The sequence below is a fragment of the Nonomuraea sp. NEAU-A123 genome (assembly GCF_018603905.1).
In the GTDB taxonomy this organism is placed as follows: Bacteria; Actinomycetota; Actinomycetes; order Streptosporangiales; family Streptosporangiaceae; genus Nonomuraea.
The window spans coordinates 393,467-447,700 of record NZ_JAHFZZ010000003.1 but is presented as its reverse complement, the minus strand read 5'-3'; the positions used below and the strand labels follow the sequence as shown (position 1 = coordinate 447,700).

65 protein-coding genes, 1 tRNA gene and 1 other RNA gene (2 of these 67 only partly in view) are annotated in these 54,234 nt (G+C 69.0%); 47 read left to right on the top strand and 20 right to left on the bottom strand.

Features of this window, described 5'->3' with window-relative positions:
- The 21 genes from KLK06_RS10390 to KLK06_RS10290 all read left to right on the top strand — a co-directional run.
- On the top strand, positions 1–263 hold the 3' portion of the coding sequence (locus KLK06_RS10390) for a hypothetical protein (RefSeq protein WP_214635141.1). It extends 121 nt beyond the left edge of the window; the window shows 263 of its 384 coding nt (coding positions 122–384); its start codon lies off the left edge, out of view; its stop codon occupies positions 261–263.
- Between the two features lie 97 nt (positions 264–360).
- Positions 361–1,188: a hypothetical protein gene (locus tag KLK06_RS10385; RefSeq protein WP_214635140.1), complete on the top strand. Its 828-nt coding sequence runs from the start codon at positions 361–363 to the stop codon at positions 1,186–1,188.
- Between the two features lie 67 nt (positions 1,189–1,255).
- The gene (locus tag KLK06_RS10380; RefSeq protein WP_214635139.1) at positions 1,256–1,768 is read left to right on the top strand and encodes a hypothetical protein; all 513 of its coding nucleotides are present in this window, start codon (positions 1,256–1,258) and stop codon (positions 1,766–1,768) included.
- Between the two features lie 57 nt (positions 1,769–1,825).
- Positions 1,826–2,122 carry a hypothetical protein gene (locus tag KLK06_RS10375; RefSeq protein ID WP_214635138.1) on the top strand — a complete coding sequence of 99 codons (297 nt, stop codon included), beginning with the start codon at positions 1,826–1,828 and terminating at the stop codon, positions 2,120–2,122.
- Positions 2,119–3,012, top strand: coding sequence for a hypothetical protein (locus KLK06_RS10370; RefSeq protein ID WP_214635137.1), 894 nt, complete (start codon positions 2,119–2,121; stop codon positions 3,010–3,012). The genes KLK06_RS10375 and KLK06_RS10370 overlap by 4 nt, the downstream gene beginning before the upstream one ends.
- Positions 3,009–3,338, top strand: a complete 330-nt coding sequence (locus tag KLK06_RS10365; RefSeq protein WP_214635136.1) for a hypothetical protein — start codon at positions 3,009–3,011, stop codon at positions 3,336–3,338. Before KLK06_RS10370 ends, KLK06_RS10365 begins: the two co-directional genes overlap by 4 nt.
- Positions 3,335–4,045: a hypothetical protein gene (locus KLK06_RS10360; protein ID WP_214635135.1), complete on the top strand. Its 711-nt coding sequence runs from the start codon at positions 3,335–3,337 to the stop codon at positions 4,043–4,045. Before KLK06_RS10365 ends, KLK06_RS10360 begins: the two co-directional genes overlap by 4 nt.
- Positions 4,046–4,217: 172 nt before the next feature.
- Positions 4,218–4,433 (top strand): hypothetical protein, encoded by a 216-nt coding sequence (locus KLK06_RS10355; RefSeq protein ID WP_214635134.1) that lies wholly within the window; start codon positions 4,218–4,220, stop codon positions 4,431–4,433.
- 40 nt (positions 4,434–4,473) lie between these two features.
- Positions 4,474–4,923 carry a hypothetical protein gene (locus tag KLK06_RS10350; RefSeq protein WP_214635133.1) on the top strand — a complete coding sequence of 150 codons (450 nt, stop codon included), beginning with the start codon at positions 4,474–4,476 and terminating at the stop codon, positions 4,921–4,923.
- Between the two features lie 21 nt (positions 4,924–4,944).
- Positions 4,945–5,466 carry a hypothetical protein gene (locus KLK06_RS10345; RefSeq protein WP_214635132.1) on the top strand — a complete coding sequence of 174 codons (522 nt, stop codon included), beginning with the start codon at positions 4,945–4,947 and terminating at the stop codon, positions 5,464–5,466.
- The gene (locus KLK06_RS10340) at positions 5,467–6,048 is read left to right on the top strand and encodes a hypothetical protein (protein WP_214635131.1); all 582 of its coding nucleotides are present in this window, start codon (positions 5,467–5,469) and stop codon (positions 6,046–6,048) included.
- A gap of 57 nt (positions 6,049–6,105) precedes the next feature.
- Positions 6,106–9,912, top strand: coding sequence for a hypothetical protein (locus KLK06_RS10335; RefSeq protein ID WP_214635130.1), 3,807 nt, complete (start codon positions 6,106–6,108; stop codon positions 9,910–9,912).
- A gap of 37 nt (positions 9,913–9,949) precedes the next feature.
- On the top strand, positions 9,950–11,248 hold the full coding sequence (locus KLK06_RS10330) for a hypothetical protein (protein ID WP_214635129.1): 1,299 nt from the start codon (positions 9,950–9,952) through the stop codon (positions 11,246–11,248).
- Between the two features lie 10 nt (positions 11,249–11,258).
- Entirely contained in the window at positions 11,259–12,305 is a 1,047-nt protein-coding gene (locus KLK06_RS10325) for a hypothetical protein (RefSeq protein ID WP_214635128.1), read from the top strand.
- Positions 12,306–12,318: 13 nt separating this feature from the next.
- On the top strand, positions 12,319–12,519 hold the full coding sequence (locus KLK06_RS10320; protein ID WP_214635127.1) for a hypothetical protein: 201 nt from the start codon (positions 12,319–12,321) through the stop codon (positions 12,517–12,519).
- Positions 12,520–12,654: 135 nt separating this feature from the next.
- Positions 12,655–13,614 carry a hypothetical protein gene (locus KLK06_RS10315; protein ID WP_214635126.1) on the top strand — a complete coding sequence of 320 codons (960 nt, stop codon included), beginning with the start codon at positions 12,655–12,657 and terminating at the stop codon, positions 13,612–13,614.
- A complete protein-coding gene (locus KLK06_RS10310; RefSeq protein ID WP_214635125.1) occupies positions 13,614–13,775 on the top strand; it encodes a hypothetical protein in 162 nt (53 codons plus the stop codon). The genes KLK06_RS10315 and KLK06_RS10310 overlap by 1 nt, the downstream gene beginning before the upstream one ends.
- Position 13,776: 1 nt before the next feature.
- The gene (locus tag KLK06_RS10305; protein WP_214635124.1) at positions 13,777–14,370 is read left to right on the top strand and encodes a hypothetical protein; all 594 of its coding nucleotides are present in this window, start codon (positions 13,777–13,779) and stop codon (positions 14,368–14,370) included.
- Positions 14,370–14,660: a hypothetical protein gene (locus tag KLK06_RS10300; protein WP_214635123.1), complete on the top strand. Its 291-nt coding sequence runs from the start codon at positions 14,370–14,372 to the stop codon at positions 14,658–14,660. Before KLK06_RS10305 ends, KLK06_RS10300 begins: the two co-directional genes overlap by 1 nt.
- Positions 14,660–14,932 (top strand): hypothetical protein, encoded by a 273-nt coding sequence (locus KLK06_RS10295; RefSeq protein WP_214635122.1) that lies wholly within the window; start codon positions 14,660–14,662, stop codon positions 14,930–14,932. The genes KLK06_RS10300 and KLK06_RS10295 overlap by 1 nt, the downstream gene beginning before the upstream one ends.
- The gene (locus KLK06_RS10290) at positions 14,929–15,699 is read left to right on the top strand and encodes an N-acetylmuramoyl-L-alanine amidase (protein WP_214635121.1); all 771 of its coding nucleotides are present in this window, start codon (positions 14,929–14,931) and stop codon (positions 15,697–15,699) included. Before KLK06_RS10295 ends, KLK06_RS10290 begins: the two co-directional genes overlap by 4 nt.
- Here the strand turns inward: KLK06_RS10290 and KLK06_RS10285 are convergent.
- Positions 15,692–15,976 (bottom strand): hypothetical protein, encoded by a 285-nt coding sequence (locus KLK06_RS10285; protein WP_214635120.1) that lies wholly within the window; start codon positions 15,974–15,976, stop codon positions 15,692–15,694. The two genes, KLK06_RS10290 and KLK06_RS10285, sit on opposite strands and share 8 nt — an antisense overlap.
- A 228-nt stretch (positions 15,977–16,204) precedes the next feature.
- Between KLK06_RS10285 and KLK06_RS10280 the strand changes: the two genes are divergently transcribed.
- The 8 genes from KLK06_RS10280 (at position 16,205) to KLK06_RS10245 (ending at position 21,557) form a co-directional block, all read left to right on the top strand.
- Entirely contained in the window at positions 16,205–16,651 is a 447-nt protein-coding gene (locus KLK06_RS10280) for a hypothetical protein (protein ID WP_214635119.1), read from the top strand.
- 97 nt (positions 16,652–16,748) lie between these two features.
- Positions 16,749–17,723 carry a hypothetical protein gene (locus tag KLK06_RS10275; protein WP_214635118.1) on the top strand — a complete coding sequence of 325 codons (975 nt, stop codon included), beginning with the start codon at positions 16,749–16,751 and terminating at the stop codon, positions 17,721–17,723.
- Positions 17,720–18,748, top strand: a complete 1,029-nt coding sequence (locus KLK06_RS10270) for a hypothetical protein (protein ID WP_214635117.1) — start codon at positions 17,720–17,722, stop codon at positions 18,746–18,748. The genes KLK06_RS10275 and KLK06_RS10270 overlap by 4 nt, the downstream gene beginning before the upstream one ends.
- Positions 18,745–19,014, top strand: coding sequence for a hypothetical protein (locus KLK06_RS10265; protein ID WP_214635116.1), 270 nt, complete (start codon positions 18,745–18,747; stop codon positions 19,012–19,014). The genes KLK06_RS10270 and KLK06_RS10265 overlap by 4 nt, the downstream gene beginning before the upstream one ends.
- A 58-nt stretch (positions 19,015–19,072) precedes the next feature.
- Positions 19,073–19,327: a hypothetical protein gene (locus KLK06_RS10260; RefSeq protein ID WP_214635115.1), complete on the top strand. Its 255-nt coding sequence runs from the start codon at positions 19,073–19,075 to the stop codon at positions 19,325–19,327.
- A gap of 543 nt (positions 19,328–19,870) precedes the next feature.
- Positions 19,871–20,884 carry a hypothetical protein gene (locus tag KLK06_RS10255; RefSeq protein WP_214635114.1) on the top strand — a complete coding sequence of 338 codons (1,014 nt, stop codon included), beginning with the start codon at positions 19,871–19,873 and terminating at the stop codon, positions 20,882–20,884.
- Positions 20,881–21,216 (top strand): hypothetical protein, encoded by a 336-nt coding sequence (locus KLK06_RS10250; RefSeq protein WP_214635113.1) that lies wholly within the window; start codon positions 20,881–20,883, stop codon positions 21,214–21,216. The genes KLK06_RS10255 and KLK06_RS10250 overlap by 4 nt, the downstream gene beginning before the upstream one ends.
- Entirely contained in the window at positions 21,213–21,557 is a 345-nt protein-coding gene (locus tag KLK06_RS10245) for a hypothetical protein (protein WP_214635112.1), read from the top strand. The genes KLK06_RS10250 and KLK06_RS10245 overlap by 4 nt, the downstream gene beginning before the upstream one ends.
- Before the next feature lie 426 nt (positions 21,558–21,983).
- Here KLK06_RS10245 and KLK06_RS10240 read toward each other — a convergent pair whose 3' ends face one another.
- Positions 21,984–22,895, bottom strand: coding sequence for a neutral zinc metallopeptidase (locus tag KLK06_RS10240; protein WP_214635111.1), 912 nt, complete (start codon positions 22,893–22,895; stop codon positions 21,984–21,986).
- Positions 22,896–23,049: 154 nt separating this feature from the next.
- Between KLK06_RS10240 and KLK06_RS10235 the strand changes: the two genes are divergently transcribed.
- Positions 23,050–23,679 (top strand): LysE family translocator, encoded by a 630-nt coding sequence (locus KLK06_RS10235; protein ID WP_250905168.1) that lies wholly within the window; start codon positions 23,050–23,052, stop codon positions 23,677–23,679.
- A gap of 54 nt (positions 23,680–23,733) precedes the next feature.
- Here KLK06_RS10235 and KLK06_RS10230 read toward each other — a convergent pair whose 3' ends face one another.
- The 7 genes from KLK06_RS10230 to KLK06_RS10200 form a co-directional block, all read right to left on the bottom strand.
- Positions 23,734–24,492, bottom strand: a complete 759-nt coding sequence (locus KLK06_RS10230; protein ID WP_214635109.1) for a MauE/DoxX family redox-associated membrane protein — start codon at positions 24,490–24,492, stop codon at positions 23,734–23,736.
- A gap of 9 nt (positions 24,493–24,501) precedes the next feature.
- Positions 24,502–25,101, bottom strand: coding sequence for a cell wall protein (locus KLK06_RS10225; protein ID WP_214635108.1), 600 nt, complete (start codon positions 25,099–25,101; stop codon positions 24,502–24,504).
- Between the two features lie 10 nt (positions 25,102–25,111).
- Positions 25,112–25,561: a septal ring lytic transglycosylase RlpA family protein gene (locus KLK06_RS10220; RefSeq protein ID WP_214635107.1), complete on the bottom strand. Its 450-nt coding sequence runs from the start codon at positions 25,559–25,561 to the stop codon at positions 25,112–25,114.
- 91 nt (positions 25,562–25,652) lie between these two features.
- Positions 25,653–26,468 (bottom strand): hypothetical protein, encoded by an 816-nt coding sequence (locus KLK06_RS10215; protein ID WP_214635106.1) that lies wholly within the window; start codon positions 26,466–26,468, stop codon positions 25,653–25,655.
- 52 nt (positions 26,469–26,520) lie between these two features.
- Positions 26,521–27,183, bottom strand: a complete 663-nt coding sequence (locus KLK06_RS10210; protein WP_214635105.1) for a hypothetical protein — start codon at positions 27,181–27,183, stop codon at positions 26,521–26,523.
- 7 nt (positions 27,184–27,190) lie between these two features.
- Positions 27,191–28,057, bottom strand: a complete 867-nt coding sequence (locus tag KLK06_RS10205; RefSeq protein ID WP_214635104.1) for a hypothetical protein — start codon at positions 28,055–28,057, stop codon at positions 27,191–27,193.
- Positions 28,058–28,059: 2 nt separating this feature from the next.
- Positions 28,060–28,371, bottom strand: coding sequence for a WXG100 family type VII secretion target (locus tag KLK06_RS10200; RefSeq protein ID WP_214635103.1), 312 nt, complete (start codon positions 28,369–28,371; stop codon positions 28,060–28,062).
- Positions 28,372–28,506: 135 nt separating this feature from the next.
- Here KLK06_RS10200 and KLK06_RS10195 point away from each other — a divergent pair, with 135 nt between their 5' ends.
- A complete protein-coding gene (locus tag KLK06_RS10195) occupies positions 28,507–28,905 on the top strand; it encodes a YbaB/EbfC family nucleoid-associated protein (protein ID WP_214635102.1) in 399 nt (132 codons plus the stop codon).
- A gap of 114 nt (positions 28,906–29,019) precedes the next feature.
- Here KLK06_RS10195 and KLK06_RS10190 read toward each other — a convergent pair whose 3' ends face one another.
- Both KLK06_RS10190 and KLK06_RS10185 read right to left on the bottom strand, forming a co-directional pair.
- Complete coding sequence (locus KLK06_RS10190; protein WP_214635101.1) at positions 29,020–29,265, bottom strand: DUF6289 family protein; 246 nt, start codon at positions 29,263–29,265, stop codon at positions 29,020–29,022.
- Positions 29,266–29,340: 75 nt separating this feature from the next.
- A complete protein-coding gene (locus KLK06_RS10185; protein WP_214635100.1) occupies positions 29,341–29,574 on the bottom strand; it encodes a DUF6289 family protein in 234 nt (77 codons plus the stop codon).
- A 382-nt stretch (positions 29,575–29,956) separates the two neighbouring features.
- On the opposite strand from KLK06_RS10185, the gene KLK06_RS10180 reads away from it, so the two are divergent.
- A complete protein-coding gene (locus KLK06_RS10180; protein ID WP_214635099.1) occupies positions 29,957–30,097 on the top strand; it encodes a hypothetical protein in 141 nt (46 codons plus the stop codon).
- Positions 30,098–30,149: 52 nt separating this feature from the next.
- Here KLK06_RS10180 and KLK06_RS10175 read toward each other — a convergent pair.
- A tRNA-Ser gene (locus KLK06_RS10175) sits at positions 30,150–30,237 on the bottom strand.
- A gap of 105 nt (positions 30,238–30,342) precedes the next feature.
- On the opposite strand from KLK06_RS10175, the gene ffs reads away from it, so the two are divergent.
- Positions 30,343–30,438: signal recognition particle sRNA small type (gene ffs, locus KLK06_RS10170), an RNA gene on the top strand.
- A gap of 31 nt (positions 30,439–30,469) precedes the next feature.
- Complete coding sequence (locus KLK06_RS10165) at positions 30,470–33,274, top strand: DNA polymerase III subunit gamma and tau (protein ID WP_214635098.1); 2,805 nt, start codon at positions 30,470–30,472, stop codon at positions 33,272–33,274.
- Positions 33,275–33,516: 242 nt separating this feature from the next.
- On the opposite strand, the gene KLK06_RS10160 is transcribed toward KLK06_RS10165, so the two are convergent.
- On the bottom strand, positions 33,517–34,701 hold the full coding sequence (locus KLK06_RS10160; RefSeq protein ID WP_214635097.1) for a helix-turn-helix domain-containing protein: 1,185 nt from the start codon (positions 34,699–34,701) through the stop codon (positions 33,517–33,519).
- A 528-nt stretch (positions 34,702–35,229) separates the two neighbouring features.
- Here KLK06_RS10160 and KLK06_RS10155 point away from each other — a divergent pair.
- The 5 genes from KLK06_RS10155 (at position 35,230) to KLK06_RS10135 (ending at position 39,120) form a co-directional block, all read left to right on the top strand.
- Complete coding sequence (locus KLK06_RS10155; protein WP_214635096.1) at positions 35,230–35,580, top strand: YbaB/EbfC family nucleoid-associated protein; 351 nt, start codon at positions 35,230–35,232, stop codon at positions 35,578–35,580.
- Positions 35,581–35,583: 3 nt separating this feature from the next.
- Positions 35,584–36,183 carry a recombination mediator RecR gene (gene recR / locus KLK06_RS10150; protein ID WP_214635095.1) on the top strand — a complete coding sequence of 200 codons (600 nt, stop codon included), beginning with the start codon at positions 35,584–35,586 and terminating at the stop codon, positions 36,181–36,183.
- A complete protein-coding gene (locus KLK06_RS10145; RefSeq protein WP_214635094.1) occupies positions 36,176–36,706 on the top strand; it encodes a DUF5063 domain-containing protein in 531 nt (176 codons plus the stop codon). The genes recR and KLK06_RS10145 overlap by 8 nt, the downstream gene beginning before the upstream one ends.
- Positions 36,707–36,790: 84 nt before the next feature.
- On the top strand, positions 36,791–38,065 hold the full coding sequence (locus tag KLK06_RS10140; RefSeq protein WP_214635093.1) for an aspartate kinase: 1,275 nt from the start codon (positions 36,791–36,793) through the stop codon (positions 38,063–38,065).
- Entirely contained in the window at positions 38,062–39,120 is a 1,059-nt protein-coding gene (locus tag KLK06_RS10135) for an aspartate-semialdehyde dehydrogenase (protein WP_214635092.1), read from the top strand. Before KLK06_RS10140 ends, KLK06_RS10135 begins: the two co-directional genes overlap by 4 nt.
- Positions 39,121–39,366: 246 nt before the next feature.
- On the opposite strand, the gene KLK06_RS10130 is transcribed toward KLK06_RS10135, so the two are convergent.
- Positions 39,367–40,242 carry a hypothetical protein gene (locus KLK06_RS10130; protein WP_214635091.1) on the bottom strand — a complete coding sequence of 292 codons (876 nt, stop codon included), beginning with the start codon at positions 40,240–40,242 and terminating at the stop codon, positions 39,367–39,369.
- 485 nt (positions 40,243–40,727) lie between these two features.
- Between KLK06_RS10130 and KLK06_RS10125 the strand changes: the two genes are divergently transcribed.
- The 4 genes from KLK06_RS10125 to KLK06_RS10110 all read left to right on the top strand — a co-directional run bounded on the left by KLK06_RS10125 (position 40,728) and on the right by KLK06_RS10110 (position 44,311).
- A complete protein-coding gene (locus tag KLK06_RS10125; protein ID WP_214635090.1) occupies positions 40,728–41,396 on the top strand; it encodes a TetR/AcrR family transcriptional regulator in 669 nt (222 codons plus the stop codon).
- 104 nt (positions 41,397–41,500) lie between these two features.
- Complete coding sequence (locus KLK06_RS10120) at positions 41,501–42,457, top strand: LLM class F420-dependent oxidoreductase (protein WP_214635089.1); 957 nt, start codon at positions 41,501–41,503, stop codon at positions 42,455–42,457.
- Positions 42,458–42,471: 14 nt separating this feature from the next.
- Positions 42,472–43,890 carry an amidase gene (locus KLK06_RS10115; protein ID WP_214635088.1) on the top strand — a complete coding sequence of 473 codons (1,419 nt, stop codon included), beginning with the start codon at positions 42,472–42,474 and terminating at the stop codon, positions 43,888–43,890.
- 64 nt (positions 43,891–43,954) lie between these two features.
- Positions 43,955–44,311, top strand: a complete 357-nt coding sequence (locus tag KLK06_RS10110; RefSeq protein ID WP_250905167.1) for a YkvA family protein — start codon at positions 43,955–43,957, stop codon at positions 44,309–44,311.
- Here KLK06_RS10110 and KLK06_RS10105 read toward each other — a convergent pair.
- The 3 genes from KLK06_RS10105 to KLK06_RS10095 form a co-directional block, all read right to left on the bottom strand.
- Positions 44,308–45,504 carry an amidohydrolase family protein gene (locus KLK06_RS10105; RefSeq protein ID WP_214635087.1) on the bottom strand — a complete coding sequence of 399 codons (1,197 nt, stop codon included), beginning with the start codon at positions 45,502–45,504 and terminating at the stop codon, positions 44,308–44,310. The two genes, KLK06_RS10110 and KLK06_RS10105, sit on opposite strands and share 4 nt — an antisense overlap.
- Positions 45,505–45,666: 162 nt before the next feature.
- Positions 45,667–46,416 carry a tyrosine-protein phosphatase gene (locus KLK06_RS10100; RefSeq protein ID WP_214635086.1) on the bottom strand — a complete coding sequence of 250 codons (750 nt, stop codon included), beginning with the start codon at positions 46,414–46,416 and terminating at the stop codon, positions 45,667–45,669.
- 10 nt (positions 46,417–46,426) lie between these two features.
- A complete protein-coding gene (locus tag KLK06_RS10095) occupies positions 46,427–47,212 on the bottom strand; it encodes an SURF1 family protein (protein WP_214635085.1) in 786 nt (261 codons plus the stop codon).
- A 165-nt stretch (positions 47,213–47,377) separates the two neighbouring features.
- Here KLK06_RS10095 and KLK06_RS10090 point away from each other — a divergent pair, with 165 nt between their 5' ends.
- Positions 47,378–48,025, top strand: a complete 648-nt coding sequence (locus tag KLK06_RS10090; RefSeq protein ID WP_214635084.1) for a VC0807 family protein — start codon at positions 47,378–47,380, stop codon at positions 48,023–48,025.
- Between the two features lie 9 nt (positions 48,026–48,034).
- Here the strand turns inward: KLK06_RS10090 and KLK06_RS10085 are convergent, their stop codons facing one another.
- On the bottom strand, positions 48,035–48,499 hold the full coding sequence (locus tag KLK06_RS10085) for a helix-turn-helix domain-containing protein (RefSeq protein ID WP_214635083.1): 465 nt from the start codon (positions 48,497–48,499) through the stop codon (positions 48,035–48,037).
- Between the two features lie 60 nt (positions 48,500–48,559).
- On the opposite strand from KLK06_RS10085, the gene KLK06_RS10080 reads away from it, so the two are divergent.
- Positions 48,560–49,072, top strand: a complete 513-nt coding sequence (locus tag KLK06_RS10080; RefSeq protein ID WP_214635082.1) for a GNAT family N-acetyltransferase — start codon at positions 48,560–48,562, stop codon at positions 49,070–49,072.
- Positions 49,069–49,659: a TetR/AcrR family transcriptional regulator gene (locus tag KLK06_RS10075; protein ID WP_214635081.1), complete on the top strand. Its 591-nt coding sequence runs from the start codon at positions 49,069–49,071 to the stop codon at positions 49,657–49,659. Before KLK06_RS10080 ends, KLK06_RS10075 begins: the two co-directional genes overlap by 4 nt.
- Here KLK06_RS10075 and KLK06_RS10070 read toward each other — a convergent pair.
- Positions 49,613–49,957, bottom strand: a complete 345-nt coding sequence (locus KLK06_RS10070; RefSeq protein ID WP_214635080.1) for a hypothetical protein — start codon at positions 49,955–49,957, stop codon at positions 49,613–49,615. The genes KLK06_RS10075 and KLK06_RS10070 overlap by 47 nt on opposite strands.
- A gap of 144 nt (positions 49,958–50,101) precedes the next feature.
- Between KLK06_RS10070 and KLK06_RS10065 the strand changes: the two genes are divergently transcribed.
- A complete protein-coding gene (locus KLK06_RS10065) occupies positions 50,102–51,511 on the top strand; it encodes a class I SAM-dependent methyltransferase (RefSeq protein WP_214635079.1) in 1,410 nt (469 codons plus the stop codon).
- Positions 51,512–51,794: 283 nt separating this feature from the next.
- Here the strand turns inward: KLK06_RS10065 and KLK06_RS10060 are convergent, their stop codons facing one another.
- Positions 51,795–54,234, bottom strand: partial view of an AfsR/SARP family transcriptional regulator gene (locus KLK06_RS10060; protein ID WP_214635078.1) — the 3' portion only. Its footprint extends 569 nt past the window's final position; only the last 2,440 of its 3,009 coding nucleotides appear in the window; the start codon falls outside the window, past its right edge; it ends in the stop codon at positions 51,795–51,797.

Here is a 54,234-nt window from a genome sequence, read left to right as displayed (position 1 = left end):
CCGAGGAGCTCGCCAGGGCACAGCGCAACCTGGCCGTGATCTCTGACGGGATCACCGCGTTCGAGCGCGAGCAGACGTTGAGCGAGCACCTCGGATGGCAGGCGTACATCGGCGTACAGGGCGCCGAGCTCGACCTCGGCACCGACGCCGCGTTCGGCGATGGCGACAGCGCGCCGTACTGGCGGGCCCGCCGACTGCACCGTCTGGTCGGCCTCTACCTGCGAGAGCAGGGCCATCCCTACCTGAGTGAGTACAAGGGATGACGGGCGGCGCCCGGGCCTCGGAGAGCCAGGCAGTCACCATCTCCCGCAACCCTCGATCCCGAGAAGAGGACACGTGACGATCGATCACACTTCAGCGATGGCGCTGATCGAGGCCGGCCTCAAGAACGGCAACATCCGCGGTTCGGTCGCGATGGCGTTCGAGGAACTGCTCGACCAGGCTCGCCGCGGTGCCCCGCTCAAGAACGGGGCCTTGCCTTACCGGTGCTGGCTCCTGGTCGACGAGCAGGGCGACGAGCTGCCCAACTCGGCTCACTTCGGCCTCGAGCTGCACGGCCACAAGATCCGGGCGACGTACCGCCCCGCCGAACTGCGCGACTCGATCCGTGTCGTGCAGCGCGAACATGCGTGCTCGGTGCTCGTGTGCGCGTGCTGCTCGCTGCCGTACGACGCGACCGAGCAGACCAACGAGTACGCGAGCGAGGACGGACCCGACCCGGGCGGGTGTCTGCACTTCCCGACCGCCGAGGCCGCGGCCGAGGCCGGCCGCGCTGCCGGATGGGTCGCGCTCGACGGGCTGACCAGCTTGGGCCCGCGGTGTGCGCGCTGCGCGGACTCCGGTTGCGAGTGCGCCGGTCGCCGCGACTACGTCGACATGATGATCGGTGCAAAGAAGCTGATCAAGCATCACCTTGCGCCGGAACTGCTCAAGCTGCGCGACCTCGAGCGGCAAATACGGAAGCTGGTCGACCAGGTCGGCGAGGCAACTGCCGAGAGCGACATCCCGCTCGGCGTCGACCATCGAGACGCCGAGGAGGACCTCGACCGCATCGCCGCGGCGTACCGGTCGCTCACGCGCATCACGATCGCGTACGACGACGAGCTTGCCCGCGAACTGTCCCGGCACACAGACATGCCGTACGGGCGGGTGCGCGACTCCGAGTTCTCCGACGAACCCCCGTTCTGATCACCTACCGTCCGCGTGTGACTGCATTCGGTCACTCGCGGACGGTCAGATAGGCCACTATCCCGCCATGAGACGAATCACGATCCCCCCGATCATCGCCGCCGCCTTGCTGCTCGGCGGATGCTCGTCGCCCGTCGGCACCGCGGCGTCGACGCCGGCGGCCGACGCGCCGTTCTCGACCGTGCCCGGGCCTGACGGCAAGCCCGTCACGGTCCCGTCCACGCTGCCCGAGGACTGCCGGCACGCGTTCGTGCAGATCGGGGGGCCGCTCATGTCGGCCCGCGAGGGTTTCAAGGCGATGTTGGTCGGCGCCTCGCCGGCCGACGTCACCGCCGGCGCCGAGCGTGTCGTCAACGCCTGGTCGATGCTCGAGAGTCCGACCGTCGAGTCGGCGCTGTTGGACTGCTCAAGCCAGAGCCGCAACGCGGGCCCGGCGTTCCGGAACGCCGTCGAGGCGGTCGGCTCGCAGCACATCGCCGCCGGCCTCGTCGCCGGTAGCGGTGAGCTGCCGTTCCCGGGGCGCGGCAACACCTCGGAGGCTCTCGAGCTCGTCGAGACCGCGCTTGCTGCGACCACCTAACCCGTTCGGGCTTCCCCGAGCGGTTCCATAAATCCCACCGGAAATGAGGAAGATCACATGGAGAACCAGTACCCGGCTACGCCGACCGAGCACTACCGGGCCGGCGTCGAGGCGCTCGACGAGGCGTACGCGGCGGTCAACACGCGGGGCACTCCCGAGGAAGGCCCCGACCCCGAGGAGACCGAGCTCGTTGCGCTGGTGCGCTCGAGCATTGCCCGGGCCCACTTCGCCGCTGCGACGGCGATCTCAACCGGCCTCGCCTCGGGCGACGCCGACAACCGCAGGGCGTGGGCTGACCTCGCCCGAGAGACCCGTACGCCCGAGATCGAGCGGGCCGTCGAGGCGGCCCTATGAGCGAGTCCAGGTTCGACAAGTCGGCCGCGGCCGACCTCGCCGAGGCCTCGCTCGAGGATCAGCGCGCCGCGCTCATGCGACAGGCCGAGGCCCTCGGGCTGGTCGTGCTCGCCCCTGACCGGCCCGTACGCGGGCCCGTGCGCGTTCAGCTCGACGGGCACGGCCTCGACGTCGCCGAGGCCGTCGACGTGCTCGCCGAGCGCGGGATCCACCTCGACGACCTCTCGGCGCCGCGCGAGACTTCGTGGGGCGCCCGCTGTACAGCCGTGATCGACCTGCACCGCCGCGGTCCATCCGCCCCACCCGTAGTCGACGACCAGCCAAGCGAGGGCGGCGAAGTGCGGCTACGGCTACGCGGCACACCGACCGACATCGAGATCGTGCTGACGATCCTGCGCGAGACGATGCCGGTTGAGCGCGTGAGCGTAATCGACATGGACCGCAACCGCGTCACCGGTCGGCAGTACCTCACGGTCGACACAGTCGCGGCGGCTCGCGCGCACACGGCGCGCGTCGTGCACAGTGCCGACAATGACACCACCACCGGCGACGTGGTAGCCGCGGTCATCCCCGACGACGTACCGATCGACCGCGACCTCGCGCGGCAGCTCGCGCGGCACGCCAAGGCCGTACTGCTGCACTTCCACATGGTCGAGGACCTCGCCGAACGGGCCGGTCTCGACGTCAACGGCAGGACCCCGGGCAGCGTGGGGGCGTTCCTGCACGACGTCGACCACATGGTCGAGGCGCTCGACGGGTGGGCGATCAACACCGCGGGCCGGTCGGGGGGGCTCACCCGCCAGAACGGTGTGTACGCGAACGTCGAGAACTGGTGCCACAAGCCCGGCGGCATGCTGCCGGTCGACGAAACTGGGAGGGAGGGCAAGTGAACGACCTCGACCCCCCGGTGCGTCCCATCGACCCCAAGACCGCACAACGCATCGGTCAGAACGCAAAAGCGATGTTGCTCCACCTGACCAGGGCCGACGAGCTCGCTCGGGAGGCTGGCCTCAACACCGAAGACGAGAAGCCGGGCAGCTTCGGCGCGTTCATGGACCAGCTACACACCATGGTCTTGGCATTCGATGACTGGGCCACGAACACGGCGTTGAGCTCGGATCTGAACCGAGACACCTACGCCGGTACGGTGTACCGGTTCGTCGACCGTCGGTGCGGTGTACTCCCCGACCACGTGCGAGAGGAGGACAGAGATTGACTCCCGACGAGCGTCGCGAACGCATGGGCGAGCTCGAGCGATTGGCGGCCGAGCTCGGGTACACCGTCCAAGCGATCAAGCCGCGGATCCGTGGATCGGTCGAGGTGCGGCTCGAGGGCGCCGAGGCCGACCTCGACGACGCGATCGAGCTATTCGCCCGCCGCGGGATCGTGGTGGGCAGGGTGTCGGAGAAGGATCAGGGGGCGTACCGGGGGCGCGTCAAACAGTGCGTGTCCATCGCGATGGGCACCCCCGCGAACGACCCGCTCGGGGAGTTGGACGCTGGCCGCGTGTTGTGGCGCCCGGGTGACCCGTCGGTCGAGTGGTGCGGCGATCTGCTCAGGTTCGACAGCACTGGCGAGGAGATGGGTTGCATGCTCCCGCCGTACCAGTACCAGGCCCGAGACGGCTCACTGCCCGTGCGGCTGCTCGACGACAAGGGCCTCGTGATCGGCGAGGTGCGCGAGGCCGAGGTGCGCGACGACGTGCTCGTCGTGGCCGGCGTGATCGCCGAAACGCAGCTCTTCGAGTTCATGTCGACGATGAGCCTCGAGTCGTGGATCAAGACCAGCGTTGAGAAGGCCGACACCTGGCCTAGTCAGAAGGTCACGCGTATGAGCTCGCCGTGGTCGCTGCCCGCGGTGAGGCTCACGCGCAATGGCCGCGGTACGACGATTCGCATCGCTGGCTTGCAGAGCACGACATGATCGCGCTGACTGGTCCGGTCGACAGCGAGTAGGCTCGCCGACACGTGTGCGGAAAGGCCAAGGCCCCGGGGTACCTGCCCTGGGGCCTTTGTCATGCGATCCTTGCCATGTGGGAGAGATCACTGTTCGGGCAGAGACGGCAGCACTCGGGATGCGACCGGGCGAGGAGGTCGTGACCGAGGACACTCCGTTCATCCGCGCCGTGATCGCGGGGGGCCGTCTGACTCTTGTCGAGTCGGACGCCGCAGCGTCACCGGACGGTCCCCCCTCCGACGACGATGAGGAGGCGCCGCGCACGGGCCCGTACGTGGACCGAGAGCGGCACGAGGACGCTCCAGAGCCCAAGTTGCGGCTCAAGGCGACGCCGGAGTTCGACGACGCTGCCTGAGGGCGCCTGAGGGCGCCTGAGGGCGCGCAGAGGGGGAGCCGTGGCGAGCGTGCGGGTACGGATCAACGAGACAGAACTCCGACGGTTGACGACATCGCGGTCGCGCGAGGTCGTACGGCACGCCGACAAGATCGGCCGGCGGACCGTGAACGCCGCCAAGAGGCGGGCTCCGGTCGACGACGGCGTCGGCCGCACGAGCATCGACCACGTGATCGAGATCGGATCCGGGCGGATCATCCTGCGGGCCGGCTCGCCTCTCCAGTACATGTACTGGCAGGACATCGGGACCGGGATCTACGGCCCGAAGCGCAAGCCGATCGTGCCCGTGCACCGGAAATTCCTACGGTTCGAGGTCAAGTCGGGCACCGCGGCGAAAGGCTCGCGGCCGGTCGTCTTCGCCCGCAGCGTCAAGGGCGTGAAGCCGACGCGATGGCTACGCGACGCTTTCCAAGAGGCGTGCCCGTACCCTGTGCGCGAGCGCAAGATCTGATTCGCACATACGGGGGAGCACATGGGGAACGCGCCCGCACGGGTACGCAGCACCAAACCGACCAAGCGCAATCCGCCGGCCGAGGCCGACGAGGTGCCGGCCGAGGCCGAGCTCGTCGACGACGAGCCGATCGAGGGGACCGTCGTCGTCGACCCCGATCTCGTGTTCACGACGCCCGACCGTGACGACGAGGACGACACACCCGAGGCCGAGCGGACCATCGCATTCGAGATCGACGGCGAGATCTACAAGATCATCAGGCCGAAGAAGTTCCCCGAGGTGATGCGCCGGCTGATCGCTTCGACGTCGCGGCGCGCGTCGACCGCCGATGCGCTGTGGGCGGGCGAGGAGTTCCTCGACCGGGTATTGCAGCCTGACTCGATTCGCAGACTGAACGAGCGGCTCAACGACGACAACGACAAGTTCCGCGAGGAAGATCTTTACGACATCCTCGTCAAGGTCATGGAGAAGATGGGCGCCAACGCCCGGGCGAGCAGCGTGCCGGCGAACAAGGCGCGGGCCCGGGCGCGCGGCCGGCGCTAGGTGGCCGAGCAGTGGCGGCCGTCGCTGGACGGGCCGCCCCGCTCGTTCGAGCTCGACGGCGAGGTGTACGAGCTCGTCGGCTCGTGGTCGGTGCTGCTCGACGTGCTCACGCTGGTCGACTGGCAGCTCGAGTTGTTGTACGCGCTGGTCGACCCCGAGGACCTCGACGTGCTCGACGACCGGCTCGACGACGACGACGATCCTCTCGAGCTCGACGACGTCGACCGGGTGGCCGAGCAGCTCGTCGAGGCGGCTACCGGCCGCCGCTGGTGGGTCGCGCAGAAGTTGTACGGCCACGTGGCCGCGGCTTGGTCAGAGCTCGAGGGGCGATGGGCGCTACGCGGGCTCGACCTGGTCGCGATGCTCGACCGGCCGGCGTACCTGTGCAACGTCGTGCACGCCTACCTCGCCGAGGGCGCCGGCGATGGGGAGCGGCGCATATTCGAGGCGAAGCTCGACAGGCCGCCCGGCGGCGTCGACGTCGTCGAGACGCCACCCGTCTCCGATGAGGAAGCCGCCGCGGCGTTCATGGCAGCGGTGGCCGCAACGAAGGGCGGCCGAGTCAGTACAGCCGTAGCCTGAGATCGACGCCGTCTGAGCTATGGGCCGGGCAGACCCCGCACGCTGGGAGTGCTGCCCGTGAGCGAACTCGCAACCGCAGAGGTCCGCCTCGAGGTAGATTTCGACAACCTCGACGAGGACGTCAAGAAAGGTCTCGAGGCCCGCGTACGCAAGGCGGCGAAGGTCGCTCAGGCCGAGCTCACCGCGACCGAGAAGGCCGCCGCGGCTCTCGGCGACACGATCGAAAAGCGCGTCGGCGGGGGAGCGGATAAGGCGGGCGCCAAGCTCAAGCGCGTCACGGTAGCGGCCAAGGTCGAGCTCGGCAAGGCGGCCCGGGCCGCAGGCGATACGGCCGACGCGGTTGAGCGGCTCGCCAGTGCGGCCGGCGACACCTTGTTCGACATCGACGAGTCGGGCGTCGTCAAGCTGAACCACGCCGTCGAGAATGTTCAACAGTCGCTTTTCGATCTTGACACGGTCGAGATCGAGCGCATCACCACCGAGAGCGACAAGGCCGCAGCGTCGCTGCGCGGCCGGCTCGTCGGCGCCGCAGGCCGGGCCCGGGCCGCCCTCGCCCGGATCTTCCTCAACAACCCCGACGCCGCCGGTACGGCGGCTGGCGTCGAGGACCTCGGCGAGAAGGTCACCGACCTAGGCCGGCGGGCCGACAAGTCACGTGGGCAACTCGATCGCTACTCGGGAAGGCTCGCGATCCTGGCCTCGGCGATCGCCGCCGGCGCCGCCGCGGCGCCGCCGCTGATCGCCGCGGGTGCAGGCATCGGCGCCGCGGTCGCCCTGTCGGTCCCGAGCATCGTCGCCGTGGTGAAGGGCACGAAAGAGCTGTCTGATCGCTGGGACGGACTGACCAAGAACCAACGGAGTGCGGTCGCGTCCACGCGAACGCTGATCGACCGGTACAAGGCCCTGAGCAAGGCCGTAGAGCCGGAATCTCTCAGGCTGTACAACGCGACCGCAGCCGAGACCATCCGCCTCCTCCCGCGGCTACAGCCGCTCGCCGAGACGACAGCCAAGGCGTTGCAGCGCTCGACGCAGACGATCGGCCAAGGATTCGACAGTCCGAGAGCCCGGGAGTTCTTCACCTTCCTCCAGAGCAGCGCGGGGCCGGCCGTCGACTCACTGACAGACCTCGTCGTTGAGTTCGGCGCTGCGTCCGCCTCGAGCGTGCAGGCCCTCGCCCCGCTGGCCGGTTCGGTGCTCGGTCTCGTGGGCGGGTTGCTGCGGTTGCTCACGCTGCTCAACGACGTCAGTCCGGAGCTCGCGCAGCTCGTCGTCCTCGGTGTCGCGCTTCGCTCGCCGCTGTCGGCGGTGGGCACCTTGCTGAGCAAGGGTGCCAGCAGTGCGAGCAAGTTCGCCGGCAGCGCGGGCAAGGCCGCCGGTGCGGGCCGCCTGCTCAATCTGGTTGCCGGCGCCGGCCCGAACCTCTATCTCGCCGCCGGTGTGGCGATCGCCTTTTTCGCGATTCGAGCGCTGAATGCCAAGAGCGCGCTCGATTCGACGATCAACAGCATCAACGGCGTCAACCAGGCGTTCGGCAACAACATCAAGGGTTACAAGGCGGCGAATACCGCCCTGGCAGCGAAGTTGATCCCCACACAGCAACGTCTCGCCGCCTCGACCAAAACTGTCGGCCGCGAGACCACGTTCGCGAACCTCCAACTCGCACAGGGGGCGCTCGCTGCCGACAATTTCGTACGCGCTCCGATCACCGCGGCCATGGACGCCAACCGCGCGGCGATCAAGCGCGTTACCTCCGCAGCACAGCAACTCGTGAACGCTGGTTTCGCTCCCTCGGTCGCGTCGGCGACTCGGCTCGCCACCGCGGCCGGCGTCGACCTGTCCAAGGCCTTGGACGAGAACGGCACGATCAGCGCGAGCGCGGCCGCCCGGATCGCGACCTACTCCGCTTCGGTCGCCACGGCAGGCGACTCAACGATCGTTCTCGCCGACGCGTGGCACCGAGCGAAGGATGAGGCGATCGGCCTCGAGGCTCAGACGGCCGCCTTGCAGGAGGTTTTCAACCGATTCTTGAATCCGTCGCTCGCCGTGCTGGACGCGACCAACCATCTCACGGAAGTACAGAAGGAGATCACTAAGGCATTCAAGGATGGGAACGTCACTGCCCTTGCCCGTCAGCAATTGCTATCAAAAGAGGTCACAGCCCTACGTGACAAGCTCGTCGCCGAGCAGCGCGCGACCGGCTCGACCGCGCAGACCACCGCCGAGACGCTCAAGCTATTGCCCGCCCTGTCTCGTCTGGCCGGCAATAGCAAGGCCGGCCGCGACGCCGTGTTCAACCTCGCTCGCTCGCTCGACGGCGCCCGCGAGGACGCTTCCGGCGCGATCACGGTCGTCGACAAATTCGGCCGCGCGGTGCGGGTACTACCGAATGGCAAGATCGTCCGCCTGAAGGCCGTAGCCGACACGTCGCCGGCGCGCGGCGCGATCGACCGGCTGATCAAGGACAGCACCGGCCGCGTGATCGACGTGTTTGTACAGGTCAAGGGGAGCCGTGTACAGGCTCACGCCGGCGCCACAGGCGGCATGCTCGACCCCGCCCGAGGGTTCATCCGGCGAGCCGCCGGCGGCCCCTCGGGAAGAGTGCGCGGCCCGGGCACCGGCACGTCGGACTCGATTCCCGCACTGCTGTCCAACGGCGAGTACGTCATCAACGCCAAGCAGACCCGCAAGTACCTCGGACTGCTGCACGCGCTCAACGCTGGCCGCTTCGCCGCCGGCGGACTCGTCGGCGCGATACGCGGGTACGCGAGCGGCGGCCGAGTGTCGGGCCAGGGCGCCATCAACCTGCGGTTGGGCCTGGAGCTGCCCAAGAGCGTCGAGAAGGCCCTCGCCAAGCGGATTCAGGCGATCGGCCTCACCCTCGGCGCGCAGCTCTCGCGCTCCCTGGTCGGCTCTCCGTCGGAGATCTCGACCGCGATCCGCTCGCTCGAAAAGAAGATCAAGACGGCGTTTGTGGGGATCCGGACCACGATCGACGACCGGTTGATCAAGCGGCTCGAGGTGGTGAACGATCGGCTCACCGCGGCGGCCAAGAAGCGTGACCAGCTCGCCGACACGATCGCCGAGGCGAGGCAGTTCCGCACGTCGACAATCGAGCGGACGCGTGGGTTCGCCGAGCTCACCGGGTTCGACGACGAGGAGAAGAGCAGCGCGGCGAAACTCGTGGCCACGCTGCGCGACCGCCTCGCCAAGATCAAGACTTTCGCCCGCGACGTGCAAGTGCTGACTCGGCGGGGCCTCGACAAGGGCATCATCCGGCAACTCGTCGAGGGCGGCCCCGAGCAGGCGGGCGAGCTCGCGCGTACCCTTGCGACCGGCTCGCGGACCGCGCTCGCTGAGATCACGTCGTTGCAACAGCGGATCGACCGCCAGAGCAGCGCGTTCGGTACCAGCGTGACCGACACCTTGTTCGACGCCGGCGCCGCGGCTGGCAAGGGGTTCCTGACCGGTCTCAAGTCGCAGCGGGCCGAGATCGTCGCTCTGATGACCGAGATCGCCAAGAGCGTGTCGACGACAGTCCGCAAGACACTCAAGATCAAATCGCCGTCTCGGGTGCTTCGGGCCGATGCGGTCGACACGCTGCGCGGCTACATCGACGGACTACGCGCGACCGCGGCCCGGGTACGCGCGACCATGATCGACGCCGTACGGCCGACCGACGCCGTACGGCGCGCGGCGAGGCTCACACCGGCCGCGGGCTCGGTCGGCGCGGGCGCGGCTGCCACGGAGCGACTCACGCGGCAAACCACGATCCACGCACCGATCACGCTGATCTCGCCCGACCCGAGCAGGGCCGGCGATTCGGTGCTCGCCCGCCTCGACCGCCTCGCCGACGCGACCCGATAGGAGACAGACCCTCATGGCCTCTACCGACTGGCTTTGCATGGGCGGTGTTGAGCTGAGCAACGCGGCCCGGACCATCGCCTACATGCGGGAGGGACTCAAGCCGTCGACGACCACCGTCGAGGACTGTTCGTGTCCCGACCTCGCACTGATGCTCGACGACGAGCCGTACCGTACGCCGCTGCTCGACGGCGCCGCATGGGTCGATCACGCCGAGCCGGACAGCTACGATTTCGCCGGCTTGCTGATCACCGACATCTCCGGTTTGGACAACGCACCGGTTCAGCGCTCGGTAACCGACCGCATCGGCGACGGCGCTGTGATCGGCCGAGCTCGCCGCGGCCCGCGCGTCATCACCGTGACGGGGCTGCTCATCGGCGCAACGCCGTGCGCGGTCGACTACGGCCTACGCTGGCTCACCTCGGCTCTCGCCGGCGCGCTGCCGTGCGCACCCGGGGCGAGCTGCGCGGGCGACGACCTCGACTACATGACGTGCTGCCCCGAGATCTGCGAGGACAGCCCAGATTTCACGAGCTACCCCGAGTGCGCGGCCCGCGTGTTCCGGACGCTGCGCGAGGTCGCCATGACGACCGAACCGCAGATCACCAACCGCATCGGGGACAGCGCCGGCGGGTGCGGCGGATCGAGCATGTACGAGGTCACGTTCACTTTGACCGCGGGCCGGCCGCACGCACTTCGCGGCCCTGTCATGGTGGCCGATGATGTGCACTGGGACCTCGACGACGCCGACGTCACATGCATTGAGTGGTCGACGGATCCGGAATGCGTCTCGGAGATCGCCGCGTGCGAGGCCCTCGAGGCGGCCGACTGCCTGATCGACCCGCACTGTCCCCCGCCGGTGATCCCCGCGATCCCGGTTCCGGCGAACCCCTGCTACTGCGAGCCGCTCGAGCGGCGCCGGCTGTGCATCGACATTCCTGCCGACGCGGCGCCTCTATGGGCCGACCAGGTGACCGACCTTGAGTTGTACACCGGCGAGTCGCCGCTGAGGGGCGTGCGGATCCGGCTGTACCCGAACCCCGCCGGTCTGCCGGTCGACGAGCTCGACCCGTGCGGTTTCTGCTCGGAGATCAACATCTCGTATCTGCCGGCCTCGTCGCTGCTACGGCTCGACGGCACGCGCCGTCGGGCGACCGTGCAGTGCCCGGGCCGGGCCGAGACGCCCGCCGGCGGCGTGGTGTTCGGGCCGGCGGGGCGCCCGTTCTCGTGGCCAGTGCTCGAGTGCGCGGTGCCCTACGTGATGTGCGTCGAGGCTGACGCCGCGACGATCGCGGCGGACGCCGCGGTGACGTTGCGCACTGTCGTGCGCGAGAGCTGAGGAGGGATCCATGGCGGGGCCGCTGGGGTGCGCCGACGAGTACGTCGTCGCCGTCCATGACCGCACGGGCGGGGTCGAGCGAGGGCAGGTCGAGCCCTCGTCGTTGACGTGGGGCCGCGTGCTCGACGACGTGAGCGAAGCCGAGGTGACGATTCCGCGCGAGGGCGAGAGTACCGAGTGCTGCCGACTGCTCAACGAGACGCGCTCGTGGTGCAATGACCTGACGTTCTTCCGTGACGGCATCAAGGTGTGGCAGGGCCCGATCATCAAGATCGTGTACGGCCGCGACGAGACGACCATCTACGCCAAAGACGTCGTCGCGTGGCTGTTCCGGCGCAAGATCAAGGCGCTGTTGTCCTACATGGGTGCCGGCTCGCTCGACCTCGCGTTCATCGCCGAGGCCCTCATACGACACGGATACGGCCAAGACGACCCGGGCGTACTCGACTTCCTGCTCGTGTTCGCTTCGGGCATCGTGGGCGAGCGCCAGTACAAGCCCAACAGCGGGTACGTGGGCGACGCGCTGCAAGAGCTCGCCCGAACCGGGATCGACTACACGGCCATTGGCCACCGGCTGATCATCTCGGGCGAGACGCAGCTCGCTCGCCTGGTCGGTCTGACCGACGACGATTTCATCGGCGAGCTAAAGGTGATCGAGGACGGGGCCGCAGCCGTCACCGCCTCGAGCGTCATCGGCAAGGGCGTGCTCGCCACGGCCGGCGGCATTGGCTCGTGCGGGCTGCTCGAGCGACTCGTGACCGAGGACGAGATCACCGACCTCGCCTCGGCGCAGGCCGAGGCCGATGCGCTCGTCGCCGCCGGCGACCCGGCGCCGCTGTACCTGGAGATCCCCGACGAGGCGCAGCTCGCCCCCGAGGCGCAGGTCGGCATCAACGACCTCGTGCCCGGCGTGATTATCCCGGTCGCGTCCGAGCAGACGTGCCGCACGGTCGCGGCCGAACTGCGATTGCAGCGCGTCAAGGTCACGTTCACCCCGGACGCCAGCGAGAAAGTACAAGTCACCCTCGTGCCGACCGGCATCGACACCATCGCCTGAGAGAGGCCTCGACGTGACGCAACGACAGCTACGGCCCCGCACGGCCGAGGAGCTCGTGAAGGACTTCGACGACCGCATCAGACGATTGGAGACGCGCAGCGAGTACGTGATCGGTATCCCGCCGAACGCCTACCTACTCGCCGTCAACGGCCTCGGCCAGCTCACCGCGACAAACACGACGACCAGCACGACGACCGTGATCGCGCTGCCGTAAGGCTCGGCCGTCCGGGGATCGGCAGGGGCCGCGGGGTACGCTGACCAGTGAGCCGCTGCGCTATGGGCCGGGCCCCTTTCAGACGAGGAAGGCCGACCCGTGAGCCGCTGTGGCTGCACATCTCAATGTTCATGCGTGCTCGCCGCCGGCGACGGAATCGCGATCAGCGGATCCGGATCGCCGACTAACCCCTACGTCATCACGGCCGGCGGGGGCCTGTCGTGCGAGGGCATCCAAGACTGCATCGGTTCGGGCCTCGGCCAGGGCTTGACCTACGATGACGCGCTCAACAGGATCCGCGCGTTCACCTCACTTGACGGCCCCAACCTCGCCACGTTCGGCGGCGACGGCGGCATCTACGTTCCGACGACGATCACATCTGATCTCACGCTGAGTTCCTCACGGCTGGACATCAACCGGGCGTTGGCCGCGGATCCCGCGCTGCGCGTGAAGCTGACGGCCGATGCTCAGCAGCGATTGATCATCAGTGCCGACGGCAAGCACTTGTGGGGCTCAGGCGCGGCGGTCGGTGACACGACCCTGTACCGGTCGAACGTCGCCGAGCTCACCACCGACGGCAAGTTTGTCGTCGGTGGGGATCTCCAGGTCAACGGGATCGGACAGCTACGCACGATCGTCAAGGGCGCGAACGAGTCGATCGCTAGCTCGACCGTGTTGCAGGACGACGACGCCCTACTCGTGAGCGTGGTCGCCAACGCCAAGTACGACGTACTCGCCATGATCATGGGCGATGGGCCGGCCGCGGGGGACTTCAAGACGGCATGGACCGTCCCTGCCGGCGCGACTGGTCTGCGCGCCTGCTGGGGCCCGACCCCGGACGCCAAAGCCACGCTCACGCCCGGGTTCGACAACCGAACCAACACCGCCATGCGGTCGGGCTGCCACGGCTGGACCACGGCGACGCCCTACAGCAACCAGGCCATAAGCAGCGGGATCGCGATTCAAGAGCGCGGCGTTCTGTCGACGGCCGCGACCGCCGGCACGCTGCGACTCCAGTGGGCGCAGAACACCTCCGACGTGGGGCTGACCACGGTCTACGGAGAGTCGTACATCATGATCCGCCGGATCGCCTGATGGAGATCACGCCCGAGAAGTTGCTCGACGAGGCGCAGTGCATGGCGCTCGAGATCCGGCTGTTGCGTCAGCGACTCGCCCGGGCCGAGGCGGCGGAGGCCGCCGCGTTGCAAGAGGTCGTCGAGCTGAACGCGCGCCTCGCCCAACCAAAGGGGGACTGACGTGGCTATCTGTGTGGGCAGCGAGTTCCAGGTCGACGAGGACGGCCGGCTACATATCCGGGTGTGCGGCGAACCCGACGCGGCACCGTGGCCCTACTCGTGCGACGCCGTCGACGCCAACCCGTTGCGCATCGATGAGGCGTGCGGCATCTGGGCCCCGCCGTACGCGAAGGCTGCGATGGTCTCGGCGTCGGGGAGCACGGCCGACGTCTACGCGACGTGTCCCGTCTCGTTCACCGAGATCGACACGGCAGACATTCTGATCAACAACCCGTCGCCGTGCTACTCCGCGACTGTGTTCCGTTGGGTGAACGTCGATATTGACTTCAACATCCCGACGGGCGACGCGCGAGTCGGCGCGCAGATCGACAGTAACTCGTTCCTGCTGGTCGAGAACGGGGCGCCGGCAACGGGTACCAGCATGGACGCCGTCCACTGGGAGTACTGCCAACCCCTCATCGGCGGGGGCACGATCCCGCCCGGTGGCTCGCTGCTCTACAGCGCGTCGATCTCGGTCGGCAATGGCCAGAGCGGCGGCCAATACGGGCAGGTCAGATGGACGGTACGGGCGCTCGTACTAGCGGGGTTGAGCTGATGAAGATCTATTTCCAGCATGCCGACGGCCGTATCAAGACGCGCGAGCTCGTCGACCTCGAGGGACCGCCCGGATTCGGGGCCGAGGTGCCCCCGCCGGCTGGCTTCACGCGGATCACGGCCGAGGAGGGCGAGCGGCTCATAGCCGAGCACGCCGCAGCGCGACGCCGACAGCTCGATCGGGCCCGGGCCGACCGCGACGTCGTGAGACTACGCGCGTACGAGCAACTGGTCTCCCTCGGCCTCGACGACGACCTCGCGGCGTTCCTGGCAGGCGGGGGGCCGAGGTGATGGCCGAGGGTGACCCGTTCCGCGGTGTGGTCACCGCGACCACGGTGTACGGCGCCGTCGTCGAGGTCGGGGGACAGGTCGCCAAGATCGACGGCAAGGTCGACCGGATCGACGACAAGGTGTCGGGCCTCGTGACGCGCGTCGATGACCACGAGGGACGGATCCGCACGCTCGAGACCGCACGGTGGCCGCACGGCAAGCTCACGCTCATGCTCGCCGCCGCGGGCCTGGTGGTGGCGATCCTCTCGCTGGTCGCCAAGGGGGCAGGATGATCGACCTCGTCGACAGGGCAGGATGGCGAGCCCGCGAGACCCGCGGCGAGGTCGTGCTCAGGGCACGCCCGCTCGGCGTCAAGATCCATTACGTTGGCGAGCACGTCGCCCCCGACATCGTGACCAATCACAGCGGGTGCGTCACCCTGGTCAAGGCGATCCAGCGACAGCACATGGACGTGAACCTCTGGGCAGACATCGGGTACACGGGGCTCGTCTGTCCACACCGCAAGGTGTTCGAGGGCCGCGGGCTGCACATCCTTCCCGCAGCCAACGGCAAGGGGCTCAATGCCGATCACTACGCGTTCTGTGCACTGGTCGGCGACTCGGGCCTCGTCATGCCGCCGCCCCTCATGCTGCACGGGCTCGTCGACGCGATCGACTGGGCCCGCTCCGAGGGCGGCGCCGGCCGGGACGTCAAAGGACACCGCGACGGCTACTCGACGACCTGCCCGGGCAAGTGGCTGTACGACTGGATCGGCCGCGGGTACCAACGGCCCGACGACGATGCCAGCGGCGACGAGCCCGTCGAGGCCCCGCCATGGCCGGGCCGAATTCTCGAGTACCCGCCGGTCATGACGGGCGAGGACGTCGAGCGGTGGCAGGGACGTATGAAGCGACGCGGCTGGTCGATCGTCGTTGACGGCCGGTACGGATCGGCCTCGCGTGATGTGTGCCGGGCATTCCAGCGCGAGAAGGGCCTACGGCTGTCCGGGAAGGTCACCCGCGAGACCTGGGAGGCCGCTTGGACGGCGCCTATCACTTAGCGCGACGGGTGGGGCCGAAAGGGACACCGAGAATCTCGAGCCGCTTAATGACTTTGGAGGCGGGGATGCCGAACTCGGCGCCGATCTGGCGTGCCGACTGGCCGCGCCTGTGCCGATCGTAGATGTCGGCGAGTTCATCGCGCCGCGCGGCGAGTGCTTGGTCGAGCTCGCCGGTTGAACGCATGTGCTCGATGATCTGCTCGGGGCTGAGAGGCTCGCCGGCTTGCTCGCGGATCTGCGCGAGCAGCGCCTCGAAATCGCTCGACTCACTTGTCATCGGCGCACCTTTGCAGGTCGGGGGTAGGGCGCCCCGCTCTCGCGAAGCGGGGCGCCGCGTGCACGTCCTACACGGCCAGTGGAGGAACCGCCGGCGCGAGGCCGGCGCGTGCCCTGTGAGTGTATGTGGCGAGTAGTCGAGGGCCCATCTCGATCATGCGTGTACGGATCGTCTTGCAATGGCGATGTACATAGGTGTACGGTCGGTCTTGCAATGTCTCGAGAGGAGGTGATCACGATAGAAAGCATGCAACTACCTGCACTTATAGGGCTCGAGGGGATCGCCTCGCTGTATCAGCGCAAACCGAACACGATCTACGCATGGAAGAGGCGCGGCAAGTTCGGCAAACCTGATCTCGAGGTGAGCGGCAAGAGCGTTTGGTACGCCGACCGGTTCCGCAACCCCGAAGATCCAACCGATATCGATCTCGGCGAACGACCCGCCTTGCCCCCGATCCTGGGGATCGCGGACGTCGCCACGGCGTTCGACGTCACCGTTCACGCGGTGGAGGCCTGGCACAAACGCACTCGCGATGCGGATGAAGCCAGCACGCCGGCGCCACCCCCGCCGAGACTCACGATTTCGTACGCGCCCATGTGGCTACCCGAGGACTGGCGGCCGTTCGCCGAGGCGACCGGCCGCCCCTACAACCCACCTGGCGCACAGATCAAGTAATACCCATCGTTCGCCCGCAACCCGGGCGGACGTCTGCCGGTCACCTAGGCCGCAGCGTTCGATAGTCACAAGACATAGGCCAGTGGAGGAAAACAGCATGACGACCGAGATCGCCCTCGTTGCTCGAACGGACGTGCCCGCGTCGTTCGATGACCGTATGAAGCTCGCCGAGGTCCTCAGCGATGCGGGCATCCTGCCCGACCACCTGCGCGGCAAGACGGGCAACATCGTCGCGATGATGATGACGGCCGCGACGCTCGACATCCCGTTCATGACGGCCGCTCAGGAGATGTATTGCGAGCGCGGCAAGATCGGCATGTCGGCCAACCTGATGCGCGGGCTCGTGCTCCGCGCCGGCCACGATTTCGAGATCCTCGAGGACAGCACTAAGGCGTGCACGGTGCGGTTCACCCGCAAGGGCAAGGCACCCTCGAGGCCCGTCACCTACACCATGGAAGACGCGCAGCTCGCGGGCCTGACTACGCGCGAGAACTCGAATTACAGGAAGAACCCGCGGGCGATGATGGTCGCCCGGGCGACCTCGAGGTGCCTGCGCGCCTACGCCTCCGACATCCTGCTCGGGTTCGGCTACACGCCCGACGAGCTGCGCGACCGCATCGACGAGACGGTCGAGGCCGAGCTCGTCGACGTCGACCAGCCCGTCGGCCCCGCGCAGCCCAACGGCGAGCCGTCGGCCGTGCAGCCGTCGGCACACGAGCCGGTCGACGCCGACATCGTCGAGTACCCCGCCACCATGGCCGAGCTCGTCGACGAGGTCGCGACGGTCGTGCCCGGGGCGACCGCCAAGACGCGCAAGGCGGCCGAGGACCGGCTCCGCGACCTGTGGACGCACGCCCGCGATCAGAAGTGGGTCAACACCCCCGCGAGCGACGACGACGCACGGCCGATCGGGAACGTGATCCTCGCCCGTCAGGAGTGGCTCAAGACCGCGCCCGCGGGCTCGACCGGCCCCGCGGACTTCCCCGGACAGCAGACGCTCGACCAGGTCGATCAGCCCAAGACCAACAGCCGCGCCCGTCGCACCACCGCGGCGAACGGCGCCACCCGATGACGATCGCGCCCGAGGCCATGACCTCGGACGACCTACGCGCGATCCTCGACGTCGCCGTCGAGGACATGTGGGTTCGCGCCGACCTCATGCACGAGCGCGGTTGGCAACCCGAACTCGGCATCTCGGCGTTGGGCGGGTGCGAGCGCGAGGCCGCGTACATCATCGCCGGCACGCCCCCGAGCGACGCCCCGCCCCCGACCAGGGCCGCGATTCTCGGCACGTGGCTGCACGAGAAGATCCTCCCTCTCCTGGCCGACTCGCTCGGCGGGTGCGAGGTCGAGGGCACGCTCTTCGTTGACGGCCTCAAGGGGCACAGCGACCTGTATGTGACGCTCCGGCGCCCGGACGGGACCGGCATCGTGGTCGACCTCAAGACGTGCACCGAGAGCGCGATCAGCAAGGCTCGCCGGCTCGGCCCGAAGCGTAACCACAACTGGCAGGTGCACGGCTACGGCAAGGGTCGGCGCGATGCCGGGCAGCGCGTCGATTGGGTCGCGCTCCTCTACATCGACCGCGCCCGCGGCGAGCACTACGTGTGGATCAGCCCGTACGACGAGGCCGAGGCCGACGCCGCGATGCGCTGGCTGTTCGACGTGCGCGCCGTGGCCAAGCGGAACCCCGACCTCGCGCCCCGCGGTTGCCGCGGCCCGGGCCTCGACTGGAAGGCCGACGCTTGCAAGTGGGTCACGCGGTGCTGGCCCGACCGTCAGAAGACGATCCGGACCGAGCTCGATGACCAGGGCCCGGCGATCGAGGCCGCGCTCAAGATGCGGCTCGAGGGCAGCGAGCGCGAGGCCGACGGCAAGAGCGACAAGTCGTTCGCCGAGGCCATCCTCGACGGGCTGCCCGAGGGCGAGTACGGCCCGTACCGGCTCGGCTGGCGGTCGAACGGCGAGCGGATGAATCAGAAGGTCGCGGCGGAGAGGCTCAAGCGGCACGGCCTTGAGGTGCCGCGCAACGCCGCGACCTACTCGGCCCGCGTGACCTACATCGGCGACCAGCCACCCGAGGAGACGACCTCATGAGCGACGTACAGGCCGGCGATCGCGTCATCGTCACCGACCGCGGCACAGACCTCGGCCGCTGGGCAGGCTGCCCCGCGACCGTCGTCGAGGTCCTCGACGACGGTTGGCTCGTGGTCCCCGACCGAGGGACGCCCGGGCGCCGCGAGATCCTCGTCGATGGCCGTTGGCGCCCTCAAGCTCACTGGGTGAGCGATGTCATCGCCGACCCGGCAGCAGCGCACACGACGGTACCCCGGGAGTGGCGGGCCCGGGCCGAGTGGCTCTAAGAGGTATCACCCGTAAGTCACCTGCACGGGAGCGTTGGTCAAGGCATGATAAAAGCCTATGGTCACGTTGGCGACGTACCGTCGAGGGCGCGAGGTCATCGGCCGGTGCGATGCGAGCTGCTACGACGGCAGCGACGAGCGGTGTGTCTGCCTGATCTGCCGAGGTCAGAACCACGGCGTAGGGCTCGACGCGGCGATCGCGCAGACCAAGGCGATCATCGCCGAATGGTACGTGGCCCGAGCCGCGGACGGCGGGCCGCAGCGCGATCGCATCGTGCTCGGCCTGCCTGTTGTGCAGCTCGTGTTGTTCTAACGCGCGCCGAGCTCGGCCGAGTCGCTCACCTATGTACATTGCCCGTAGTACGGTGCCCCCATCGGTCGCCGGTCTATGGCCCCTTGGAACCACTTCTCGCGCCAGAAGGGGACTCCCGGGCCTGGGCCGGTGATCGACCCCTAGAAATGCGAAAGCCCCGCCTGATGGGACGCCAATCCCGGCGGGGCCACGACCTGTGTGGAGGTCGCGCGCTATGCGCAGCACTTTACCGTCATGGGCCCCTGTCAGGCGGGGGAACGGGATGACCGTAGCGGGACATGGGGAGCTGGTAGCCCAGCTCTATCGCGAGCGGTACGGCTCCCTCGAGACGCTCGAGCTCGAGCGGTACAAGCGGCTGCCGAGGCTCTCGGATCCGATCACGCCTGAGCAGGCATGGCGCAACCTCAAGCGGCTCCACGCCATTGCGCGCACGCTGCCGCCGTGCGCGGCGTGCTGGCCAAGACGACACTTCGTCGGCCCCTCTGCGGGCCGTCTCACATATCCCCCGGGGGCAAGCATGACCACAACAGCAAGGACGGACGAGTGACGCGCGGATCGACCCGGCATGCGGTCGGTCGCGGGGGCGACGTCGATTGGTTCGGGCAGGTCTATCACGAGGTGATCGCCGACGAGCGGCTCGACAAGAACGGCAAGGCTGCGTACGTCTGCCTCGCGCTGTGCGTCGACATCTACTCGAGGCGTGCCGAGGAACTCACCCGAGCCGAGATCGCGGCCGTGATGGGCCTGTCGGTCGACTCGTTCGACCGCGGGCTCAAGCAGCTCATCGCATGCGGGTACGTCGAGGTGATCCCGATGTTCAAGGCCGGCACCCGCTCGAGGGCCGCGAGCCGGTACGTGCTGTACGACACGAAGCTCTCGCGGATTCAGCGCGAACAGCGCATTCCGGACGCGGCTACGGAGCGCGAGCCTGTGGATAACTTTCCTCAAGTGGGTCGCCCCGAACCGTCTTCGGGCGGTAAAACGCCTGGTCAGGGTGGCCGCACACAGCGGCCACCTATTAACGGACAAAGTGGGGCCGTGGCCGCTGACAGCGGCAACCCTTACCGCACACAGCGGCCACCCTTGCCGCAGGGTGCGGCAGCTATTCCTTATAGAGAAGTTAGAGAAGAGAGAGAAACCCCCTCCCCCTCCCTCCCCGAGATATCCACAGGCGCCGCAGTGGCCGGCGTCTCGGGGGAGGGGGAGGATTCCGAGATCATTCGAGCCGTGGCCGAGGTCCTCGTGATTCGGCGCGACTGGAAAGCCTCAGAGGTGCGGGCCGCGCTGCTCGAGTGCAGTGACCGGCCGTGGCCTATCGTCCGGCGCGCGATGCTCGAGTGTGCGGCCGACGGCGCCACGATCGGCCCGGGCCGCCTCAAGACCCCGGGCCCGTGGTGGCCGCGAGCCCGGGCCGCTGTCGAGCAGGCCAACGCACCCGCCCCGCTCACCTGGTGCGGGCAGTGCAACCCGACCACCAGGCGCCGCGAGCACCCCGAGACTCGCGACGACCTCGGACGCTGCCCGGACTGTCACCCGTCAAGGAGGATTCCCGCATGAACGCGCGAACTGTGGTGCTCGTTGTCGGCGAGGTCGTGGCGGTGTTCCGCGACTGGCCTGGCCGGTGCGTAGTGCACAAGCCGCGGCGCCGACACGGCGCCGTCGACGATCGGTGCCGGCAGCGCATCTCGGCCGGCCTACCAGGGGCGCCTGAGCTCGTCGACGTCGACGGTGGCCGGATCCTCGCGATCCGCCTCGAGGGCGAGATCGGCGAGCGGCTGCTCGCGCAACGCTGCTTCCGGCATCCGGAGACCTGGCACCCGAGCGCGGCCGTGGTCGACTGGACCCCGTTCGACCCCGAGCGCGACGTCGACCTCGTGGAGGGGCCGTGAAGCCGAACGCCCGCGAGGTGACGCGCTGCGAGGACTGCAAGGCGCTGGTGTTCTTCGCCGTGACGAAGGGCGGCGAGCGGCAGTGCCTCGACGTCGAGCCGGATCCGCTCGGCACAGTGGCGGCGTACCGCGTGGACGTCCGCGTGTGGTGGTGCCGGACCATCACGGCCGCGGCCGAGGCCGACCAGGTCGCGCACCCGCTCGAAACGCGCTTTCGCGTGCATGCTGCGACGTGTCGGCGCCGGCCGCGGGCGAAGCAAGGCGAGATTCCGTTCGACGCCGCGGCGGCGAGCTTGACCGGGGCTGGGGGCGTCGTCGTGCCGTTCCGACGGCGTCGATAAAATGTTCGATGTCGAGGCTCGCCCGTGGGGAAGCGGTGCGGGCCTCGACGCATGTACTGCTGTACCTTGCCGGTGATTCTCGCGGGATCAGGCGGAATCGGGTTGCTGGGTGAAGTCCGATAGCGAGCCCTTGCGCACTCTGCGTAAGGGCTCGCTACGTTTCGCACATGCGACCTGACGACATCCCGACCGAGGTCATCCCCCGTATTCGAGTCCCCTGGACCGACGACCGGCCGACCGCTGTCCTACCGACGTTCGCAAGCGGGCTCACGCCGCCGGCGGGATTCTCTACCGACGAGCTCGCGGCCGGCCGACTCTGGTCGCCGCCGCGGCGTTGGTGGCGCCGGCCGATGTGCTGGGCTGTGCTTGGCCATCTCTGGTTCCCGGGCTCCGACGGGTGCCTTGAGTGCGGCAAGGTGGGTCGACCTAGATCGAGCCACTGAAGGTGTCGCACTGCTCCGGATCGCCGCTCTTGTAGCCGGTGCTGAACCACTTCACGCGCTGGGCCGAGGTGCCGTGCGTGAACGAATCGGGATCAATGCGCCCTTGGGTGTGCTTCTGGATGTTGTCGTCGCCGACGATCGCGGCGGCGTCGAGGGCCGCGGCGATGTCCTTGTTGGTGAACTGCTGCTCAAAGAAGCCGGTCTTGTAGGCGTTATGCGTCCATACCCCCGCATAGCAGTCAGCCTGCAACTCCAGACGGACGGATCCGCTCTCGGCGCCGGCGCCCTGGCCGACCTTGGCCATAGTCCCTAGCTCGTCTTGTACGTGATGTCCGTACTCGTGTGCGATCACGTACGCCTGCGCGAGGGGACTAGTCACTGACGGTGAGCTATGTACATCCGTGCCAGAGGGGCCGCCTTTGGCGCCGAACTGGCTCTGCAACTGGTTGAAGAAGCTCAGATCGAGGTAGACGCGCTGGTCACCGGGGCAATAGAAGGGGCCGACCGCTGAGCTGGCCGCGCCGCAGGGGGTACGCAGGCTGCCGGAGTACAGGACCGTCTTCGCCGGGCGATAGTCGGAAATCTGCGTCTTCCAGTAGTCCTGGATGCTGTTGACCACACCTACGACCCGGCACTTCTCCGACTGGTCGGCGTCCTTGCCGGTCCGGCACTGCTGCGACAGATTCGAGGACGGCTGCTGCTGAGCGGGCTGGCTGTCGCCGCCGCTCAGGTTGTTCAGGACGAAGACCACGACGAGCACGATCAGGCTGACGATCCCGCCACCGCCGATGACCACGCCGCCCGGGAACCCGCCCCCGCCACCGCCACCGCCGCCACTGCCGCCAACGTCCTCCACCTGTGAGGCGTCGAGGTTGGCGTCGTCCCTGAAGTCCATCGCTGAGGTCCCTTCTCGGGTGCTGCTCGGATGACAGCTTCCCGAAAGGGGCCCTTAGATGCCACCGGTGAACCTGCCGCGTCGCCTGTTGCACGAAGAGTAATCATGTATGTACGGAGAGAATGTCCGCTAATGTGCCCATATGACGGGTGGAATGCTGGGAATCGCACTGGTGTCACTGGGGATGGTCCTCACCCCTGGGCCGAACATGATCTATCTGGTGTCACGCTCCATCACCCAGGGCCGCCGGGCCGGCCTGATCTCCCTCATCGGGGTGGCGCTCGGCTTCACCGTCTATCTGACGGCCACCTGCCTGGGCCTGACGGCGATCTTCGCATACGTGCCGGCCGCCTACACCGTGCTCAAGCTCGCCGGCGCCGCCTACCTGCTCTGGCTGGCCTGGAACGCCGTCAGGCCCGGCGGCACCTCCGCCTTCGAGCCGCGCGAGCTGGAGATCGAGCCGCCGCGCAAACTCTTCGCCATGGGCCTGTTCACCTGCCTGCTGAACCCGAAGATCGCGATCCTGTACCTCTCGCTGCTGCCGCAGTTCATCGACCCCGCCATGGGGCACGTGCTGCTGCAGAGCCTCGCGCTCGGCTCGGTCCAGATCTTCATCGGAACCCTGGTCAACGCCCTGATCGCCGTGTCGGCGGGCGCTCTGGCGGCCTTCCTGGCCCAACGCCCGCTCTGGCTGCGGATCCAGCGCTACTTCATGGGCACCGTGCTCGCCGGCATCGCCGTCCACCTGGTCGCCGATCGCTCCAAGGCCCTCGTACCGGCTTGAGCGCGGCGTCGCCCAAGGCGCGCTCGATCGGCTCGGTCCGGCCAGGCGCTCTGATCAGGTGAGTGCGACGCGGACGGCCGAGGGGTCGACTCCGGACAGGGGGATGGCGAAGACGGCCGTCCGCTCGCGCGCCCCGTACACCACGAACCGGAGGTCGTCCTCGTCCCACACGTCCTGGACGTCCGAGGTGAGCTGCGCGGACGCCGAGCAGTAGGCGGGGCTGCGGTAGAGCAGGTGCAGCGAGACCTCCAGCGGGATCTCCTCCGGCGAGCGTACGGCGAGCGGCCGGCGGATCCGGACGAGCAGTTGGCGCAGCGGGCGCAGCCAGTAGCGGTCCAGCTCCGCCGACAGGCCGAGCAGGGCGACGACCTCCACCAGACCCAGCGCCACGAGCGGGGGATCCAGCGGGTACGGCCGGGCCCAGATCGCCGCGATACCCGCGACGCACAGCAGCCCCGCGCGGGCGAAGGCGCGCCAGTTCACGGGATGGGAGTGCGCGCCCAGGCAGCCGCATGACGAGGTGGGCGCGGTCGCGTACGAATAGGTGAGATAGGCGAGGAAGCCCGTGCAGAGCACGGCGGCGGCCGCGCCCTCCTCAGGGGAGACCGGAGGCAGCAGCAGTGCGGCCGCCACCGCGAGCTCCACCACCCCGACGAGCCGGAGCGTGGGGATCGCGCGCGCCGAGCCGACCAGCCGGGCCAGTGCGGTCCGTCCGGCTTCCGCCCGCATTCGACGACTGAACAGTTTCATCAGGGCCGCCCAGACGAGGAAGAGGGCGATCACGTACGGCTGAAGCGCGGCGATCCCTTGCATCTGTCGCTCCTAGTGGGGGGAGAAGACGGTGGCGATGTCGACCTCGTTCGTGTCCGGCCGCCACGCGCCCAGGATCTGCACGTGCTGGCTCACCCGCAGCATCGAGAGGTCCGAGGACGGCGGTGACTCGGAATGGATGGCGACCGACTTGCCGGGCACGACGTGGCAGAGGACCTCTTGACCGTTGTGGTCGAGGTGGAGCTTGTCGCTGGTGATGTTCTTGATGTGGCCTTTGATGTTGACGATGTTGAGCCATACCGCCTCGGCGGCGAGCACTCCGTCGGGCATCCGCACGCCTCGGGCGTACAGGCCGTCACCTGGCTTGGCCTGGTCGAAGGGGATCGGTCCGAGCTTCCAGAGGCTCGTGCCGTCCACGACCCTGATGTTGTGGAAGACCATGTTCGAGCCCAGGACGAGGAGCGTGTTGTCCTTGATCGAGCGGATCCGGCCCTCGGCGAAGTTGGGGTCGGGAGCGCCGGGCTCGACCTCCTGCGCCTTGGCCGAGGCGAACGCCGCCTCGGGGCCGAGCGAACCCAGCGCGGTCGCGGCGACCACGCCGGCGCCACCGCCGAGCAGGGCGGACTTGAGCATTTGCCGTCTGCTGGTCATCGTCAGCTCCCTAGGGCGTCGAGATCTCGCACGGTCGCAGGCCGGTGGAGAGGCTGGCGATCTTGCTGTAGGCGGCCGGGGTGAGGTCGATGATGCGGTCGCCGGCGCAGGTCGCGCCGCAACAGCTCTTCTCACCGCAGAACAGGTCCGTCTGCGGACCGCAGTCGGCGATGGCGGTGACGACGCTGGAACCGCTGCACAGTCCCGTGATCTTGTGCTGGAACCCGCAGGTCCGCCGGGAGAGGTTGAAGCCGCAGGTGTCGGGGTGGGTGATCGCCCAACAGGCGTCGGAGGTGTTGGGCCAGGCGTGCTGGAGGCTTCCCGAGTTGCAGGTGCCACAGGCTCCCTTGCCGGTGGTGCTGCAGGGTCCCCAGGCTGTGCCGCAGCAGAACCAGGAGACCTCTCCTTGGACGGCGGCGAGTAAGTCGATGGGTGGGTCAGTGGGCTGGCTGCGCGCCATGCGCGTCCTCCTTGGGGTTGGCTCTGGACGTCCCCCGATGAGGTGGTGAAACTTTCCAACTTGATCCATCAAAACATGTAAGAAATTTTCGTCAATGCCCAAATGTGTCGGGTATCGAAGGAAGGGCCATGAGACGGGGCTGCGCGTGGACGCGGCGCTCGGCGGGAAAGAGCTGGTAGATCGCCTCACGGACGACTTCCTGGCGAACGCGGGTGATGAAGTCTTCGGGGTTGGTCCCGCACAGGCGACGGAGCTCTTCCGATTCGTCGAGCAGGCTCTGGATGAGCATCGTCTGGTCGGTCAGGCCGCGGGCCCGGCCGGTGGCGTCCACCAGGCAGCCGTGCCGGCCGACGTAGACGAAGCACGACGGCAGCCGTACGCCGGATTCCAGGGTCACCGGGTGGCGCTCGGTCGGCAGGACGCGACGCCAGTAGTTGGGCTCGGTGCGGTCCAGCGTCGCCAGCTGCTGGTCGTCGAGCCAGAGGACGAACAGCCGCGAGGTCTCGCCGGGGGCCTCCACCGGTACGGCGGGCATGTAGCCCCGCTTGTTCACGTGCGCGGAGACGCCGGCGATGATGCCGTCCACGTCGGCGAGCGTCATCGGGACGATCGGCCGGGTCGAGTGGCCGAGGAACTTGCGGCGTAGCTGGCTGGGGGCGGCGTTGGATCCCACGGCCACGATGGGACGGCGGGCCGGCATCGGCGAGCAGCCGAGGCGGGCCAGGAGCTGGTCCAGCGTCTCGTCGCCCACCTGCCACTCATCCGCCGGCCTTCCCGCGACGGGGTGTAAGGGCAGGTAGGCGTTGTCGACCACCACCCCGGAGGTACGGGGCAGGCGGCCCGGATAGGTGAGCGGCCGGGCCATCGGATCGTCGTGGAAGAGGTCGGGGGTCTCCGCGCCGGTCATGGCGGTCCTGGTCGTTGGGGGTGACTAAGAAACGCTACCCCTGGTCACCGCCTCAGCGTGACGACCTCAGTCGCTCCAGGGCGAACGAGCGGATCTCCTCGGTCTCCGTGTCGGCGGCGCGCTCCAGGAGCGCCGGGTCCTTTCCGGAGAGACGAGCCGCCGCCGCGGCGGCGAACAGGCGCGTGGTCAGGTCGTCGGCGTCGAGCCGCTCGATGATTTCGCGGGGGTTCGCCTGCTCGGTTTCCTGGTGGATCAGCCACTCCGTCAGAGTTCTGATGTGGCCGGCCGGAAGGTGTGGCACTCCTGCCGCCAATTGATCGGTCGTGGCGGCGGCCAGGAAGCGGAGCACTTTCCAGCGCACGGCGGGTTCAGGGTCCTGGCTCAAGTTCAGGGTTCGCGCGATCACCGGTCCGTCGGCGGCGTTCGTCAGCACGACTTCGACGGCGAAGAATCTCACGTACAGCAGTGGGTGGCCGAGGAGCGCCGGGATTTCCGTCATCAGGGGAGCGGCGCGCTCTCCCAGCTCCGAGAGCAGCCAGGCTCCCGTCTTCACGGACGCGGCGTCGTTGCTGTGAATGAGCCTGCCGAGATTCTCGACGGGATAGCCCGCGTACAGCTCGTCCAGCAGGTCATTGGCCGCGGGGCCGACGACGGCGTCGTCGCCGGGGTGCGTACGAATGCGGTCGATCAGGTCGTCCCCTGGCCGCGTATCCATGGATCCCTTACCAATCATTCAGATCGTTTTTGAGCTTTTCCAGGGCTTCGCGTTCTCGGCGCATTCTTTCCTGGTGGCCGGCGTCAGAGAATCCGAGCCATGCTTCTTCTTCCTCTCTTGCCTTGACGCTGTCCTCCAGGTCTTTTTTTACCCTCCGCTTCTCTTTTTCCGTCATCCCGGCTGTGTCGTCGGGCACGTTGCCATGAAATTTTCCGGTGTTGTCCTTCTTGCCCCAATTTATGTTCGTGCGCAGGCCGCGATCCCCGTGCAAGGCGGTCCCGCCCTCGTACGGGCTCAACCGGCCGCCCGGCCCGGCCAGCGCGGGATTGCCGAGGCCGCCTCGCGGGCCGGCCACCTTTTCGCCGAGTTCCTCGAATCGCCGGGTGATGCGTTCGACCGCGGGGGTGAGACGGGTGGCGACGCCTCGCTCGAAGGTGTGCTTGATCCGCTGGATCGCCGCGCGGGAGAAGGCCATCCTGCTCGCCGCCAGGCCCGCTCCCGCCGCGCCCGCTCCCAGGGTCAGTTTCAGGACGCTCGCGAGATCCACGAGCTGCGTGATCTCCGCGAGCCGGGCGGCCGAGGCCACCGAGGCGAACCCGTTCGCCACCGGTGGCAGGACGTTCATCGCGGCGGCGGTCTGGTGCAGGCCGCCGCCGTTGCGCTGCCAGTTCTCCGCCAGCGCCGTCGCCGATTGTCCTTGGTAGCCGTCGGTCGCCCGCTCCAGGGTGGAGTCGGCGCTCTCGGCCAGTGTGGTCAGGTTCGGGACGGTGTCGCGCACGACTCTCGCGTCCGTCACCACCTTGTCGGGATCGACGTCGAGGACGTTGACGCCGATCATCTGGGCCAGTTCGTCGATGAGGGGCGGCGTGTCCATACCTATGCCGTGGTCCCTGGCGTCGGGATGACGCTCGCGGCGTCGGCGTTCCTTATTGTGGCGGCCGTGTCCCCCAAGCCGGTCCCCGTGGTGTCGAGCACGGCGCCATGGACGGACAGCGTGCGTACCCCGGTCTGGACGCATTCCGCGAACGCCATGACGAACGGCGCGATCAGCCCGTCGCTGCCCCACGAGCCGCCGAGCCCCAGCTGTTCCAGATGCCGGGGCACCGACTGGTACTCCTCGGCATGCCGCCCCATCTGCCCGGATCCGGCTTCCAGCGAGTCAGGATCTGCCTCGAATCTCCCGTACATTCCCGGCACGCTAGGCAGTGACCGACAGCTTGGCGGACATTTCGAGGAACTTGTAAATGCTCGCTCTCGCCGAGCCACGGCTGGAAGGCTTCCCGCACCAGACGTGATTGTGGGGGCCGCGTGCGACCGTCGTCCATGCAGGAAGACCGTGAATACCTGGACCACCTGCTGCCGCGGGCGGAGGACGCGATCCGTGGCCTGCGTGACGCCCATGCCCGGCTCGGGCGGATCACCGGTGCGGGCGAGGGGGCCGAAGGGCTGGTCCGTGCGGTGGCCGATGGGCGAGGGAGAGTACGGGAACTCGTTCTCGCGCCGCGTAGCAAGCGACTGGACGCCGAGGCTCTCGCCCGGGAAGTCGGCGAGGCGATCCTGACCGCTCAGCAAGATGCCGAACGCCAGGCCCGGGCGATCATGGACGAGGTCGACGCGAAGCTCGCGGCGCTGCCCAAGGCGCTCGACGCGGAGTTCGTGCAGGAACGGATCGAGCAGGTGTCCCGCGAGATCGACGTCGCGATGTCAGGTGAGCTCGGGTGAGCGGATGACGTTCGCATACCAGCGGGTGGCCGTCTCTGGCGTCTGTGGTGTGGCGGGGCGGGACCCGCGATCCGGCGGGGGGCGCCGGTGCGCCACCCCGCCGGATGCCTTCGCTCAGCCGCAGGAGCTCGTGGACCAGTTGCTGTAGCCGGTGGTGATGCCCCAGGTCGAGACCTCACCGCTGCAGAATTCTGTCTTGGCGCCGACCAAGTTGGTGCGCGCGGAATCGGAGTAGTACGTGGTGTTGCACATGTAGCCGGCCTGGCAGCGGAAACCCTGTGTGCCGGCCTGCGCGGTGGCCGGTACGACGGCGAGCGCGACGGCGGCCAGGGCCGCGACGCTCAGTGCGCGACGGATCATGAACGGTCCTTCCTAAGCACGAAGACGGCGTGGAGCTTCAGCAGATCGATCGGAATGAACTGCCCGGCGTCCGGCTCAGCAGGGGCTTCGGTAGATGTCCACATAGGAGCTGCGCGTGCCCCAGACGTACACCAAGCCGCCGCAGTCCTCCTCTCTCGACCCGACCACGGTGGTGTGGGCGGCGTCGGAGAAGTACGTGGTGACGCAGAAGTAGTCGATCGAGCAGGCTTTGGCCTGCGCTGGGGCGGTGGGGAGGGCGACGAGGGCAACGGCGGCCACGGCTGCGGCGACCAGTGCGCGACGGATCATTAATCGTCCTTCCTGAGCACGAACGGCGTGGGATTCACCCTCCTGGCAGGCGGCGACCCAGCCCATGATCGAAATGATCTGTCCCGTTCGAAGGAAACGCAATACTTACTAACATGTATGACGATCTGTAGAACGACTGGTGCATTCGCGTTCCGCGTTATGGCTTGTGGTTATTATCGGACCATTGGTGATGCGTATCGATGTGATCGCCTGGCGTTATGTCCGCTGTTCGTGGCAGCCGTACCTGCGCTGTCCCGATAATTCGGACGCACCTCAAGCCGGGTTTTGATCTACGGATTTGGTAAGGTCGCTGGCCGATCGTCGCGCTCGGAAACACTTTCCGGAGATATGCGGCAGTGATACAGGGGTTGCATAGGTCTTCATGCCGAAATTCACGACGCTATGCGTGTCGGAAATCTCGCTCGTGGAGCTGTTCGTGGCCGGCCGGACGCTCGGTAGCTGCGTCATGCTCTGGCTCCCTGCCGGGATCGCGCAGATCAAGCGGGGGTCTGGCGTCGGCTGAGACCCGAACGCCAGAAGGGGTGTGCCGTGATCACGGCACACCCCTTCTGGACTGGCGGAGGATAGGAGATTTGAACTCCTGAAGGGTTGCCCCTTACACGCTTTCCAAGCGTGCGCCCTCGGCCACTAGGCGAATCCTCCGCCGGTTAGCTTACCGGACTCCGGCGCGTGCCGAGACCACGATTTACGTGTGGCGAGGCCTCGGTTTAGCTGCAGCGAGCACTGCCGGATGTGGCTAGACTGTCCAAGGACCCCTCGCGCGGCGTCATCCTGTGAACCTCCCCAGGGCCGGAAGGCAGCAAGGATAAGCGGGCTCTGGCGGGTGTGCGGGGGGTCTCTTCGTTGAGAACCCCCTCGCAGGCGGGATGGTCGCATGAGCCTTGCGCTTTATCGCAGGTACCGACCTGGGACCTTCGCTGAGGTCAAGGGTCAGGAGCACGTCACAGATCCGCTCCGACAGGCACTGCGTACGGGCCGTATCAACCACGCCTACCTCTTCAGCGGACCGCGCGGCTGCGGAAAGACATCCAGCGCCCGCATCCTGGCGCGTTCGCTCAACTGCGAGAAGGGGCCGACCCCGGATCCGTGCGGCGTCTGCGAGTCGTGTGTCGCGCTCGCCCCCACTGGCCCGGGCCACCTCGACGTCATCGAGATCGACGCCGCCTCCCACGGTGGTGTGGACGACGCGCGTGACCTGCGCGAACGAGCCTTCTTCGCGCCCGTCTCCGCGCGCTACAAGATCTACATCATCGACGAGGCGCACATGGTGACCCGAGAGGGTTTCAACGCGCTGCTCAAGCTCGTCGAGGAGCCTCCGCCGCACCTGAAGTTCATTTTCGCGACTACCGAGCCGGAAAAGGTCATCGGCACCATCAAGTCGCGTACCCACCACTATCCGTTCCGGCTGATGCCGCCCGCGACGCTGCGTGCGCTGCTCGAAGAGATTCTCCTCGCGGAGAACGTGCCGTTCGAGCCGACCGCTCTTCCACTCGTCGTACGCGCCGGCGCCGGATCCGCGCGTGACTCGCTGTCCATCCTGGATCAGTTGCTCGCGGGGGCGGAGGAAGACGGCATCACCTACGCCAAGGCCGTCTCGCTGCTCGGCTACACCGATGGCGACCTGCTCGACGAGGTCGTCCACGCGTTCGCCACCCGTGACGGGGCACAGGTCTTCCACACCGTCAACCGGGTGATCGAGGGTGGCCACGATCCCCGGCGGTTCGCCGCCGACCTGCTCGAACGCTTCCGCGACCTGGTGATCCTGGCGAACGTCCCCGAGGCGGCCACCAGCGGTCTGCTCGACCGCCCGGCCGACGAGCTGGATCGCCTTGTCCAGCAGGCAGGCTCGATGGGGCCGGCCGAGCTCACGCGGGCCGCCGAGATCTTCAACACCGGCCTCACCGAGATGCGCGGCGCGACCTCGCCGCGGCTCCTGCTCGAGTTGATGTGCGCCCGCGTCCTGCTGCCCGGCGCCTCGCAGGGTGAGGACGCCCTGCTCGCCCGCCTCGAACGTCTTGAACGCGGCGGTGCTGTCGCACAGATGGCCGCCCGAGCCGTGGGTACGGCCCGTGACTCCGGTCCGCCGGTGGCGCCCATGCCGCAACCGGGGGCAGCGTCCGCGCAGGGTGGTGCTTCTCACGTGGCCGGGGGGTCCTACGCGGCTGGCGCTGCGCAGGCTGGTGGTGCTGGGCATTCCGGTAGTGCCGGGTACGCGAGTGGCGGACCGCAGGCGGGGAGTGCTGCGTACGCCGGTGGTGCTGCGACTCCCGGAAGTGCTGCGCATGCCGGTGGCCCGCAGGTCGGGGCGGGCGTGCACGCCGACGGTTCGGCGGCGGATGGTTCGGCCGATGGTGCTTCCACGAGTGCGGGTTCCCAGGCGGGCGGTGCCGACGACTGGCCGGAGCCGGCACGTCCCGGTCGGCCAGCGCAGTCAGCCGCCGGGTCTCAGGGCGCGGCGTCGCATGGAGTCGAGTCCCAGGCGCTGTCGTCGCATGCCGCATCGTCGCAGGGACAGTCCTCTCAGGGGCAGTCGTCCCCAGGCCAGTCGTCCCACGGTCAGGGGTCCCACGGTCAGGGGTCCTATGGGCAGGGGGCCCAGGCTCAAGGCTCGTCGGCTCAAGCGGGTGCGGCTCATGGTGGCGGTGGGGTCGCAGCGGGTGGTGCTGGGGCGGTTCAGCAGCAGTGGCCCGCTGTGCTGGCCGCGCTCAAGCAGCGCAGCATTGTCGTCTGGGCCAACGTGAGCACCAACGCCCAGGTGGTCGGCATCGAGGGCAATCTGGTCACGCTCGGCTTCGGCCAGGTCGGCGCGATGAAGAACTTCACCGGTGGCGGCAAGGACGCCGTGGTGGCCAGTGCGCTGGGCGACGTGTTCGGCGGCACCTGGCGGGTCGAGGCGGTCGTGGGCGGTTCCCCGGTCCCTCAGGGCTCCGGCGGCCCGCGGCCGGGCTCTCACCCGGGTCCTCAGCCGGGCTCTCACTCGGGTCCTCAGTCCGGTCCTCAGCCGGGCTCTCACTCGGGTCCTCAGTCCGGTCCCCAGCCAGGGTCTCACTCGGGTCCTCAGCCGGGCTCGCACGCAGGCCAGCAGGATCCGTCGAGTGCTTCCCGGTACAACCAGGCAGGCTCCGGCGCGGCCCCGCAGAGCACCGCCCAGGGCGGGCAGCCCTCGTCGGGGCACGGCCGTACTCGTTCGCATGGCTCGTCGGACGACGATTCCGGCTCCCAGGAGGCTAGCCAACCCCCCGGACCTGCCGACCACGCGGCCCAGGGCGGTGGCCGGCCGACGACGGACGAGTCCTGGCCGGACGCCCCTGACGACCCGAGCCCCGGCTCACCGCCCACCCCGGACCCCACTCAATCGACTTCCGGTGTCCGGCCCCAGGGGCGTCCCGGCTCGGGCGCGCCCGGAGGAACCCCTCCGGCTGGGGGTGCCGGGTCAGGTCTGGCCGCCGCGAGGTCGGCCGCGAAGGCAGCCGCCCAAGCGGGTCCCAGAGCCCCCGCGCCCCGTCAGGGAGGCTCCACCGCCTGGCCGGACGCGGTCCCGGAACGTCGGAAGGGCCCGGAGGCCGACGAGGTCGACCCGCTGAACGACGCCGACGCGGACGTAAACGAACTGTCCGGCATGGCACTCCTCCAGAGCCAGCTCGGCGCCCAGGTGATCGGCGAAATCGACCACAACTGACCACACCGACCACACCGGGTAGGCCGCACCGATTCAGGGGGTGCCTACCGCGTCGGGTCGTGCGAAGAGCTGGCGGGCGAGTGTCTTCCCGCGCTGGGCAGTGCGAGGAGCGGAGGGCGGGAGTGTCCCTGCGCCAGGCCGTGCGGGAGCGTCACCGTACTTGGGCGGGTGAGGAGCCGACGGAGGTGTGTCTCCCGTGCTTGAGCGTGTGGAGAGGTGTTGGGGGAGTCGGCTGGAGGGTGTCAGGCGCGGAGGCGGGCGCGGGCGGCGGCGGCGCGGTGGTCGGTGGCGGGGAGGGTGGTGGCGAGGCGCTGGAGGACCTCGAGGTCTTCTCGGCCCCCGGACGTCTGCGCGTACGCCCACAGATCGTCGGGTGAGCCGCGCAGCAGGAGGCACGTGCGTACCTGGACCTCAAGTTCGTCCCGTTCGCGGCGGATTTCGGGGGATTCCGAGCGGGGGAGCAGGGGGCCTGTGTAGGCGCGTGCCAGTGACGCGGGGTCCGAGCTTGCCAGGAGGTGTCGGAGTTCCAGGAAGTCGGCCTCGATGGGGGCGGTCAGACGGTACGGGCGGGCGCCGATCGTGTTGCCGAGTTCGGCGCGGAGGCGGTGGATCTCGACCCGGATCGTCCCGGGATTGCCGTCGTCGCCGTACAGGTGGAAAGAGAGTTGTTCGGCGGTGAGGCCGCTGGGGTGGAGTGCCAGGAGGGCGAGGATCTCCGTGTGCCGGAGGGAGAGGGGCAGGTGGCGCTCGCCCACCAGGGCCGTCGGCGATCCGGAGCCGAGGAAGCCGTGGAGGCGGAGGCGGGCGGGAGCGGATGGCGGGGGTGCGGCGCGCAGGAGGTAGCCGTCGGAGAAGGGTTCTAGGAGGACGAATCGGCCGTCGCGGAGGATCATGCGCTCGCCGGGGGCGGGCAGCGGGACCCGTTCGCCGAGCGTGCCCAGCGGGTCTCCGGAGATGACGCGGCCCGTCGGCGAGAGCAGGATGCCGGGGCGGCCGCCCAGCGCCTCGTAGCGGCGGCGCAGGCGCTCGTCGCGTTCGTGCATGCGCAGCGCGAGCTGGGTCTCGGCGAGCTTGGCGGTGGCGCAGACCAGCGCGACCGTGGCCGGATGGGGAGAGCGCGCCGTATCAGTGATGTCGACGCAGCCGAGCACCTGGTCGGTGTCGGGGTCGATGATCGGGGCGGCGCTGCGCGACTGGACGTGCAGCATGCGCATGAGCTGTTCTTCCGAGTAGACCCGCACCGGCGGGCGGGTCGCCGGTGCGGTGGTCATGCCGCCGTTGGTGTCGGCGAGGCCGGCCCGGTCGGGGACGCGTGTCGCGTCAGGGTTGCCGTCACGCCCCAGGACCCTGCCCTCGGCGTCCGTCACGACCACGACATGGGCGGATTCGTCGGCTATGTGGGCGAGTAAGGGGAGCAGCGGCTGCAACGGATGTGGCTCGGGTGCGTCGGGGCTGTCCGTGACGTCGCGGGGGAGGAGGGTGGTTTCCGGCTCGATCCCCGCGCCTGTGAACCCCCGCCTGGAGGCAGAGGGCAGTCCGCGTGCTTCCCCGGGCGCGGCCTCTCCCGTAACCGCCGCTTCGTGCACCCCGCAAGACCGGCGGGAGTACGCGTCTAGATGTGTGCAACGCATCGGACACCCCAAGTAGTCAATTACTTACGGTGAGCATCCGCTTCGCGGTTGTCGGGCGCAACCGGTTCGGTGGGATTGCAAAGGGGGATTGCAAAGGGTGATTGAATGAACGCAACGTGTGTGCAACGTTGTCGCGGCTAGCGTGCGGCAACGCGTCGGCGTGGTGCGGCCGCTCCGGCCGGCGTGTTGGCCGGGTCTCGGACACTGGAGGGGGGCCGGGATCCGGCCAAGGCGAAACACGGGCATCCCTCCAGTACATGACGAGGCCCAAACACCGTAGGCTCGTGGCAGTCAAGAACGCGGAGCCACGAGGAGCGCACGACGGTGAACCCAGGGGATGTCAACCTGCAGCAGCTGCTGGAGCAGGCACAGCTCATGCAGCAGCAGCTTGTGAGCGCCCAGCAGGAGCTCAACGACGCGCAGATCGAGGGCTCGGCCGGCGGCGGCATGGTCACGGCCGTTGTCAACGGCTCGGGAGAGCTGCTCGAACTGAAGATCGACCCAAGCGTGATCGACGCCGACGACCCGCAGGACACGGCCGACACGATCGCCGACCTGGTGATCGCCGCGGTACGCGACGCGGTGCGCGCGGCGGCCGACCTGCAGCAGGAGAAACTGGGCCCGCTGGCCCAGGGGCTCGGCGGCGGCGGTCTCGGACAGTTGCCAGGGTTCTAGGCCATGTACGAAGGGGTCGTCCAGAACCTGATCGATGAGCTCGGCATGCTGCCCGGCGTCGGTCCCAAGAGCGCGCAGCGGATCGCGTTCCACCTGCTGGCGGCCGACCCGGCCGATGTGAAGCGGCTGGCCCACGCGCTGCTTGAGGTCAAGGAGAAGGTCAGGTTCTGCCGGGTGTGCGGCAACGTGGCCGCCGAGGAGGAGTGCCGCATCTGCCGCGACCCGCGCCGGGACACTCATGTGATCTGCGTGGTCGAGGAGTCCAAGGACGTCGTCGCGATCGAGAAGACGCGCGAGTTCCGCGGGACCTATCACGTGCTCGGCGGCGCGATCAGCCCGATCGACGGCATCGGCCCCGACGATCTGCGCATCCGTGACCTCATGACGCGCCTGGCCGACGGCCGGGTCACGGAGCTCATCATCGCCACGGACCCCAATCTCGAAGGGGAGGCGACGGCTACCTACCTTGCCCGTCTGGTCAAGCCGATGGGTCTGAAAGTGACACGACTGGCCAGCGGTCTGCCTGTGGGCGGTGACCTCGAGTACGCCGACGAGGTGACCTTGGGCCGCGCATTCGAAGGACGGAGGCTGCTGGATGTCTGACCAGTGGAGCGCGCTGGCGGAGGAGATAGCCGGCCACGCGCAGAACTATTTGGACGGCCTGACCAGGGTCGCCAGCGGCGAGGGCGGTGACGCCATGTGGTCGCTGTTGCTGGTCGAGGTGGCGCAGGTGAGCCTCGCGGGCGCCAAGCTCGGCGCCAACGAGGATGTGATCCTCTCGGGCAACTACGAACCGCCGCTGAGCGCGGATCCCGACATCGACGGCGTGCGCACCGCGTTGTCGGAGTTGCTGGAGGCGGTCGACGACTATGCCGAGGTGTTCGACCCGTACAAGGACACGGGCGTCACGCCGTACCGGCTCTCCGACGACCTGACGGCGGTGGCGGCCGACCTCATCCACGGTCTGCGCCACTTCCAGGCGGGGCGGCCGCACGAGGCGTTGTGGTGGTGGCAATACTCCTACTTCAACACTTGGGGCAACCACGCGGGCGCGGCCATGCGCGCACTTCAGGCATTGGCGGCCCACTCGCGGCTCGACGTGGCGGAGGAAACCACGACGGTGTGATCGTCCACATAGTGGTATGAACCATTAGGCCCATGAGAGGCCCCCAGTAGACTGGCAGCTCACAGTCCGAACCGGGAGACTCTCGTGGCGCTCGTTGTGCAAAAGTACGGTGGTTCATCCGTCGCCGACGCGTCCTGCATCAAGCGGGTCGCGCAGCGGATCGTGGCGACGAAAAAAGCCGGCAACGACGTGGTCGTGATCGTCTCCGCGATGGGCGACACGACGGACGAGCTGCTCGATCTGGCGGAGCAGGTGTCGCCGCTGCCTCCGGGCCGCGAGCTCGACATGCTGCTGACCTCCGGCGAGCGCATCTCGATGGCCCTGCTGGCGATGGCGATCGCCAACCTGGGGCACGAGGCCCGCTCGTTCACCGGCTCGCAGGCGGGTGTGATCACCGACTCCACGCACGGCAAGGCGCGCATCATCGACGTGACGCCGAGCCGCATCCGTGAAGCGCTCGACCGGGGCCACATCGCGATCGTGGCCGGGTTCCAGGGCGTCTCGCAGGACACCAAGGACATCACCACGCTGGGCCGCGGCGGCTCCGACACGACCGCCGTGGCGCTGGCCGCCGCGCTGGACGCGGATGTCTGCGAGATCTACACCGACGTCGACGGCATCTTCACCGCCGACCCCCGCATCGTGCGCGCGGCACGGCAGATCCCCAAGATCTCCTATGACGAGATGATGGAGATGGCCGCCTGCGGTGCGAAGATCCTGCACCTGCGCTGCGTCGAGTACGCTCGGCGCTTCAATCTGCCGATCCACGTACGCAGTTCGTTCAGCACCAAAGAAGGCACGTGGGTCGTTTCCGATCCTTACACCGAAGGAACCGAGATGGAGCAGCCGATCATCTCCGGCGTCGCGCACGACCGGAGCGAGGCCAAGATCACCGTTGTCGGGGTGCCCGACAAGGTCGGCGAGGCTGCCGCGATCTTCAAAACTCTGGCGGACGCCGGGATCAACATTGACATGATCGTGCAGAACGTCTCGGCCGCGGCCACGGGCCGCACCGACATCTCCTTCACGCTGCCCACGACCGACAGCTCGACGGCGCTGACGGCGTTGAAGAGGATTCAGGGCGACATCGCCTATGAGTCGCTGCTCTTCGACGACCAGATCGGGAAGGTGTCGCTGATCGGGGCGGGCATGCGCTCGCACCCGGGCGTCACGGCGACGTTCTTCGCGGCCCTCGCCGACGCGGGGGTCAACATCGAGATGATCTCCACCTCGGAGATCCGCATCTCGGTGATCGTCGAGCAGGATGGCGTCGACGCGGCCGTGGCGGCCGCTCACCGCGCCTTCGATCTAGACGCGGACCAGGTCTCAGCAGTGGTGTACGGAGGTTCAGGACGATGAGCAGGCCCAATCTGGCGTTGATCGGCGCGACCGGGGCCGTCGGCACCGTCATGCGCGACCTCGTCTCCACCCGCGCCGACATCTGGGGCGAAGTACGCCTCGTCGCCTCCGCGCGCTCGGCGGGCAAGCTGCTCAAGGTGCGTGGCGAGGACGTCGTGGTGCAGGCGCTGGCGCCCGAGGTGTTCGACGGCATCGACATCGCCATCTTCGACGTGCCCGACGAGGTGTCGGCCGTGTGGGTGCCGATCGCGGCCGAGCGTGGCGCCATCGCGATCGACAAGTCGGGCACGTTCCGCATGGAGCCCGACGTCCCGCTGGTCGTGCCGGAGGTCAACCCGCTCGACGCCCAACTGCGGCCGCGCAACATCATCTCGACGCCCAACTGCACCACGCTGTCGATGATGGCGGCCATGGGCGCGCTGCACGCCGAATACGTGCTCAAGGAGCTCGTCGTCGCCTCCTACCAGGCGGTTTCCGGCGCGGGCGTGGCGGGTTCCGCGCGGCTGTACGACGAGGTCGAGGCGCTCGCCGGTGACCGGTCGATCGGCCAGGTGGCGGGCGACGTGCGCAAGGTGCTGGCCAACAGGCTGCCCGAGGAGTCGCCGTTCCCGGCGCCGGTCGCGTTCAACGTGGTGCCGTGGGCGGGCTCGTACAAGGAGGGCGGCTGGGCGTCCGAGGAGCTCAAGCTGCGCAACGAGTCGCGCAAGATCCTCGGCATCCCCGACCTGAAGGTCTCCGCGACCTGCGTCCGGGTGCCGGTGATCACCACGCATTCGCTGGCGGTGCACGCGCGGTTCGAGCGCGACATCACGGTGGCGGACGCGCACCGGGTGCTGGAGGCGGCGCCGACGGTGGTGCTGATGGACGACCCGGCCAACGGGGTGTTCCCGACGCCGGTGGATGTCGTGGGCACCGACCCGACGTACGTCGGGCGGGTCCGGCAGGCGATCGACTTCCCGAACACGCTGGATTTGTTCGTGTGCGGCGACAACCTGCGCAAGGGGGCGGCGCTGAACGCCGCCGAGATCGCCGAACTGGTGGCCACCGAGCTGTAGCAGTACGGAGCTCTGTACGCGGCGCGTCGCACGTTCCTGTGCGGCGCGCTGCTTTCTTCGCCACGGGCGGGGGATCTCGAGAAAGAGTCTTTTTTACGGCACGGCACGGTGGGCCGCCATCCGCCGACGTGGGCGGACGTCTGTCCAGGGTGACGCTTACCAGGTGGGCGGACGCGCCGCCGTTACGCCGCGGACGCCGGCCGGTGTCGTGGCCGGTTCGTTGGCCACCTGGTAAGCGACTGAGTGTTACCGGAACAGGATGTCCCAGTGGTCTGTCTCGTCGGCGAAGACCGTGCCTGCGGGCGATCGGTAGAGGGCGGCGCCGTCGCCGCGAGTGCCGGATTTTTCGTGTTTTTTGGATATGTAGCGGTCGATGCATGAGTTGTGAGTGATGTCGAGCTTGTAGCCCTTGCCGTGGCTGAAGCGGCCCGGGGCGTGGCCCGTCTCTGTGCCGCCGGTGACCATGATGGGGCAGCCGCTCTGGCGCTTGAGCTCGATCACCCGCGTGATGGTCGAGGTGCGGACGTCTTCCAGGGATGTGCAGTGGAACAGGTTCCGGTTCGTGCAGTGGCCCGAGGACTTCGTATGCAGGCCCTCGTCCCGGAGCCAGTCGGCGGCGAGTGCGTGGGACAGGTGCACGGTCGCGGCCCTCGGCTTGACGCGGGTGAGATCCACCCCGGCGGTCCTTTGAGTGCTCCGCTGGTGCTTGCCGGCGGCGGTGCCGAGCTTCCGTGTGGTGGCCGTGCCCCGCTTCCGCTGGGTGGCCGTATCGGCCTTTCGCGGGGTGGCCGTATCGGTCTTTCGTGTGGTGGTGTTTCCGGGTTTTCGCATGGTTTCGGGGTCGAGTTTTAGCCTGGCGGCGATGCTGGAGTACCGCACCGAGGTCCGGCGCTTCGCCGCGTCTGTGAGCGGCTTGGCCGGTGTGTCGGGTCGCTGAGCGGCGAGCGCGAGGCCCTGTGACTCCGTCGGCGGGTTCGTCGCGTCCCGGTCACGGACAGCGGCCTCCGAGCCGCGTACGGGCGTCTCCGGCGCGCCCACAGCCGTCTCCGGCGCGTTCGCGGCCGTTGCCGGGCCGTTCTTGTGCGTGACGGGGCCGAACGCGATCGGTTCCGGGCCGGTCACGGTCGGCTCCGAGTCGCGGCCGGCTGTCGCCGGGCCGCGCGCGGTCGTGTCAGGGTCGCGTCCGACGGACTTCTGGCCGTGGGCGGAGGGGCCCCCGTCGTTCAGGGCGGGTCTCGAGCCGAAATTGGCCGGATCCACCGAAGGGTGCCAGCGGCGCGCCTCGATCGTCCCCCCGATGTGGTAGGACCGAGTGATCGGTGATGGTGTCTGCCGCTGCCCCCGGTCGGGTGCTTGCGAAGCGGCGGAAGCGGCCGACGCCAGCGCGATTATGGAGATCTCAATGTTGAGGAATACGACCGCTAGCAGCCGTACTGTTCCACGTATCCACATGTCGATGCCTTTTCGCGGAATAGCCCTTCCGCCAGAAACATCAATCCCATGGTTCGCACGAGCTAACCCCTGTCGCACCGGGATTTTTGCCGTGAGGTGGGGATCACCGTGATCTTTCCTGACCTAGCGCACTACTACCACGTAAAGTGACGAACGTGTCCGAAGCCCGAAACCGAGGACCGGAGAGCACGCGGGAAGTCATCGTCGAGACGGCTTTGCGGCTGTTCCGGGAGCGCGGCTTCGATGCGACGACGATGCGGGCCATCGCGGCCGAGGCCGGTGTATCCGTCGGTAACGCCTACTACTACTTCGAGGGCAAGGAGGCGTTGATACAGGCCTACTACGACCGCGCCCAGGCCGAGCACGAGGCGGCCTGCCGTGACCTGCTGGCCACGGAGTCGTCGTTCGCCGCCAGGCTGAGTGGGGTGCTGCGGGAGTGGGTGCGGGTCTCGGAGCCCTATCACGAGTTCGCGGTGAAGTTCTTCAAGCATGCCGCCGAGCCCACGAACCCGCTGAGCCCGTTCAGCGCCCAGTCCTCGCCGGCCCGTGAGGCGTCGATCGCGATCTACCGGCAGGTGGTCGAGGGGGCGCGTGACCGCATGAACTCCGAGCTGCGCGAAGAGCTGCCGGAGCTGCTGTGGCTGCTGTCGATGGGCATGGTGCTGTTCTGGGTGCACGACACCTCTCCCGGCTGCGTCCGTACCCATCGCCTGATCGACGTGACGGTCCCGCTGGTGGACCGGCTCGTCGGCCTGTCGCATCTGCCGGGGCTGCGGGGGATCACGAAGGACTTCATCGCGGCGGTCCACGAGCTGCGCGCCTGACCCGGCAAGCCCGGAACGGTCAGGGCCGCGACTACATACCAGCCGGTTGGTATGGTCGCCCTGTTGACGCCCGACATTGACGCCCGACCCCGCTGGAGGCCGCGATGACTCAGAACTGGGGCATGACGATCCCGTTCAACGACCGTTCACTGGCGGACTCGCAGGAGCTGATCGCGGAGCTGCCCGCCCTCGGCTACACCGATGCGTGGTCGGCTGAGGTCAACGGCGTCGACGGGTTCGTGCCGCTGGCCATGGCCGCGCAGTGGGCGCCGGGGATCCGGCTCGGCAGCGCCATCGTGCCCGTGTTCACGCGTGGCCCGGCGCTGCTCGCGATGCAGGCCGCCACGCTGGCCGACCTGGCGCCCGGCCGGTTCGTGCTCGGCATCGGCTCCTCCTCCCCGGCGATCGTGGAGCGCTGGAACGCGGTCGAGTTCGCCAAGCCGTACGCGCGTACCCGTGACACCCTGCGCTTCCTCAAGGCGGCGCTGACGGGCGAGAAGGTGTCGGAGCGGTACGAGACGTTCGAGATCAAGGGGTTCAAGCTGGAGCGGGCGCCGAAGATCCCGCCGAAGGTCGTGCTGGCGGCGCTGCGGCCCCGGATGCTGCACCTGGCCGCCGAGGAGGCGGACGGCGCGATCACCAACTGGCTCTCGCCCGACGACGTGCGGAAGGTGCGGGCCGAGATCGGCGACACCGAGCTGATCGCCCGCCTGTTCGTCTGCGTGAGCGAGGACACCGACAAGGTACGCGCGCTGGCCCGCTGGATGCTCGCCGCCTACCTCACCGTGCCGGCCTACGCCGCCTTCCACGACTGGCTCGGCCGAGGCGAGGTGCTGCGGCCGATGCACGAGGCGTGGGCGGCCGGCGACCGGCAGGCCGCGCTCAAGTCGATCCCGGACGAGGTGGTCGACGCGCTGGTCATCCACGGCGACGCGGCGACCTGCCGGGCCAGGATCCAGGAGTACGTGGACAACGGCCTCGACACACCCGTGCTCGCGCCCATCCCGGGCGGCGAGGTGACCATCACGCAGGCAGTCCGTGACCTGGCCCCCACGGCCTGACTCAGGAGGATGCGGTGGACGACGCACTCAGGTGGGACGCGACCGAGCAGGCCAGGGCCGTCCGCGACGGGCAGGTGTCCCCGCGCGAGCTGGTCGAGGCGGCGATCGCCAAGATGGAGGCGCACGACGGCGAGCTGAACGCGGTGATCCGCCCGAGGTTCGAGCGGGCGCTGGCCGAGCTCGACGCCATCCCGGCCGACGCGCCCTTCCGCGGCGTGCCCATCCTGCTGAAGGACCTGGGCTGGCCCCAGGCGGGCGAGCCGTACAGCGCGGGTTCGCGGACGCTCGACGGCGTCGTGGTCAAGGAGGACGGGTACGGCACGGCCAGGCTGCGGGCCGCGGGGTTCGTGGTGCTGGGGCGTACCAACACTCCCGAGTTCGGCAGCACGATCACCACCGAGCCCGTCGCGTTCGGCCCCACGCGGAACCCCTACGACCCGGGCTACTCCGCGGGCGGGTCGAGCGGCGGGTCGGCGGCGGCGGTCGCGGCCGGGATGGTCGCGCTCGCCACGGCCAGTGACGGCGGCGGCTCGATCCGCATCCCCGCGTCCCTGTGCGGGCTGGTGGGGCTCAAACCGACGCGCGGGCGCTCCAGCGTGGGACCAGGGGCCGGAGAGGGGTGGAGCGGCTTCTCGTGCCAGGGATTCGTCAGCAGGAGCGTGCGCGACACCGCGGCGGCGCTCGACCTCGTGTCCGGCTATGTGCAGGGTGACCCCTACGACGCCCCACGCCTGCCGAGGCCGCTCGCCGAGGAGGTCGGCGCGGACCCGGGACGGCTGCACGTCGGCTTCGTCTCCACGCACCCCAGAGGCGACGTGCCGGCGCCGCCCGAGCTGACCGAGGCGGTCAACGTGGCCGCCGCCCTCCTGGAGGCGCTCGGCCACGACGTGGCACCCGGCTGTCCCGAGGCGCTCGGCGACCCCGGCTTCCCCGCCCGCTTCGGCGCGATCGTGTCGGACAACCTGGCCGCGGAGATCGAGAACGTCGGCGTCTGGCGCGGCAAGCCGGTCGAGCTGGAAGAGCTGGAGCCGCGCAACGCCGCCATGGTCGGCGCCGGGCGCGGGCACAGCGCCGCCGACCACATCCTGGCCACCCAGTGGATCGACGGCTTCCGCAGGCGGATGGCCGCGTGGTGGCGGTCGGGGTACGACCTGCTGCTGATGCCGTCGCTCGGCGTCGAGCCGTTCGCGCTCGGGTGGATCCCGCCGGACGACCTGAGCACCGCGTTCGGCAGGACCGCGCACGCCGTGGCCTACACCGCGCCGGTCAACGCGACGGGTCAGCCCTCGATCTCGCTGCCGCTGCACAGGACCGCGGCGGGTCTGCCGGTGGGCGTCCAACTGGTGGCCGCGGCCGGGCGGGAGGACCTGTTGGTCAGGATCGCGGCGCAGATCGAGGCCGCCCGGCCGTTCGAGCACGCCGCCGTACGCTGATCGCCGGGAACTCGGCCCCGACGATGACGCGTTATGTCGTGAGAGGCGAGGGTAGGAGAGCGACATGATGGCTAAGGCAGGACGGGCTGCAGCGGCCTGGCGTACGTATCGCGAAGTGAGCAAGCCCGGCACGCCGGGCTTGATGGCCAGATTACGCGCGATCCCGCGGATGATCGGCGCCGTGATGCGCGGCCAGTACGCGGGCATGGGCAAGAGCAAGCTGGCGCTGATGGGCTTCGGCGTGGTCTACATGATCTCGCCGATCGACCTGGTGCCGGACTTCCTCGTGCTCATCGGAGTCGTGGACGACTTCGGGGTCTTCCTCTGGCTGCTCTCCTCGCTGCTCGGCGAGAGCGGGCGCTACGTGGACTGGGAGCGCGAGGTCATCCAGGGAAGGGTCCAGGGCAAGCTCGACGGCTAGATCTCCTCCATCCGGAGCCAGGCACGTGACGGCAGCGGGTGGCCGAACAACCGGGCCGCGTTGCCGTAGGCGACCCTGGCGATGTCGGCGGGCGGGAGCGTGCCAAGGTTCTGGGCCACCGCCTGCTGGGTGTCGGGCCAGGTCGAGTCGGAGTGCGGGTAGCCGCTCTCCTGCAGCACGTGGTCGAGGCCGACCGCCAGGCGTACTCCCGACAGGGCCTGGTCGTCGAGGGTGCCGAAGAAGAAGTTGCGGCGCAGGACCTCGCTGGGCTTGAGGCCGCCGTCCCACTGCGCCTCGCCCGCCACGGGGTGGTCGAGCGCGTAGTCGGCCCGCGCGGCCAGCATCGGCAGCCAGGCCACGCCGCCCTCGACGATGAGGATGCGCAGGTTGGGGAAGCGCAGCGGGAGTCCCGACCAGAGCCAGTCGGCGCAGGCGAACATCGCGCTGGTCGGCATCAGCGTGGTGATCGCCTCGATGGGCGTGTCGGGCGAGGGCACCGGCGACCAGCTGGAGCCCCCGGTGTGCAGGCAGACGACGGTCCCGGTCTCCTCGCACGCCGCGAAGAACGGGTCCCAGTGGCCGCCGTGGATCGACGGCAGCCGCAGCCGCGTCGGGAACTCGGGGAAGACCACGGCCTTGAAGCCACGGGCCGCGTTGGCCCTGATCTCCTTGGCGGCGAGGTCGGGATCGGGCAGCCAGGGCAGTTGCAGGCCGATCATGCGCTCGGGGTAGGTGCCCGCCCAGACATCGATGTGCCAGTCGTTCCACGCCTTGACCAGGGCCAGGCCGAGCTCCTGGTCGCGGGTCCTGGCGAACGGCATGCCCGCCTGGCCGGCCAGCATGCCCGGGAAGCAGAGCGCCGCCCAGATGCCGGCCAGGTCCATGTCGTCGATGCGGGCCTCGATGTCGTGGCAGCCGGGGCGCATGTGCTCGAACCTGACCGGGTCGAGCGTCCACTGCTCGCGTGGCAGGCCGGCGCCCACGTCGAGCCCGGCACACGGATATGTGGCGCCGCCGTATCGCCAGACTTGGTGACCGCCCTCCGTCTCCACGACCTTGGGCGCGACTTCGGCGTATTTCTCCGCGAGCCGGCCCTCGAAGAGGTTTGGCGGCTCGATCAGGTGATCGTCGGCGGAGATGATCACATAGTCGCGCCGCCTCGGATCCGGATCGGGAAGCAGCGGCGTAGTCACGCAGGTAACCGTACGACGGTCGCATAACGTCGAACAAGCTGCGACGTCTCCGTTGGGTATCCACTCGGCCCGAGGACCCGGGATCGCCGGGAGGGGGATGTGGCGACCCCGGGCCGTGAGGTCCGCTTTGCGGGGTTGCTGCCCCGCGAACCCCGGTGCCGTCTACCCTGCGGAGATCGGATCAGTCTCGGAGAGCAGACTGTTCTGGAGTTCTTCAATGGTCCCCGCTTCGACCTGCAGGACGTCGGTGCAGTAGTTGCCGACCGAGCCGTGCCGGGCGGTCAGATCGGCGAGGAACAACCGCATCGCCTCGGCCGGCGCCACCCCGAAACCGGGCCACCGGGCGACGTTCGGATTCCGGCGCTGCCAGCTCGTGATGAAGCGCTCGGTGGCCAGGCCCGTCAGCGCGTAGTCGTTGATGATGTCCTCGTCGGCCACGCCCACGAGGCTCAGGATGAGCGCGGTGAGCAGGCCGGTGCGGTCCTTGCCCGCCGCGCAGTGCACGACGACGGGCGCGCTGCCGGACCGGGAGATCGTCTCGACGGCCGTGCGGAGGTTGAGCACGCCGTCCTCGGTCACTTCGAGGTAGCGGTCGGCGAGGTATCTCGCGACGTTCAGCCGGTCGTCGTAGGCGACGAGGTCCCAGCGGCGGCCCTCGATGGGCAGGTTGCGGTAGTCGAGCCCGGCGGACTCGGGCACCCGGCCGTTCTTCTCCACCTCGAAGGGATGGCGCAGGTCGATGACGGTCCGCACGTTGAGGGACTGGAACGTGACGAGATCGTCTCCCGCCAGCCAGCCGAGGGAGTCGGCCCGATAGAGCCGCTGCCACTGGACGGTCCGCCCGTCCCTCGCGGGATATCCACCTACGTCGCGGAAATTGTGGATATTGGCGAACTCAATGTGGCGGATCACCCGATCTACCTTAAGTGCTGGGCGCGCCGACTTCCTGGACCGGCGCGTCCTCCTCGGCCTTCCTGTCGGCCACTTCGCGCCGGATGAGCAGGAACCAGCCGCCGACGGCCACGCCGATGAACAGCCACCACTGCACGCCGTACGCGAGGTTGAGGCCGCCTCCGGCGCCCACGTCGGGCGCGGGCACCGGCACGGGCGCGGCCGCCGCCTCCGGCTGCTGCTTCGTCAGGTCCACGTAACCGCCCACGAGCTGGTACGGGAGCGCCTTGCCTATTTTTCCGGGGTCGATGAGCAGCACCTGACCGGCCGGCAGACCGGCGCGGTCCTTGATCCCGGCCGTCTCCTCGGTCTCGCCGAGACGTAGCCTTCCGGTGACAGTTACCTGACCTGTCGGCGGCGGAGGCACCTCGGGGGGCGCGTCGGCGGTGGCGCCGGCCTTCACCCATCCCCGATTGACGAGCACGGCCTTACCCGGACCGGTGATCAACGGGGTCAGCACGTAGAAGCCCAGCTGGCCCTCCTGGGGCCGCCTGCGCACCACCAGCGCGTGAGCCGCGTCGTAGCTCCCCGACGCCGTGACCGCCTTGAACCGGTCCGACTCCTTCACCCCCTGGCTCGTCAGGCTCCCGAGGGGCACGGGATCGGCCGCCAGGTTCGCGGTGACCTGCGAGCTGTTGGCCGACCGCTCCTCGAACCGTCCGAACTGCCACCGGCCCAGGAACACGAAGGCCGGGATCACCAGCAGCACCACGATGTGGAGCGCGACCCAGCGGGGCGTGAGCAGGAACCGGTACACCCCTCAAGCCTAGGCACCCGGGCCGATGCTCCCTCACCTGGCTCGGTCTGCCGGAAAGTGACCTAATCGCAATCTGGTCGAAACTCTTACCGAAAGCCACTTCATCGCGTACGGTCGGGATTCGTCCCCTGAGCTCCCCCCTCCAGAGAGCGCCTCAAAAGCCATATGACCGTGCTTGCCGCGCCGTCCGATGCGCCCGCGTTCGAGCTGCCCCGGTTCGGCCGTCTGGTGCGCCATGCCGTGCCCCGTGTGCTCGAGGGCATGATCCTGCCCGTCGCCGTCTTCTACGCCGGGATGATCCTTTCCGGGATCACCGGCGGGATCGTGGTGGCCGTGGCCTGGGTGTACGCGGGGGTGGTCTGGCGGCTGGCCAGGCGCAGGGCCGTGCCGGGGGCGGTGCTGCTGGCCGCGGGCATGGTCACCGTCAGGGCGGTGCTGGCCCTGCTGTCCGGGAGCGCGGTGATCTTCTTCCTGCAGCCGACCCTGGGCGTCTTCTGCGCCAGTGCCGGGTTCCTGGCGACGGCTCGGGTACGCAGGCCGCTGGCGCAACGGGTGGCGGAGGATCTGGTGCCGCTGCCGGAGCACGTGATCGAGCGGCCGGTGATGCGGCGCTTCTTCGCCAGGCAGTCGCTCGTGTGGGGATGCGCGCAGCTCGGCAACGCCTCGCTCAGCCTCTGGCTGCTGCTCAGCCAGACGATCCAGACGTACCTGATCGTGCGCACCACGGCCGTCGCGGTGCTGTTGTCGGGGGCGGCGCTCCTGACGCTGATCGACTTCCGCCGCTGCCTGCGCGCCCTCCAGCGCGACGCCTGAGCCCGGGGCCTAAGCGGTCTTCAGCTCGGCGCCTGCGCCGGGCAGGGCCGTCACCTCGCGGGGCCCCGGGACCTCGTGCCCCTCGGCGCAGCGGAAGTGCTGCTCGATGAGGCCCCCGCAGTCGCGGTGGGTCAGCACCACGGGCGGGCCGTCGTCGGCGAGGTATTTGTCGCCCCAGTGCATGAGTGCCACGAGCAGGGGATAGAGGTCAAGCCCCTTCTCGGTGAGCCGGTATTCGTCGCGCTGGCGCTGGCCGGGCTCGCGATAGGGCTCCTTGCGCAGCAGGCCCTCGTCGACCAGTCGCGTCAGCCGCGCGCTGAGCACCTGCCGCGGCGCGCCGGTGGTCGCCTGCATGTCGGCGAACCTGCGTACCCCGCGGAACGCCTCGCGCAGCACGAGGAAGGTCCACTTCTCCCCAACGATGTCCAGGGTGCGCTCGATGGAGCAGTTGTTCACCTGGAAAGCCAACTTCATGCGTCACATCATACCTGAGTTCAATTGACAGACCCAGAGGAAGGAGAGGAAGCTGAGTTCATGCTCGGAACTCAGATCCGACCCGCCCGGCCCGACGACTACGAGCGGATCCGGTGCTTCCTCACCCGTTTGTCGCTGCACACCCAGAGCCTGCGGTTCTTCACCGGGCTCGGCGCCCCGGCCACCAGCCTGGTGCGCGCGCTCATCGCCGTGGACGAGCGCAGGGACGCCCTGGTCGCGACCCTGGAGGGCGAGATCATCGGCCACGCCATGAGCTACCGGGGCGGTGTAGCCGACGTCGAGATCGCCGTCGTGATCGCCGACGAGTGGCAGGGCAAGGGGCTCGGGCCGCACCTGATCGACACGCTGCTGTTCAGGGCAGCGGTGCGGGGCGCGAAGACGGTCGGCATGGACGTGCTGGGCGAGAACCGGCGGGTGCTCCGGATGATCCGCAGGCTCTGGCCCGACGCCCAGATGAAGGTGACTTCCGGGTCGGTCGCGGTGACCGCTATGATCCAACAGGCAGCGGTATTTGCGGAACAACGTTCTGGTGCTACACCATTGACAGTGTGAAGAGTGCCAAGAACGGACGCGACGGGCGCACCCGCATCATCGAAGGTGCCCTGCGCCGATTCAGCCAGGACGGGGTGTCGGCCACCACGCTGGCCAGCCTCCGCGAGGAGAGCGGTGTAAGCGTCGGCAGCTTCTACCACCACTTCGCCAGCAAGGAACACGTCTTCGGCGTCCTGTACGCCGAGATCCAGGCCGTCTACCAGGCGGCCTTCCTCGCCGAACTGGTCGACCACCAGGAGGCCCGCGACGGCATCGAGGCCGTCGTCGCGCTCCACATGCGCTGGGCCGGCGAGCACCCGGAGCGGGCCAGGCTGCTGGTCAGCGAGCGCCCGCCGCGTAAGACCGAGCCGGGCGGCGCCGAGGTGGCGGAGGCCAGGCGGACCTTCTTCCGCCAGGTGTCCGACTGGTGGCGGCCGCACATGAAGAACGGCCAGCTCCAGGCTGTGCACCCCACCATGTGCTACGTGTTGTGGCTCGGACCGGCGCAGGAGATGTGCCGCCTGTGGTTCGCCGGCGCCCACACGCCGACGGACGAGGAGATCAAAGGCCTCGGTGAGGCCGCCTGGCAGAGCCTGCGCCAGCGCTAGATACTGCCCTGATCCGGGACAGCACCCGCCAGCAGGCCGTGTCGAGCGAGATGTCCAGCCGCAGGTCGCCACGCTGCCTGCGCAGCCCCGGCACGCGCACCCGGGCGTGCACGTCGAACCGGCCCCGGCAGGGGTAGCCGAATCCCAGCTCTCCCGGCAGCACGCGCAGGTCGTCGCGGTTGCCGCAGTTGGGGCAGGTCCATGAGACGAGGTCGAGCCCGCGGTTGTAGTCGGAGCAGGCGCGGAAGTAGTCGTCGGGCCAGAAACGGGACTCGCAGGCCAGGCAAGGGATCTGCATGGATCCGCTCCTCTTCGAACGCCGAGCTTTGGTCTTCTTAGAGATATCGTTCGCCGCTTGCAAACGGCTTGGACGTTTCGGTAACAGTATGATTACTGTAGGTATCGGATCATGCGCGGGATTCTGCGGTGAAAGGATGGTCTCGTGGAACGACTGCGCGATCACCTCCTCGAGACCGGCTACACGATTGACGGCGTCCGCGACCGGCTGGGCGCCATGGCCGCCTCGGCCCTGTCCCGCGAGGAGCTGGTCCCGGCTCTGCGGGCCACGGTCGGTGACGATCCGCTGGCCGCTCTGATCCGGCTCTGGTGGCTCGGCGTCGCCGTACCGGCCGCGCGGTTCCCGGCCGCGGTTATCGAAGAGGCCCGCGGATCGGGCCTGGTCGCCGCCGACGGTGACCACGTACGGGCCACCGTGCACCTCCAGCCCTGGGAGACCGGCGGCTACGTCGTCTCCGATCGCAAGGTGCGGCCCGGAGACCCGGCCCTGCGCCCCGACCACGTGGTGGGGGCGGGCGGCGCCTCGGCCAACCTGGCCCAGCTCGTCTCCCGCCGCCCGTCCCATCGGGCTCTCGACCTCGGTACGGGCTGCGGTGTGCAGGTGCTGCACCTGGCGGACCGCGTCGATGAGATCGTGGCCACCGACCTCAACCCGCGCGCGTTGGAGCTGGCCCGGCTGAGCTGGCGGCTGTCCGGGATCGAGGGCGTGGACGCCCGCGCCGGCTCCCTGTTCGAGCCGGTCGAGGGGGAGCTGTTCGACCTCGTCGTCTCCAATCCGCCGTTCGTCGTCTCGCCCGGCGGCGAGCTGACCTATCGCGAGACGGGCGCCGACGGCGACGCGTTCTGCCGCGACCTCGTACGACAGACCCCCCGTTTCCTCAATCCGGGCGGCCAGGCCCACTTCCTGGCCAACTGGCTGCACGTCGAGGACGAGGACTGGCGCGACCGCGTGGGCGGCTGGCTCGGCGAGACCGGCTGCGACGCCTGGGTGGTCCAGCGGGACGTTCAGGACCCGGCCGAATACGTCGAGCTGTGGCTGAGGGACGCCGCCGTGCAGGGCACCCCCGGCTACACCGCGCATTACGACCGCTGGCTGAGCTGGTTCGAGGAGCACAAGGTGCGGGGCATCGGCTTCGGCTGGATCACCATGCGCAACGCGGGCACCCTGGACCCGGTGGTCCGTGTGGAGCAGCTCACCCACCAGGTCACGCTGCCCGTCGGCGACTACGTCGACGATGTGCTCGACTCCATCGCGACCGCCCACCGGGTGCGCTTCCTCGACTCCGCGCACCTGCGGACCGTGGCGGGCCTGCTGGACGAGCGCATCGGCCTGCCCGGAGCGGAAGACCCCATGCGCATCGTGCTGCGCCAGACGGACGGCCTGCGCCGCAGCAGGGAGGTCGGCACCGTCGAGGCGGCCCTGGCGGGCGTCTGCGACGGCGACCTCGCGCTCGGCCCGCTGCTCAACGTCATCGCCGAGCTGGTCGGCGACGGCGAGATCCTGCACCCCGACGCCATCCGGCCGCTCATCGCCGAGGGTTATTTCCTGCTTTGATCGGCCGTTGATCGGATGTTGACCGCCCTGGTGGAGGCTTCTCACCAAGACACGGGCCCGGGGGGTTCGAGGCTCGTGTCGGGTCCGGCCGGTCGTCGATGTGAGGCGGCTAGCCGTTACGCGGAGCATCCGGAAAACCGGGCCCCCTAGCGACGCGTGACGGTCAGATGGCCGGCCGGGCTAGCAATCGCGGCACAGTATGGATCACGGGGGCTCCGTGACTCCCAAAGGGACAGCCTTGATCAACCATGTGTGGATGACACGTCTGGACGACGAGCTGTACTCAGAGCTCGACGACGGGCTCGACAACGGGACCGACAGCAGGATCGACGACCGGGGCGATGCCGAGACGGGCCCTGAGGTCCTCCGCCTCGGGGGCGCCGAGCATCGAGAAGATCTCGAAGGCCTGCCGTAGGCAGTCGAGGCTCCTCGTGGCGCTGCCCATGCCCTTGAGCGCCTCGCCGAGCACCATCAGCGAGAGCGCCTCGCCATAGGGATGGCCGATCTCTCTCGACACCACCAGGGCCTGCTCCGCGTGCCGTACGGCGTCGGGGTAGCGCTGCGCGGCGATGAACGTCTCGGCGAGGCGGGAGCAGACCCGCTGCTCCCACACCCGCTGCTTGCTGGCGCGGAAGAAGGCCAGGCACTCGGCGTGGTGGTGGACGGCCTCGGTGATGCGGCCCACCCGCGACAGGACGATGCCCAGGTGGTAGCGGGCGCGGGCGGTGCCGGCGCCGCTGCCGATCTCGGTGAAGATGGCCAGGCCCTTCTCCGCCGCGGCGATCGCGTCTTCGGGGCGGCCGAGGCCGAGGTGGTCGCGGGCCGAGTAGCTGAGCACGAGCGCCTCGCCGGCCGGTACGCCGTTCTCGCGGTACCAGCGCATGGCCGAGTCGAACCAGGTCAGCGCCTCGGCGTGGCGGCGCTGCCGGCCCACGACGACGGCCAGCGCGTTCATCACCTCACCGGTGACGACCTTCTCCCCGCGCTCGACCGACAGCTCGTGCACGATCCTGAACTGCTCCTCGGCCTGCCTGAGCCGGTTGCTGGCGAACAGCACCCGGCCGAGCACGTAACGGGCACGCAGCTCGCTGCCGGTGTCGCCGATGCGCTTGGCGGTGGCCAGCACGGCCCGCGTGCCCTGGTCGAACTCGCGGGTGTGGGTGCCGGACTCCAGCAGCGGCTCCATGGCCACCAGCAGGTCGCCGGCGGGCAGCAGCGGCTCCGGGGCGCGGGCGGTCGCGGCGGCCTGGTTGATCGCGGCGAACAGCGAGTCGCCCTCGGCGACCAGCCAGGCGACGGCCTCGCCGACGGAGTTGAACGAGAGCCCGCTGCCGTCCACCTGGAGGTTGTCGGCGATCATGCTGCCCTCATACGCCAGCCGGTGCGCCGACTGGGCGGAGGCCAGGTAGAACCCGAGCAGCCGGCGCAGCGCCATCGTGCGGGCCTGCGGCCGTTCGGTCTTCTCCAGCGTCCGGCGGGCGAACAGCTTGAGCAGGTCGTGGAAGCGGTAGCGGCCCGGCGCGGGCGCCTCCAGCAGGCTGGCGTCGACCAGCGACTCCAGCAGGTCCTCGGTGTCGAACACGCTCGCCGACAGCACGGCCGCCGCCGCCCCGACCGAGATGTCGGGCCCGTTGGGCAGCGACAGCAGCCGGAACGCGCGGGACTGGGCGGTGTCCAGATGCCCGTATCCGAGCGCGAACGTGGCCTCGACCGCGAGATTGCCCACGCGCATCTCGTCGAGGCGGCGCTGCTCGTCGGCCAGCCGGGGCACCAGCGAGGCGACCGTCCACGAGAGCCGAGCGGCCAGCCTGGCCGCCACGATCCGTACGGCCAGCGGCAGGAACCCGCAGGCGGCGACCACGTCCATGGCGGCGTCGCGCTCGGCCGCCACCCGCTCGGGCCCGGCCACCGAGGCGAACAGCGTCAGCGCCTCGTCCGGCTCCATCACGTCCAGGTCGAACAGCCGGGCAGAGGGCAGATCGGCCAGCTTGTGGCGGCTGGTGACGATGGCCGCGCAGCCCGGCGAGCCCGGCAGCAGCGGGGTGACCTGCTCGGCGTCGTGGGCGTTGTCCAGCAGCACGAGGATGCGCTTTTCGGCGAGCAGGGACCGGAAGAGCGCCGACCGTTCGGCCAGGCGCTCGGGAATGACGTCGGACGGGACGCCCAGCGCGCGCAGGAACGCGCCCAGCGCCGATTCGGGCCCGGTCGCCTCGTCGGTGTAGCCGCGCAGGTCGGCGTAGAGCTGGCCGTCGGGGAACAGGTCGCCGGCCGCGTGCGCCACGTGCACGGCCAGGGTGGTCTTACCGACCCCGCCGATCCCGCAGATCGCGGCCACCGGCACGCCCTCGGCGGCCGACTGCGAGGCCAGCAGCGTACGCAGCCGCCCGGCGATCTCCATGCGCCCGGTGAAGTCGTTCACGGCGGCGGGCAGCTGCGCGGGGCGCGGCAGGTGGAGCGTCGGCTCCTCCTCTTCCCGCGGCCCTTCCTCCTCGGCCACCTCGGCGACGGTCAGTGTGGGGTCGGCGGCCAGGATGCGCTGGTGCAGCGTGGTCAGCTCGGGGCCGGGCTCGATGCCCAGCTCCTCGATCAGCGCCTCGCGCGTCTCGGTGAAGACGGCCAGCGCGTCACCCTGCCGGCCGCACCGGTAGTAGGCCAGCATGAGCTGGGCGCGCAGGCGCTCACGCAGCGGGTGCTCGGCGGTCAGCGCGATCAGCTCGGAGACG

Bases quoted from the DNA above. Each gene is read 5' to 3' on its own strand.
- KLK06_RS10385 (WP_214635140.1), top strand. From the start codon at position 361: ATGGCGCTGATCGAGGCCGGCCTCAAGAACGGCAACATCCGCGGTTCG.
- KLK06_RS10380 (WP_214635139.1), top strand. From the start codon at position 1,256: ATGAGACGAATCACGATCCCCCCGATCATCGCCGCCGCCTTGCTGCTC.
- KLK06_RS10375 (WP_214635138.1), top strand. From the start codon at position 1,826: ATGGAGAACCAGTACCCGGCTACGCCGACCGAGCACTACCGGGCCGGC.
- KLK06_RS10370 (WP_214635137.1), top strand. From the start codon at position 2,119: ATGAGCGAGTCCAGGTTCGACAAGTCGGCCGCGGCCGACCTCGCCGAG.
- KLK06_RS10345 (WP_214635132.1), top strand. From the start codon at position 4,945: ATGGGGAACGCGCCCGCACGGGTACGCAGCACCAAACCGACCAAGCGC.
- KLK06_RS10330 (WP_214635129.1), top strand. From the start codon at position 9,950: ATGGGCGGTGTTGAGCTGAGCAACGCGGCCCGGACCATCGCCTACATG.
- KLK06_RS10325 (WP_214635128.1), top strand. From the start codon at position 11,259: ATGGCGGGGCCGCTGGGGTGCGCCGACGAGTACGTCGTCGCCGTCCAT.
- KLK06_RS10310 (WP_214635125.1), top strand. From the start codon at position 13,614: ATGGAGATCACGCCCGAGAAGTTGCTCGACGAGGCGCAGTGCATGGCG.
- KLK06_RS10300 (WP_214635123.1), top strand. From the start codon at position 14,370: ATGAAGATCTATTTCCAGCATGCCGACGGCCGTATCAAGACGCGCGAG.
- KLK06_RS10295 (WP_214635122.1), top strand. From the start codon at position 14,660: ATGGCCGAGGGTGACCCGTTCCGCGGTGTGGTCACCGCGACCACGGTG.
- KLK06_RS10290 (WP_214635121.1), top strand. From the start codon at position 14,929: ATGATCGACCTCGTCGACAGGGCAGGATGGCGAGCCCGCGAGACCCGC.
- KLK06_RS10285 (WP_214635120.1), bottom strand. From the start codon at position 15,976: ATGACAAGTGAGTCGAGCGATTTCGAGGCGCTGCTCGCGCAGATCCGC.
- KLK06_RS10275 (WP_214635118.1), top strand. From the start codon at position 16,749: ATGACGACCGAGATCGCCCTCGTTGCTCGAACGGACGTGCCCGCGTCG.
- KLK06_RS10270 (WP_214635117.1), top strand. From the start codon at position 17,720: ATGACGATCGCGCCCGAGGCCATGACCTCGGACGACCTACGCGCGATC.
- KLK06_RS10265 (WP_214635116.1), top strand. From the start codon at position 18,745: ATGAGCGACGTACAGGCCGGCGATCGCGTCATCGTCACCGACCGCGGC.
- KLK06_RS10260 (WP_214635115.1), top strand. From the start codon at position 19,073: ATGGTCACGTTGGCGACGTACCGTCGAGGGCGCGAGGTCATCGGCCGG.
- KLK06_RS10250 (WP_214635113.1), top strand. From the start codon at position 20,881: ATGAACGCGCGAACTGTGGTGCTCGTTGTCGGCGAGGTCGTGGCGGTG.
- KLK06_RS10240 (WP_214635111.1), bottom strand. From the start codon at position 22,895: ATGGACTTCAGGGACGACGCCAACCTCGACGCCTCACAGGTGGAGGAC.
- KLK06_RS10235 (WP_250905168.1), top strand. From the start codon at position 23,050: ATGCTGGGAATCGCACTGGTGTCACTGGGGATGGTCCTCACCCCTGGG.
- KLK06_RS10230 (WP_214635109.1), bottom strand. From the start codon at position 24,492: ATGCAAGGGATCGCCGCGCTTCAGCCGTACGTGATCGCCCTCTTCCTC.
- KLK06_RS10225 (WP_214635108.1), bottom strand. From the start codon at position 25,101: ATGACCAGCAGACGGCAAATGCTCAAGTCCGCCCTGCTCGGCGGTGGC.
- KLK06_RS10220 (WP_214635107.1), bottom strand. From the start codon at position 25,561: ATGGCGCGCAGCCAGCCCACTGACCCACCCATCGACTTACTCGCCGCC.
- KLK06_RS10215 (WP_214635106.1), bottom strand. From the start codon at position 26,468: ATGACCGGCGCGGAGACCCCCGACCTCTTCCACGACGATCCGATGGCC.
- KLK06_RS10210 (WP_214635105.1), bottom strand. From the start codon at position 27,183: ATGGATACGCGGCCAGGGGACGACCTGATCGACCGCATTCGTACGCAC.
- KLK06_RS10205 (WP_214635104.1), bottom strand. From the start codon at position 28,057: ATGGACACGCCGCCCCTCATCGACGAACTGGCCCAGATGATCGGCGTC.
- KLK06_RS10200 (WP_214635103.1), bottom strand. From the start codon at position 28,371: ATGTACGGGAGATTCGAGGCAGATCCTGACTCGCTGGAAGCCGGATCC.
- KLK06_RS10195 (WP_214635102.1), top strand. From the start codon at position 28,507: ATGCAGGAAGACCGTGAATACCTGGACCACCTGCTGCCGCGGGCGGAG.
- KLK06_RS10190 (WP_214635101.1), bottom strand. From the start codon at position 29,265: ATGATCCGTCGCGCACTGAGCGTCGCGGCCCTGGCCGCCGTCGCGCTC.
- KLK06_RS10185 (WP_214635100.1), bottom strand. From the start codon at position 29,574: ATGATCCGTCGCGCACTGGTCGCCGCAGCCGTGGCCGCCGTTGCCCTC.
- KLK06_RS10180 (WP_214635099.1), top strand. From the start codon at position 29,957: ATGCCGAAATTCACGACGCTATGCGTGTCGGAAATCTCGCTCGTGGAG.
- KLK06_RS10165 (WP_214635098.1), top strand. From the start codon at position 30,470: ATGAGCCTTGCGCTTTATCGCAGGTACCGACCTGGGACCTTCGCTGAG.
- recR (WP_214635095.1), top strand. From the start codon at position 35,584: ATGTACGAAGGGGTCGTCCAGAACCTGATCGATGAGCTCGGCATGCTG.
- KLK06_RS10145 (WP_214635094.1), top strand. From the start codon at position 36,176: ATGTCTGACCAGTGGAGCGCGCTGGCGGAGGAGATAGCCGGCCACGCG.
- KLK06_RS10135 (WP_214635092.1), top strand. From the start codon at position 38,062: ATGAGCAGGCCCAATCTGGCGTTGATCGGCGCGACCGGGGCCGTCGGC.
- KLK06_RS10120 (WP_214635089.1), top strand. From the start codon at position 41,501: ATGACTCAGAACTGGGGCATGACGATCCCGTTCAACGACCGTTCACTG.
- KLK06_RS10110 (WP_250905167.1), top strand. From the start codon at position 43,955: ATGATGGCTAAGGCAGGACGGGCTGCAGCGGCCTGGCGTACGTATCGC.
- KLK06_RS10090 (WP_214635084.1), top strand. From the start codon at position 47,378: ATGACCGTGCTTGCCGCGCCGTCCGATGCGCCCGCGTTCGAGCTGCCC.
- KLK06_RS10085 (WP_214635083.1), bottom strand. From the start codon at position 48,499: ATGAAGTTGGCTTTCCAGGTGAACAACTGCTCCATCGAGCGCACCCTG.
- KLK06_RS10080 (WP_214635082.1), top strand. From the start codon at position 48,560: ATGCTCGGAACTCAGATCCGACCCGCCCGGCCCGACGACTACGAGCGG.
- KLK06_RS10070 (WP_214635080.1), bottom strand. From the start codon at position 49,957: ATGCAGATCCCTTGCCTGGCCTGCGAGTCCCGTTTCTGGCCCGACGAC.